11 protein-coding genes (2 of these 11 running past the window's edge) are annotated in these 57,671 nt (G+C 48.2%); all 11 read right to left on the bottom strand.

The window, feature by feature from the left end:
- Window positions 1-3,401, bottom strand: the 5' portion of a protein-coding gene (locus ACOJUO_RS25190) for a hypothetical protein (RefSeq protein ID WP_422138549.1). 2,716 nt of this gene lie to the left of the window's left edge; the window shows 3,401 of its 6,117 coding nt (coding positions 1-3,401); the start codon lies at window positions 3,399-3,401; its stop codon lies beyond the left edge, outside the window.
- A 98-nt stretch (window positions 3,402-3,499) separates the two neighbouring features.
- Window positions 3,500-9,331, bottom strand: a complete 5,832-nt coding sequence (locus ACOJUO_RS25185) for a hypothetical protein (RefSeq protein WP_422138548.1) — start codon at window positions 9,329-9,331, stop codon at window positions 3,500-3,502.
- A 124-nt stretch (window positions 9,332-9,455) separates the two neighbouring features.
- Entirely contained in the window at window positions 9,456-15,881 is a 6,426-nt protein-coding gene (locus ACOJUO_RS25180; RefSeq protein ID WP_422138547.1) for a hypothetical protein, read from the bottom strand.
- 86 nt (window positions 15,882-15,967) lie between these two features.
- Complete coding sequence (locus ACOJUO_RS25175; protein WP_422138546.1) at window positions 15,968-21,727, bottom strand: hypothetical protein; 5,760 nt, start codon at window positions 21,725-21,727, stop codon at window positions 15,968-15,970.
- Between the two features lie 262 nt (window positions 21,728-21,989).
- Window positions 21,990-28,628 (bottom strand): hypothetical protein, encoded by a 6,639-nt coding sequence (locus ACOJUO_RS25170; protein WP_422138545.1) that lies wholly within the window; start codon window positions 28,626-28,628, stop codon window positions 21,990-21,992.
- A gap of 88 nt (window positions 28,629-28,716) precedes the next feature.
- On the bottom strand, window positions 28,717-33,726 hold the full coding sequence (locus ACOJUO_RS25165) for a hypothetical protein (RefSeq protein WP_422138544.1): 5,010 nt from the start codon (window positions 33,724-33,726) through the stop codon (window positions 28,717-28,719).
- A gap of 86 nt (window positions 33,727-33,812) precedes the next feature.
- Window positions 33,813-40,127: a hypothetical protein gene (locus ACOJUO_RS25160; protein ID WP_422138543.1), complete on the bottom strand. Its 6,315-nt coding sequence runs from the start codon at window positions 40,125-40,127 to the stop codon at window positions 33,813-33,815.
- A gap of 81 nt (window positions 40,128-40,208) precedes the next feature.
- Entirely contained in the window at window positions 40,209-46,526 is a 6,318-nt protein-coding gene (locus ACOJUO_RS25155) for a hypothetical protein (RefSeq protein ID WP_422138542.1), read from the bottom strand.
- A gap of 168 nt (window positions 46,527-46,694) precedes the next feature.
- Window positions 46,695-51,095, bottom strand: a complete 4,401-nt coding sequence (locus ACOJUO_RS25150; protein ID WP_422138541.1) for a hypothetical protein — start codon at window positions 51,093-51,095, stop codon at window positions 46,695-46,697.
- 9 nt (window positions 51,096-51,104) lie between these two features.
- The gene (locus tag ACOJUO_RS25145; protein ID WP_422138540.1) at window positions 51,105-56,369 is read right to left on the bottom strand and encodes a hypothetical protein; all 5,265 of its coding nucleotides are present in this window, start codon (window positions 56,367-56,369) and stop codon (window positions 51,105-51,107) included.
- Window positions 56,370-56,378: 9 nt separating this feature from the next.
- On the bottom strand, window positions 56,379-57,671 hold the 3' end of the coding sequence (locus ACOJUO_RS25140) for a hypothetical protein (RefSeq protein ID WP_422138539.1). Its footprint extends 4,038 nt past the window's final position; only the last 1,293 of its 5,331 coding nucleotides appear in the window; the start codon falls outside the window, past its right edge; its stop codon occupies window positions 56,379-56,381.

Below are 57,671 nucleotides of genomic sequence, written 5' to 3'. Positions count from 1 at the left end.
TAATTGGAGATATCATCGGCATCAAGCCTTGTTAGAATCCTTTCCAGTCTTACTGTTTTGTAATCAGCTTCATTAATTTTGATGTTGAGTAATCTTTCCACATGGTCCAGTCTGACCCGGACCTCTTCCTCCGACTGCCGTCTGGCCTCTCTGATGTAAAACCGAATATGTTCAGAAATATACTGACGAAGGACATACACACTGTCCATTTGGTCGAAGTAAATGTGTCCCTGGAGGGCCCTTAATGTGTCACGAAGTGTCGCCAATACCTCAGGCATGAGTTTGGGATGGCCTGGTGTTTTGATGTCTTCCAGTTCAATTTTCAGCTTTGAAAGCTCAAAGAGCCTGTCATTTACCTTTGATTCCAGACTGGTGCGGTCTTGCAGACGGGTGTCTTCGGACGGATCAATACCGAGAACCACTGGCAGAGTGTCTTTTCTGGCTTTGGTGTAAGAATCCTCCCTATTGAGCTTATGACTCATTGCCTTAAGTTGCTGACGCAGACTGTCTTGTTGAGCGTTGATTGCCTCAAGATTTTGAATCAGTTGTTCTTGGAGAACGTCAGGATCTGCATTGCTATCAAAATCCTGAATGTTTAAATATGCGGCAATGTTTGAATAGCGGATTTGCTTTTCAGCGTCTCTTTCAGCATCTGTTCTGGTGTTCTGTTGTTGAATAAGTTGTTGAGCGATCAGGGCCTGGCGTTGATTAAGCTGTTGCTGAATGGTCTGGTGACGGTCTTCCAGATCCTTGCCATTGTCCTGGGGCAGACCGAGCTGACTTTCAATGCTGGTCAGTACACTCTGGATTACCACATTGTTCAGTTCTGCCTTTTGTTGCAGCTGCTGTTGCATGGACTGATAGTAAGCATACAAATCGTTTTCATTGTTCAGTGTAATACCGAGCTTGCTTTCCATGGGCGCCAGTCTGGCTTTTACCGCTTCTTCCCATGGCTGCACTGCTGCGGCATCTGTTGCGCCATCTGTTGCAGCAACCGATCTCTTGATTTCAAGAATTTTCTCTCTGATGGCGCTGGCTTGTTTATCCAGGGGCTGGGTATCGTCCCAGTTATCAATACCAAGCTCTGCTGCCACTTGAGTGTTGATATCTGCTCTTTTTTCTGCTTCGGCATCACGAACGCTTTTGTTCATCGTTGTAATCAGATTGATCATCTGCTGCAGTTTCTGTAAGTGGTTTTTCTGTGCTTTCAGGTTTTGTTGATATTGACGCCGAGGTTGTTGTTGACTGTCCTGATGCAATTGCAGAAAAAGTTGCTCCAGAATGATCTTTTGACGGGCTTCGGGGTCATCATTGCTATTCGTAACCAAACCGAGTTGACCTTCAACGAAAGCCAGTTGATTCAGGAATACCTCACTGGACTGATCTGCCTGTTGCTGCAGATGATCCAGAATGGACTGAGAGCGGCCACCCAGATTGTTTTCATTGTCCGGAACAATGCCGAGCTGGCCTTCAATCACTGCCAGTGTTGCTTTCATATCCTGTTCCCAGGGCTGTCCTGATGCAACATAATAGGTTGATTGGCCGGTTTCATGAATTTTGTTTTCCAGAAGTCCGGCTTGTTCTTCTGGTGCCAGAGTATCATCCCAGCCATCAATACCAAGCTTTGCTGCCGCATGGGCGCTGCGAACTTTTGCGACTTCTGCCAGGGCATCTCTGACCTGTTTTTGCAGTTCAGGGATTCGTTTGAGCTCCTGCCGAAGCTGATCTATCATGTTTTTCGTCGTCAGGAAATCTTGACGAAGCCGTTCAGACTCATGCTCAAGTGTCTGTTCGGTTCGCTTCAGTTTCTGTTTTTCCTCATCGCTGGCAATGATCATTGCCGTCAGCCTGTCTTCTAATTTTTTGGCCCTCAGGATGAGTTCGGTCTTACTTGCCTTCAGCTCTTCCTGCGTACTTACTATCTCAAGCATCTGTTCGCTAATGTCGGCCAGGACTTTAGAGGAAAAGGAAGAAAACCTTGTTTCTTCGGCATCAGTAAAGAGATTCATCATTCTGTTGGCGAAGGATATAAAGTTGTGCAAATTCTGAAAAAAATTATAGTTAGTCAGAAGATTTTTAAGTACGGGTTTGAAGCTGAAGTTTTTTATGAGTTGCAACTGCATCCAGATTGGCGTGATGAGCGATGTAGTGATTCTGATGTATCCTGTTGTGAACTCAAATTCATCGGTTCCATCCGGAGTAGCAGCGGTTAAAGCCTGCTGAAAGGCTTCATAGTAGGCAAGCTTAGCCAGTTTATCTTCGTTAAGTTTGACATCGTGCTGTGCAGCCAAATCAGCAGCAAACTCTTCCAACAGGGCCATTTGACTGCTTCTGATGACGTGCCTGTAGCTTCTGATGCTGGCTTTTTTAACCTCGGCAGTGAGCTCCAGAAACTGATGCTGTTCCCAGGGGATATGCTGGCTTTCCACAAAAGCGATATCGGTTGGATTCTGTTTCTGACCACGGAAAACAACTACCTCTTCCGAAGCCTGATCCACTTCCAGCTTTGGATAACCAGCAGGCGCAGGATAAGCCTGTGTGTGATCCTCGACGTGTACAACATAGCCGACGGGTTTATGGTACGACAAGAGTTTGTCGAGCGCTTCCTGTTGTATATCTTCCCCCAGAACATGAACCTGGGCGTAAGCAGAGGTGGCGGCTGCCAGAAGCGCCTCATCGTTAATAAAGAGCGATTGACCCAGACGCTGCATTTCAGGGGGCCGATCGCCCGAAACGATATGACGCATAAAGCTGCGCCCGTTCACTGCAACTTTGTCTACTTTAATAGTGGCAAGGGCAACATAGTGATCAGCTTCGCCAAGACTTCCTGCTCTTTCGCTGGCACCTTTGAGCACTCCGGTCAGTTGTTCGCGATTGGCGATTTTTGTTAAGGGTTCTAATGGTTGAATGTCACCTGATTGAGCACGAACAGCCGCAATTGAATTCTGATCGGTCATTCCTTTTCTGACTTCAATGACCAGTTCCTCCTCTGCAAGGTTATGAGTGAACCTGAAGACACCCTCATCGCCGACCTTGAGAACTTTAGTGTACTTCTGAGCAACGTCATTGTCGTCGGTTTCAAACAGATCAACACTGGCAACGCCAGCCCCGATGCCAGAGAGAACGTCTGTGAAGCCTTCAGAAGGAACCTCATAACCTGCTCTGATTTCAGTTTGATCAGGGTAGCTAGTGGTAAAGGATTTCGGGATAGGCTGCTGATCATGACCTAAGGTTGGCTGAACCATGACTTCACTTTGGGTAAACTCCACCTGTTCATTGACCTGAATATCGACAGACTTTATTTGCAGCCTGCGATCGGCCAGCGTCTGTGTAGCAATGATGGAGGAGCTGATTGTAACGGCCATTGCAAGGCTTAATGCATCGGGGCGGGCCTTTGTCATTCTGCTACCTCAAAGTCGAGTACTTTTATTACCGTTGTTACCGTTATTACCGTGAAAGGTGATTGCAACGACAGGCGAGGATGCAGCTTTTGGTTAAGTTAGTTTGCTGGGGCCGCAGGTAGAAAGTTTGCTTGAGGGGCATTTCTCTTATCATGACCGTGAACTTTCTGATCATCGCCCTTTTGCCATTCGTAGAAGGCTCCAAGAGTGTAGAAGTAAGGAATGCTTTCTGCATGGGAGAAGGACCATTTAGGCACATTTTCCCTGAAGTATTTCTCCCAGCCATTCTCAAACAGTTTCATGGTGCGATCGCGGCGTTCACGGAACTGCAGGTAATTTTCGTGTCGGGTCCAGCCATGCATCCTGTCACTTGCTTTAACCCGGTTTGCATAGGCTGCATCGGTTTCACTGAAGCCTTGAGGCGAAGCAATAGCCGTACGTTGCACATATGCATCCCGGGTTTCACCCACGGCTATCCAGCGATTAATCCTGTCAAGGCTTCGGCCCAGAGGTCCACCCAGCCATTGAGTGAGCATCTTGTTGTCGTTCATAAAGAAGTCAAAAGTGAGGCTCGACGCCAGGGCAAATCCGAACGTCTGAGCATAGGTAAACCCGGATATAAGGCTGTGGGCGTATACACCGGCAGTGGCAATAGGGCCCAGTACGAAACCGGCTGTAACAGAAGCCAGGGTTTTCACTTTTTGTGGTGTCACCCGGTTCAGCAGTGGTACCTGAACCCCTTGTCCGGAACCCATGGATTTCATTATTTCGGGCGCCAGACGGGAAATACTGCGATACCTGTGGGGATTGGCATAGTGCTGTCTGGCAAACAGCATAGAGCCGGTTTTCAACAGAATGCCTGAGGAAGCGGCTTTACCCAGTGGCATGGTCAGTCCGCCCACTTCGGAGATTCGTTCAATGCCACTGTGGTAGGCATATTGTCCGGTTCGGTCAAGATCAACACTATAGCGTTCCAGCCAGTGCTGGAAAGGTGTGAGCATTCTGTGCAGATAATCACCCCTGTTGGTCAGGTCCAGCAGATAGAGGAATGACATGTTTGAGAGGGACAGTCTGGCAGCCTGCGAGAGGGTGTGAGTCACCAGGAGAGGTTTGTAGCTGGAGTAGTACCAGGTCACAGCCTGTACCAGAAAGGCTGAAGGTTTGAACCAGTAATCACTTAACTGATGCTCAACCGCTGCGGTATGGGCCTGTATTAATGTGTTATGGATAGCCTTGATCAGGTCTGATTCGTGCAGGCCAGCAGCAGCGGCATAAGGCGTCAGGGTATCTTGAATATTGGCCAGAAACGCTGCTGTCCTGCGGCCATTTTCAAAGGCAATATCGTCAAGAACATAGTTGGCGATGATAGCAACTGCATACTCTTTCATGCCGGCAACAGACTCTTTCATACCTGCCGGGCCGGTGGCAGTCACGGTTACAGAATTAAAGGCACATTGTATGAATTCCTCAGCACCCTTGTCGGACAGTAACTGGACAACCTTCCTGAACTCAGGCACCTTGATACCCTGTTTGTAGCCAAGTAAGTGCTCAAATTCATCCACTGTATGGTAATCGTCGACCCCTCTGACGGCCTTTATGTAGTTCTCGAGTTCGTCCTTGCTGATCAGACCTTCACGAAGCAAAGCCGTGATTTTGTTACCACTGGCAGAACGGGCAGCGAAGTATTCCGGGAAGCTTTTCAGGCTACCCGGTTCATGTTCGATAAAGTGAATGGCTCTTTTGCCCATGCCATGAATTTCGTCGTCGTATTGTTGAGCCCCACTTCCCATCTCATTTCTGGCCCTGGACACAAGTCTGTAGACTTCTTCCAGGACATTCAGAGGCTGATCTTCTGAAGCCTTGAGAACGGGTTCCGGGAAGCTCGTCTTCAGCCTTGTGAAGATTTCCACAATCCGACTGGCCTGATTAAAAGTCAGGTTGTCTCCAACCATCGCCCGCAAATAAATGGGGGCCAATTCATCGTCAAAATCGAAAGTCGTAATCCAGTGCACTGTCTTACCGCTTTCTGATGCTAATTGTGCCAGACCCAGGGCAGCATCCAGTGCCTGTTGTTTGAGAGAGTGCTGTTCTGTGAAAGCATCCATAGTGGCCCGAACTTTTGCCTGTTCCGGCGTGTACTGGAATGGACCACCGTCATTTTCGACAGCTTCCCTTGCAGCCTTCAGGACTTGCTTTATTTTCTTAATGTCTGCTTCCCTGACATCCATCTCAGCTTCCAGACGGGCCTGTTGAATCAGTTGCCAGATCTTGCCGCCATTACCATCATCACCACCCAGTTTTAGCTGTTTTTTTCTCAGGGCATTAACCCGGTCTTTATAGCTGTCAGATGCCTCTGGTTTGAGACCTGCGGCTTCTTCAGCGGCGTCAAGAGCCGCTCTATGATAATCCCTCAGAGCGTTTTCTGCTTTTGAGACAGCCTGACTTTTCTGCTCAAGGACTAAATCCGGCAGATCGCTGCCTCCAACATTGATCATCTCTTGTCTTTTTCGGTCCAGATCCTCTTGTGCATTCGTCTGTTCAAGCCGGGCATTGGTGAATTCCATACTTCTCCTGTCGTGCTCATGCAGGAATTCCGTGATCTGAGTGTATTTTTTTCTGGTTACAGACAGTTCATCCTCAACTTCATTGGTTTTGTCCAGGGCATGGGTATCCGCATAGGCTGAAATAGCAATATAGTAATCATCTTCTTCCAGTAAACCGAGGTCACTTTTAATCCGAATGTTATGAGCTTTTACGACAGCATGCAGTTTATCAAAGATTTCTTTTCGTCTATTTGCACTGTCTCGTCGCAGAATGCGTTTAATGTCGTCTATTTGCTCTCGAATGGTTTGCTCGCTATCTGCAGGCAGGCCTAATTCAAGCTGAATTTCTTTTATTGCCTGAATGAGAAGCTTTGCGTCTTCATCCACGCTAGCAGTACCGACGTCAGGATGAGCCAGAATTACCATTTTTTTTCGGCAAAGAACGCTCAGTTTGCTGCGAACACCTGCCAGCATTCTTTCAGCTTCTTTTAATATCTTTCTGGCATAGGCAAGATTACGATCAAGGACGTATCGGGGTTCAGGGCCCAGACGAGCCATTAGCTTGTCAAGCTCAATTTCAATGGCTTCAATACGCTCATCAACGTCAGGCCAGCCTGCATTGAAAACTTCGTTATCCAGCTGTTGGAGTTTTGTTCCAATCAGATTGTTCTGGTCGTCTATAGTGGCGTCTTCTTCATAATCCTTAATATCGAGTTGATGAGCCATTTCATTGTTTATGGCTCTTTTGATACCTTCATCAAAAACATTGTGTAGCTTATCCATGGATGTCTGAATTTCGGTTCTTAGAACCTCCTTCTGATCTGACAGGTTATCATTCTCTTCAAATACTATATTCAGATCTTTGGCCAGTTTGGCAATGGAAGCCCGGCCTCTTTTTTTGGCGGCAACGTTTTCATGAGGACAGACACCCAGCTCGAACTCTATAGCGTCGAGCAGATTTATCTGATTTTCTTTGGCTTGTTCATCCAGGTACAAATCTTCAACATTATAGGCAAGACTCGCATGAAGCATCTTTAGTTTGAGACCCCTGTCGTCCAGAGTTGTCCTGGCTTCTTTCCAGAGGGTTTGATGTATCTGATCCAGAATGGATTCCGGTATATTATCGTCATCAATTGCTGCAAGAATCCAGGTAAGTCTTGCTGCCTGGTCATTCTCTTCATTGAACCTGATGTTGAGTATTTCTTCTATTGCTTCCAGCAGTTCCGGTTGTTCTATGGCTCGCTCACCCGGGCCCGATTTTCCAAATTTGTAGCGAAGATGTGCGACAAGCTTTATGAATTTGAGGTCCTTCTCGTCCATAGCTTCGCTTTGATAGGTCCAGAGGGTATTATCTATCTCATCCAGGATGTCATCGGAGAGGTCATCGCCGTCAAGTATTCTACGAACCTTGGTCAATCTTGTTATTTTGTCATCCTCTTCACTGATTTTGATGTTGAGTACTTCTGCTGTGGCTTTCAGAAGGTCCAGAGCAAATTCCTCTAACCGCTGTCTGGCGTTACTGATGAATCTATGCATGTCTTCAGAAATCCCATGGCGACGGATATAAACATCGTTGTTTTCATCAAGATCACTCATCTCAAGGGCTTTTTCCACGTCACTCAGTGTCTCAAGTACCTCCGGCATGGCTTTGGGGTGGCCTGGTGTTCTGATGTCATCCAGCTCTTTCTCCAGCTCTGCAAGTCTGAAGAGCCTGGAATGTAAGGTTGACTCCAGGGCGACGCGTTCTTCTGGTGTGTTATCTTCATTCAGTTCAATACCCAGAGCCGCTGTCAGAACAGATTTTGTGGCTCCGATGAAAGAATCCTCTGTTGCGATCCTGGCCTCTATTGTCTTCAGCTTTTCCAGCTTGCTTTCCATCTCAAGCAGCTCCCCGGCAAAATCGCCAATGAGCCTGGAGGCAAATCTATCGCCTTTGTCAAAAGAATCGCTGGACGGCTCATTATAAAAATAATCGCTATTGGCTTTGTTGAAAACGGGTATTACTTCGTGAGTATCCTGAACAAAATGCTGACTGGTCAGAAAATTTCTAAGCGCAGGTTTGAAGCCGAAGTGTTTAGCGAACTGAATATGCATCCAGGTTGGCATGATGTACAGCGAGGTGAATCCGACGTGTGGCATTGTTAATTCAAATTCATCTGCTCCAATTGAAGTAGCACTGGTCAGTGCCTGCTGAAGATATTCGAAGAATGCAAGCGTCCCCAGTTTCTCATCGTATTCTTCACCCGAGTCAAGTCCGGCATTGTACCGTTCAGCGAACTCCTCCAGCATTGCCATCTGCCTGCTTCGAATAACGTACTGGTAGCTTTTGGCCTTGTCTTTTTTAACCCGTACTGTTGTTTGAGGAGTGGGGGCATTGCAGTCATATTTATCCCAGATGTCATAGAGACCTTCCACAAAAGCGACATCGGTCGGGTTTTGTTTCTGACCTCGGAAAACAATAATCTTTCCCGGAGTCTCAGTCACTTCCAGTTTTGGATAACCAGCAGGCACAGGATAAACCTGTGTCTCATCCTCGGCATGTACGACATAGCCTACGGGTTTCTGGTATGACAACAGAGCGTCCAGAGTATCCTGTTGTAAATCATTCCCCAGAACATGGACCTGGATATAAGCAGAGGTGGTAGCTGCTAAAAGCGCTTCATCATTGACAAAGAGCGATTGGCCCAGACGCTGCAGTTTGGGAGGCTGATTGCCTCCGGCGATAAGGCGCATGAAGGAACGCCCGCTCACATCAACTTCGCCTACTTCAATAGTGACGAGGTCAATATAGTTATCAGCTTCGCCAAGGTTTCCCGCTCTTTCATGTGCACCTCTGAGCACTCCGGCCAGTTGTTCGGGACTGGCGATTTTTGTCAGGGGTTCTAATTGCAGGTTGTCACCCAGTTGAGCACGAACCGCCGCAATTGAATCCTGATCGGTCATTCCTTTTCTGACTGCAATGACCAGTTTCTTTTCTGCAAGAGTATGGGTGATCCTGAAGACTTCCTCATCAGAGACCTTCAGGACTTTGGTGTACTTCTGAGCAACGTTATTCTCACCTGTTGCAAACAGATCAACGCTGGAAACGCCACCATCAATACCAGGAAAAACGTCCGTGAAGCCTTCAGAGGGAATGACATAGCCCGCTCTGGCCTGAGTCTGATCAGGGTAGGTGGTTGTGAAGGATTTGGGTATTGGCTGCCGGTTATGACCTAAAGTGGGTCCAACCATGACCTCACTCTGGGTAAACTCCACATGTCCATTGTCCGAAATATCGACAGATTTTGTCTGCAGTCTGCGACCAGCCACTGCGTCTGCAGCAATGATCGAAGAGCTGATTACAACGGCTACAGCAAGGCCTAACGCATTGAGGTGAGCATTTGTCATTCTACAACCATAGAGCTGAGTACTTTTATTAACGTGAAAAGTGATTGTCACACACACAGAGGAATCAGCTTTTAAGTACTTAATTAAGGTAGTCTGCTGAGGTTGCAGGTGGAAATGAACTTTCTCATCGCCAGTCGCAGAAGGCACTCAGAGTGTAGGAGTATGGAATACTTTCTGCGTGGGAAAATGACCATTTAGGCACATTTTCCCTGAAGTATTTTTCCCAGCCATTCTCAAACAGTTTCGTGGTGCGATCCCGGCGTTCACGGAACTGCAGATAATTTTCGTGCCGGGTCCAGCCATGCATCATGTCACTTGCTTCAACGCGGCCTGCATACTCTGCGTCGGTTTCATTGAAGCGTTGAGGTGTAGCAACAGACGCACGTTTCACATATTCATCGTCCGTTTCACCCAGGCCTGCCCAGCGACTGATCTTGTCAAGAGTTCGGCCCAGAGGCCCACCCAGCCATTGAGTGAGCATCTTGTTGTCGTTCATAAAGAAGTCGTAAGTAAGACTCGACGCCAGAGCGAAGCCGAAGGTTTGAGCATAGCTAAATCCGGATACCAGACCCTGGGCGTATGCTCCAACAGTGGCAATCGGGCCCAGAGCGAGAGCAGCTGTGGCAGAAGTCAGCGTTTTCACTTTTTGTGGTGTTACCCGGTGCAACAGTGTTACCTGAACCCCTTGACCGGAAGCCATGGACTTCACTATTTCGGGCACCAGACGGAGAATACAGTGGTACATATGCGGGTTAGCGTTGTACTGTCTGGCAAACAACATGGAGCCGGTTCTCAGCAGAATGACTGAGGAAGCGGCTTTACCCAATGGCATGGCCAGCCCGCCCACTTCAGAGACTCGTTCAATGCCAATGTGGTTTGCGTATTGGCTGGTTCGGTTAAGATCAATACCATAGCCTTCCAGCCAGTGCTGGAAAGGTGTGAGCATCCGGTGCAGGTAATCACCCCTGTTGGTCAGATCCAGAAGATAGAGAAATGAAACGTTCGAGAGGGATAGCTCGACAGCCTGCCAGGTGGTGTGGGTCGCCAGCAGGGGGGTGTAGCTGGAGAAGTACCAGGTGACAGCCTGTACCAGAAAAGCTGAAGGTTTGACCCAGTAATCATTCAGTTGGTGCTCAACTGCTGCGGCATGGGCCTGCATCAAGGTGCTATCGATAGCTTTGACCAGGTCTGATTCAGCCAGGCCGACAGCATGAGCATAAGGTGTCAGGGTATCCTGAACTTTGCTCAGGAAGGCTGCCATTTTGTGGCCGTTTTCAAAGGCAATATCGTCGAGAACATAGTTGGCGATGACCGCAGCAGCGTAGTCTTTCATGCCAGCAACAGACTCTTTTATACCCGCCGGATCAGAAGCAGTCACGGTCACAGGAGTAAAGGCACTCTGCATGAATTCATCAACCCCTACACCGGAGAGCACCTGGACAATGGCTCTGAAGCGAGGCAGGTTGACGCCGTGTTTGTAGCCAAGGAAGTGTTCAAATTCATTCACTGTCTGATAACCTTCAACACCTCTGACAGCCTTAATGTGGTTCTCAAGTTCAATCTTGCTGATCAGACCCTCACGCAGCAAAGCTATGATTTTGTTACCACTGGCAGAATGGACAGATAAGTATTCCGAAAAGTCTTTCAGGTCCCGCTCGACATAGTGAATACCTGCCAAGCCCAAGCCGCGAATTTCGTCGTCGTATTCTTGTGCCCCATTTTCTATCTCAGACAATGCCTGGTGCGTCAGAATCCGGACTTCTTCGAAGGCATTCAGGGGTTGACCTTCTTCAGGCTCGGGAGAGGATTCCGGAAAGGTCGTCTTCAGGCTCCTGAAAACTTCCACAATCCGGCTGGCCTGTATAAACGTCAGTTTGTCTCCGGCCAGCGCCTGCAAGCGAACTGGTGCAAATTCATTGTCAAAATCGAAAGTCGCAAGAGATGGTGTTGCCTTACCGTTTTCTTTTGCTGCTTTTGTCAGGCCAATGGCGGCTTCCAGAGCTTGTTTTTTGAGAGGATGCTGCTGCGAAAATCTGTGGATAGAATTCAGAACTTTTGCCTGCTTTGGCGAGTACTGGAAGGGGCTACCATCATTTTCGACGGTTTTCTCTGCCGCCTTCAGGACTTCCTTTATTCTCTCAATGTCTGCTTTCCTGGCTTCAATCTTATCTTCCAGACGGACCTGTTCCTGAGTCAGTTGCCGGATCTTGCCGCCGTTACCGTCATGTCCGCCCAGCTGTACCAGTTTGCTTCTCAGGGCATTAACCCGGTGTTCACTGGTGTCAGTGGGGTCTGGTTTAAGACCCACTGCTTTTTCTAAAGGGTCAAGAAACGCTTTATGAAAATCTATCAGGTCTTCTTCTGCTTTTGATAACGCTTTACTTTTCTGCTCCAGGGCTAAATTCAGCAGGGCTATTTCGTTCTTATGGAGGGTTTCAGCGGACTCATCGGTGTTAAGCTCCTCCTTTTTAAGGTCCAGCCTTTGTTGTGTATTCCTCTCGTCAAGCCGTGCATTGCTCACCTTCATGCTTTCTCTGTCGTGAATACGAAGAAATTGCAAAATCTGAGCGTACTTGTCCCGGGTTAAAGGCAGTTCACCCAATGCTTCATACAGTTCATCGTTATTGTCCAGACTACCAGTATGTTTATTGTCTGCAACGACAGCAGAGTAATCAGCTTCTGCCAGTAAACTGAGGTCATCTCCATCTGTCAGGATATTGGCATTGGTCAGGGTTTTCAGTTGCTCAAGGATTTCATCTCGTTTTTCTTCGCTGTATTCCCGCAGGTAATGTTTGACGTCCTCCATCCGCTCTTCGGGAACTTGTGCGTCATTTGCAGTCAGACCCAGGTCGGTCTGAAGTTTTTTCATTGCCTGATTGACAATCGTGTTGTCTTCATCAGGGATAGGTTGCAGCTCAGCACGGCTCCCTGCAAATACCACGCGTTTGCCACGCAGCCTGTTCAGTTTGCGATGAACATTTGTCAGCTCACTTTCAGCCTCTTTCAGTGCCCGTCTGGCCCTGGCTGCATCACGATCAAGAACGAATCGTGGCTTAGCTCCCAGACGAGCCATTTGCCTGTCAAGTTCATGATCAATGGCGGCGATACGCTCATTGACGTCAGGCAGGCCGACATTGACAACTTCTTCGTCCAGCCGCTGGAGTTTTGTTTCAATCAGACTGTTCTGGTCTTCGAGGGTGGCATCATCTTTATAGTCCTCAATGTTGAGTCGAAAAGCTATTTCATTGTTCCAGACTCTTCTGGCGGCTTCATCGTCGTAAAGTGCGTTTGATTTTGCGATTAATTCCTGAATTTTGGTTCTCAGGGTATACTTTCGGTCAGACAGGTTGACATCCATGTCAAATGCTATATCCAGATCTTTGGCCAGTTTGACAGTGAAAACCTGACCTCTTTTTTGAGCGGCAGAGTTTTCGCTAATGTCGATGTTTAGCTTGTCCTCTATAGTTTTTAGCATAGAAGTCTGTTGTCTTATGGCTCGTTCATACGCATCTTCGAAAAAAAAGTTAAGACATCTCTGAAGCCTCCCGGGTCTTGTTTCTCTTTGTTCGTAAGCAGGTGAAATGTCACCTTTCCAGTAAGGGGAGTCTATGTCATCCAGCATTTTTTCGGTGATATCTTCGTCCTCAAGTCTGGTAAGAATCCTGCCGAGTCTTTCCTGGTTGTCATCATCGTCAATGGCATCGATCTTGAGTATTTCTTCCAGGGTTTCCAGTACGTCCAGCGCCTCTTCTTCTACCTGCTGTCTGACTTGTTCAATGTATGACCGAATTTCCCTGGCAATAGCGTCACGACGATAATACATATCGTCCTCACTACCCTGAATATTCATCGCCAGGGCGTTTTCCAGATCAGTGAGTTTCCTGAGCACTTCAGGCATGGCTATGGGGTGCCCTGGTGTTCTGATGTCTTCCAGTTCTGTTTCCAAATCTGCGAGACTGAATAACCTGTTACGTGTTGCTTCTATCTGTGTGTTGCGTTGTTCTATTGTGCTGCCTTCTTCCATAGGGTCATAAAAGTCTGTCACATAATCTCCAATGAGATTGGCGTCAATGTCTTCTATGCCCCTTTGAGCAGGCAGTGCCCGGATACTCTGAAAGATATATTCCTGGTGTTCGTCTGGTGAATTGTCCTGATTATCAAGTCTGTCAGGCAGGTCTGCCTGCCGAAGATTCAGTCTGTTAATCTTCCCTAGTTCAGTGTTCAGTGACTGAATTCTCCGAACCAGGCGTTTTTGTTGAACGGCAATATCTGCATTGCTATCAAAATCCTTAATATTTAAATGTACGGCAATGGCGGCATAATGGGCTTTCATTGCAGCTCTTTTTCCAGCCTCTGTACTGGTCTTCTGAAGATGCTGTCGGAATAGAGTTCCCTGCTGATTAAGGTGCTTCAGAATGGCCTGGTGACGAGCTTCCGGTCTAGCTTCACTGACGCGCACCAGACCGAGCTGACTTTCAACGATAGCCAGCTTGTGGCGGGCCTCGACATTGGTGGCTGCTGCATTTTGTTGCATACAATGTTGAATGGACTGAAAGCGTGCACTCAGATCGTTTTCATTGATCGGAATGATATCGAGCGGGCCTTCCATCGCTGCCAGTTTTACTTTTGCTGCTTCTTCGTCAAACTGTTCTGTTGCGGCCATCACCTGGTTGATTTCATCCAGTTTTATTGAGATGAGTCTGGCTTGTTCTTTTGCTGGTCGGGTATCATCCCAGTTATCAATACCAAGTTTTTCTGCCAGTTGAGCTTTGTAAGCCTTGTTGGCTTCTGCTCTGACATCACGGGCATGTCGTTCCAGGTGCGGGATTCGTCTGACTTCGTGTTGAAGTTTCCGAAGCAGGTTTTCCAGTTCTTCCTGCTCGGCATGAAAATGTAAAAGCTTATTCTCAAGTTGCCGATGGAGATAGATTGCTCTCTGTTTCTCCCTTTCACTGATAGTGACTTCTTCTGATACCAGCCTTAGCAGGCTTACAACCCGGGCGAGTTCGGCTTCTGTTGCCAGATGATCTTCCAGCATGAGTTCCCTCTCAATCAGTTGTCTGGCCATATCGCTCAGGACTTTGGAAACAAACGGGTCGTCGCGAAAAATATCGGTCAGTGGTTCGGAGACACCGGTTATAAGGTTCAGCATGCTCTGAACAAAACGCTGTTTAGTCAGGAGATCTCTCAGCTGGGGTCTGAAGCTGAAATGTTTTGTGAGTTGAATCTGCAGCCAGGTCGGTGTGATGGCTGTCAAAACCACTCTGATGTGTTCCAGTGTAAGCTCAAATTCATCGTTTCCATAAATGCCATAGGGAGTAGCACTGGCTAATGCCTGCTGGAGAGATTCATAGTATGTAAGTGCATGTATCATCCGTTGATCTTCGTCTGCAAGTGTCTTCGGTTGCTCTTTGTTAGCGGTAGCACCATGTCTCGCAACAAACCTCTCCAGCACTGTCATCTGCATGCTTCGAATGACGTACTGGTAGCTTTTGACCTTATATTTTTTAACCTTTGTTACCACTCCGGGGGAGGGGGGATTAACTTCAGCTTTTTTCCAGAGGTCATAGAGGTTTTCTACAAAAGCGATATCATGGGGGTTCAGCCTCTGACCATGAAAAACAATCACCTCCCCCGTAGCTTCTGTCACTTCCAGCTTTGGATAACCCGCAGGCACAGGATAAACCTGTGTGTCATCCTCGACGTTGACAACGTAGCCGACGGGTTTGCTGTGTGCCAGAAGTTCATTAAGGGCCTTTTGTTGTAAGTCCTCTTCCAGCACGTGAACCTGGATATAGGCAGATGCGGCTGCTGCCAGGAGAACATCATCATTGACAAAGAGTGATTGTCCCAGACGTTGTCGGTCAGGAGGCTGATCGCCAGCAGCGAGAAGACGCATGAAAGTACGCCCATTCACTTCAACTTCTTCTACTTGAAGGGTGGCAAGGGGAACATAGTGATGATTTGCGCCGAGGTTTCCTGCCACATAATTGACAGCTTTAAGCAAATTAGCCAGTTGTCCGGGGCTGGCGATTTTCGTTAACGGTTCTAATTCGCTGTTAACTAATTGGTAACGAACAGCCTCAACTGAATACTGATCGGTCATTCCACTTCTGACTTCAATGACCAGATTCTTTTCTTTAAGATTATGGGTGAACCTGAAGGCTGCCTCATTCCCCACTTTCAGGACTTTGGTGTATTTTTGAGCAACGCCATTTTCGCCTGTTTCAAACAGATCAACACTGGAAACGCAGCCATCAACATCAGCAAGAACTTCTGTGAAGCCTTTAGAAGGAAAGGCATAGATTGCCCTGTAATCAGTCTTGTCACGATAGGTGGTTGTATAGGATTTGGGTATTGGCTGCTGGTCCTGATCCAGGGTTGGCCGAACCATGACCTCACTGTGGGTAAACTTCACATGTCCATTATTTATAATATCGACGGACTTTGTCTGCAGCTTGCGATCGGCCAGTGCCTGTGGAGCAATGATGGAAGAACTGATTGCAAAAGTCAGAGCAAGGCTTAACGTATTGGGGCGAGCTTTTGTCATTCTACTACCTCAGAGCTGAGTACTGTTTACCGTGAAAAGTGATTTTTACCTCAAGTGGAGAAACGGTTTCTAATCGCTCATGGCTGTCAGTTGCTCATGAAGGCACCCAGGGTGTAAGAGTAAGGAATACTTTCTGCGTGGGAGAACGACCATTTAGGTACATTTTCCCTGAAGTATTTCTCCCAGCCATTCTCGAATAGCATCATGGTGCGATCACGGCGTTCACGGAACTGCAGATAATTTTCGTGTCGAGTCCAGCCATACAGGGTGTTGTTTGCTTTAACACGGCTTGCATATTCTTCATCGGTCTCACTGAAGCCCTGAGGTGAAGCAATAGCGTCAGGTTGCAAATACTCATCGTCCGTTTCCCCCGCGCCTGTCCAGCGATTAATCTTGTCAAGACTTCGGCCCAGAGGTCCACCCAGCCATTGAGTGAGCATCTTGTTGTCGTTCATAAAAAAGTCGAAAGTGAGACTTGACGCCAGTGCGAATCCGAAGGTTTGTGCATAGGTGAATCCGGATATAAGGCTATTAGCGTATGCTCCGAAAGTGGCTACCGGACCCAGCACAAGTCCGACAGTGGCAGAAGCCAGAGTTTTTACTTTTTGTGGTGTCATTCTGTGCAGCAGCGGTACCTGAACCCCTTGTCCGGAACCCATGGACTTCATCATTTCGGGCACCAGACGGACAATGCTGCGATACTTGTGGGGGTTGGCGTTGTGCTGTCTGGCAAAGAGCGCAGAGCCGGTTTTCAACAGAATGACTGAGGACGCGGCTTTACCCAATGGCATGGCCAGTCCGCCCAGTTCAGAGATTTGTTCAATGCCACTGTGGTAGGCATATTGTCCGGTTCGGTCAAGATCAATACGGTAGCGTTCCAGCCAGTGCTGGAAAGGTGTGAGCATTCTGTGCGGATAATCCCCTCTGTTGGTCAGGTCCAGCAGATAGAGGAACGCCATGTTTGAGAGGGACAGTGCCTTAGCCTGCGAGACGGTATGAGTCGCCAGTAGCGGTTTGTAGCTGGAGAAGTACCAGGTGACAGCCTGTACCAGGAAGGCTGAAGGTTTGACCCAGTATTCCTTCAGCTGCCACTCAACCGCTGTGGCATGAGCCTGCATCAAGGTGTCATGGATAGCCTTGATCAGGTCTGATTCAGACAGGCCGACAGCATTGGCATAAGGTGTCAGGGTATCCTGAACATTGTCCAGGAAAGCCGCTGTCCTGTGGCCATTATCAAAGGCAATATCATCAAGCACGTAATTGGCGATGACTGCGGCTGCATACTCCTTCATGCCGACAACCGACTCTTTCATAGCCGCCGGACCCGTTGCCGTTAGAGTCACTGGAGCAAAGACACTCTGCATGAAAGCCTCGGTACTCTCATCGGACAGCATCTGGACAACCTTCCTGAACTCAGGCATCCTGACGCCGTGTTTATAACCAAGGACGTGTTCAAATTCAGCCACTGTCTGATAACCGTCGACACCTCTGACGGCCTTCATGTAGTTTTCAAGTTCAACCTTGCTGATCAGCCCTTCACTCAGCAAAGCCATGATCTTGTTAGCACTGGCAGAACGGGCAGTGAAGTATTCCGGGAAGCTTTTCAGGTCCCCAGGAACATGCTCGATAAAGTGAATGCCCGTTGAGCCTATGTCACGAATTTCGTTGTCGTATTGTTGAGACGCGGTTTTTATTTCATTCCTGGCTCTTCGCACCAGAATCTGAGCGTCTTCAATGGCATTCCGAAAATGATACTCCGCAGGCTTGAAGGGATAATCCCGGAAGATCGTCTTCAGACTCTTGAAAACTTCCACAATCCGACTGGCCTGTGTAAACGTCAGTTCGTCTCCGGCCATTGCCTGTAAGCGAATTGGTGCAAATTCATCATTAAAATCGAAAGTCTTGAGGCAGGGTATTGTCTTACCGCTTTCTACTGCAGATTCTGCCAGACTCATCGCGACTCCCAGAGCTTGTTTTTTCAGAAGGTGCTGCTGAGTGAATGTGTGTATAGCGTCCAGAACCTTTGCCTGTTTCGGTGTGTACTGGAAGGGACCAGCATCATTTTTGACAGCTTCTTCGGCAGCCTTCAGGACTTTTTTCAGTCTCTCAATATCTGCTCCGGAGGCTTCAATTCCAGCTTTCGGGCGGGCCTGTTCCTGAATCAGTTGTTGGATCTTGTTGCCCAATCCTGCATCGACTTCATCAGTTGCGTCCCGGGCATAAGTATCTGAATGGTCTTTAATAGCAATAGTGTAATGAGCTGCTTCCAGCGAAGCGGGGTCGCCAGATATCCGGACGTCCAGATTTGTTTTGGTTCTCAGTTCCGCAACGATTTGATCTCGTATTTCGACACTGAATTCCAGCAGGAAATTTATAATGTCTTCTGCTCGCTCTCTATTAGTTTGCTCCTCACCTGCAGACAGACCCAGTTCGGTCTGATAATGTTTCATTGCCCGATTGAACGTCGTATCGTCTTTTTCTGAAGTATCTTTGAAGTCAGTATGGCTACCCAAAGGTACCAACTGTTTGCGACGAATAGCATCCAGATTGTGATTAGCAGCCTCCAGCTCACTTCCAGCTTCTTCGACTGCCCGCCTGGCTGTCGCTAACTCACGATCAAGAACGTATCGGGGTTTGGGTCCCAGGCGAGCCATTTGCCTGTCAAGAGCATTCTCAATGGCTGCAATACGCTCATTGATGTCAGGCTGACCCACTTTGAAAACTTCTTCATTCAGCTGTTGAAGCTTTTCTCTAATCAGGCTCTTTTGTTCGTTTATGCTGGCATCATTTCTGTAGCCATTAATGTTGAGTTGATCAGCAATTTTATTGTTACTGACCCTTTTAACACCTTTATTGTTATAAGTTTTCTCTACTTCTTTCATTAATTCCTGAAGTCTTTCTCTCAGGGTATCCTTCTGGTCAGACAGGTCGGCATCGTCTTCAAACCCTATACGCAGTTCATTGGCCAGTTTAGCTATGAAAGTTTTTTCTCTTTCCTGAGCAGCAGGGTTTTCATGAGGGTCAATATCCAGCTTGTCCTCCAGAGCGATAAGGTAATCTGCCTGTCGTTCTCTGGCCTGCAGATCCGATTCTTCGACTTTGAAGGTAAGGCCATCACGAATACTGTGGAGTACCACATCCATCCGCACCAGACCCCGCTCCAGATCTTTCTCCAGATCTCCCATCAGATCTGGCCCTTTACCTTCCCACCCGAGGATCTTGTCCATCTGACCCAGCTCGTGATTTGAGATATCACCGCCATCAAGCCTCGAGAGAACCCTTGCCAGTCGTGCTGCTTTGTCATCACCTTCATTGATGTGGATGCTGAGTAACCCTTCCATAGATTTCAGTACGGTCAGGGCCTCTTCCTCTGACCGCTGTCGGGCTTCTCTGATGTATATCCGGATAGCTTCAGAAATGACCTGACGATGGTAATACACATCGTTCTCTTCACGGAGGTTTTCTTTCTCAAAAACGCTTTCCACGGCAAGAAGGGTCCTGGATACTTCAGGCATGACTTTGGGGTGGCCCGGTGTTCTGATGTCTTCCAGTTCGTCTTCCAGCTTTGAAAGCTCGAAGAGCTTGTCATGTACCATTAACTCCAGGTTGGTGCGGTCTTCCAGACTTCTGTCTTCATTCAGATCAATACCCAGAACTGCTGCCAGAGAAATTTGTCTGAGCCCGGTGTAATAATCCTCCATATTGAGCTGCTCACCCATTTTCATAAGTGTTTGAATCAGATGTTCTTGCTGATCGTCAATATCTGCATGGCTATCAAAATCCCTGATGTTTAAATATGCGGCAATAGTCGTAAAGCGTTTTTTTATTTCTGCTACTTTTTTAGCCTCTGAGCTGGTGATTTGTTGCCGGAAGGCTTGCTGATGAGGCTCCAGGTCGTCTTCATTAAGTGGAACAATAATCAGCTTGGCGCCAATTGCCGCCAGATGTTCCTCCAGAGCCTGTTTTTGTGACTGTGCTGTTGCGGCTACCAATCTGAAGATTTCATTAATTTTTCTGCTGATCAGCCTGGCTTGCTCTTCCAGTGGTTGGGTATCATCCCAGTCCTCAATACCAAGCTCTGCTGCTGTTTGAGCGTTGCGAGATTTTGTGGCATCTGTTCTGGCATCATGAACTTGTTTTTTTAGCAATGGAATTTGATTGGCTTCCCGTTGCAGCGTCACTATCCGGTTTGTCAGAGCATCTACCCTGCCATGAATCTTCGCAAGCTCATCCACAAGTTGCTGATTTAACTCCTCCATTCTCAAGTTTTGCCCGATACCTTGAGCGGCTGATGCCAAAAAGCGATCGGTTAATTCACTTTGTTTTGCCAGCAAGGCCTCTATTGTCCTGAGCTTCTTCAACGCGCTTTCCATCTCAAGCAGTTGCCCGACAAAGTCACCAATGACTCTGGCAGTAAAGCCTTCGCCCAGGTCAGGAGAATCATCAGAAAAATCATGCGAACTGGCGAGAAAGATTAAATCATTATGAATATTCTGAACAAATAGCCCGTTAGCCAGAAAATTTCTAAGTACAGGTTTGAAGCCGAAGTGTCTTAACAGTTGAATATGCACCCAGGTTGGCGTGATCAACGGCGAAGTGAATTTGACGTGTTGTGAAGTGAATTCAACTTCATCTGCTCCATCTGAAGTAGCACTGGCCAGTGCCTGCTGAAGCCCTTCAAAGTCTGCAAGCTCCTCCACCTCATCACCGACTTCTTCAACGAAGTTGAGTCCGGCATGGTGCTTTGCGGCTAAATCCTCCAGTATTGTCATCTGCCTGCTTCGAATGATGTACCGGTAGCTTTTGACCTTGTCTTTTTTAACCTGTGCAGTGTCCTTGTTAAAATAATTGGTAAAGCGATAGAGATTTTGCACAAGGGCGATATCGGTGGGGTTCTGTTTCTGACCATGGAAGACAATAATCTCCCCCGGAGTCTCAGTCACTTCCAGTTTTGGATAACCAGCAGGGACAGGATAAGCCCGAGTCTCATCCTCGACATGCACAACATAGCCGACGGGTTTATGGTATGACAGCAGATTTTCCAGGGCATCCTGTTGTATCTCTTTCCCAAGAACATGCACCTGGGTATAGGCAGAGGTGGCTGCTGCCAAAAGCACCTCATCATTGACAAAAAGTGACTGACCCAGACGTTGCAGCTCAGGGGGCTGATCACCCGCAGCGACAAGGCGCATGAAGGTGCGCCCGTCCACCTCAACCTCGTCTACTTCAAGGGTGGCAAGGGCAACATAGTTATCGGCTTCGCCCAGGTTTCCTGCTCTTTCGTGCGCACCTTTCAGTACCCTCACCAGATGATCGGGGCTGGCCATTTCAGTAGAGGGTTCCAATGTCCAGGCGACCCCTGATTGAGCGCGAACAGCCCGAATTAAATCCTGATGGGTCATACTGTCTCTGACTTCGATAAGCAGTTTCTCTTCTGCAAGGTTATGGGTGAACCTGAAGATCCCCTCATTACCCACCTTCAGCACTTTGGTGTACTTCTGAGCAACGTTATTCTCGTCTGTCTCAAACTGATCAACACTGGAAACGCCACCCTCGATGCCAGAAAGAACGTCTGTGAAGCCTTCAGAAGGAATGTCATAGCCCGATCTGACTTCAGTCTGATCAGGGTAGGTGGTGGTGAAGGATTTGGGTATTGGCTGCGAGTCATCATCCAACGTTGGCTTAACGATGACCTCGCTCTGGGTAAACTCCACTTGTTCATTGCCCGAAATATCAACAGATTTTGTCTGCAGCCTGCGATTGGCCAGTGCGTCTGTAGCAATGATGGAAGAGCTGATGGCAACGGCCACGGCAAGGCTTAATGCATTGGGGCGGATATTTCTCATTCAACTACCTCGAAGCTGAGTATTTTTATTACTGTAAAAAGTGATTGTTACGCCAAACGGGATGGCAACTTCCAATCGCTTATGGCTGTAATCACTTATTCGAGTGGCTTCAAGGCTTTTTTACTTTAACGGAGAAATGTCTGTGGGCTGAGAAGGAGAACTCACAGACGGCACCATCACCGATGTTTTGTCACCGGTGTGGTTCTTATGGTAGTTGCTTGTTGCGTGATTAATTCACCGGCACTTTCTTATTGCCCCGTTGCTACTCGTAGAAGGCTCCAAGAGTGTAGAAGTAAGGAATACTTTCTGCATGGGAGAACGACCATTTGGGCACATTCTCCCTGAAGTATTTCTCCCAGCCATTCTCATACAGTTTCATAGTGCGATCCCGGCGTTCGCGGAACTGCAGGTAATTTTCGTGTCGTGTCCAGCCATACATAGTGTTGTTTGCTTTAACACGTTTTGCATAGTCTGTATCGGTTTCACTGAAGCTTTGAGGCTTGGCAATAGCCGTACGCTTTACATATTCAGCTGACGTTTCCCCCACGCCTGTCCAGCGATTAATCCTGTCAAGACTGCGGCCCAGCGGTCCAGCCAGCCATTGAGTGAGCATCTTGTTGTCGTTCATAAAGAAGTCGAAAGTGAGGCTCGACGCCAGCGCGAACCCGAAGGTTTGGGCATAGGTGAATCCTGATAAAAGGCCATGGGCGTATGTTCCGACAGTGGCTATCGGACCCAATACGAGACCGGCTGTGGCCGAGGCCAGGGTTTTCACTTTTTGTGGTGTCACCCTGTGCAGCAGCGGTATCTGAACTCCCTGTCCGGAACCCATGGATTTCAGTATCTCCGGCACCAGACGGGAAATGCTGCGATACATCTGCGGGTTGGCGTTGTACTGTCGGGCAAACAGCATAGAGCCGGTTTTCAGCATAATGACGGAGGAAGCGGCTTTACCCAATGGCATGGCCAGCCCGCCCACCTCAGAGATTTGTTCAATTTCATGGTGATAGGCATATTGCCCGGTTCGATCAGGATCAACACCATAAGATTCCAGCCAATGCTGGAAAGGTGTCAGCATCCGATGCAGGTAATCACCTCTGTTGGTCAGATCCAGAAGATAGAGGAATGACATGTTCGAGAGGGATAGCTCAGCAGCCTGCCAGGTGGTGTGAGCAGCCAGCAGGGGTTTGTAGCTGGAGAAGTACCAGTTGACAGCCTGTACCAGAAAGGCCGAAGGCTTGACCCAGTAATCCGGTAGCTGTCGTTCAACCGCTGAGGCATGGGCCTGCATTAATGTGCCATGAACAGTTTCGATCAGGTCTGATTCAGATATTCCGGCAGCCTGGGCATAAGGTGTCAGGGTATCCCGAACATTGCTCAGGAAGGCTGCCGTCCTGCGGCCATTGTCAAAGGCAATATCATCAAGAACGTAGTTGGCGATGACCGCAGCTGCATACTCTTTCATGCCGACAACAGATTCTTTCATACCCGTCGGGCCAGTGGCTGTGACAGCTACAGGGTCAAAGGCACTTTGCATGAATTCCTCAACAGCCTTGTCGGACAACATCCGGACAACCTCCTTGAAGTTGAGTATATGGACGCCGTGTTTGTAGCCAAGGAAGTGTCCAAATTCATCCACTGTCTGATAACCGTCGACACCTCTGACGGCCTTCATGTAGTTCTCAAGCTCGATTTTGCTGATCAGTCCTTCCCGCAGCAGGGCCATGATCTTGTTGCCACTGGCAGAATGGCTGGCAAAGTATTCCGAGAAGCCTTTCAGATCCTCTGATTCATGTTCGACGAAGTAAATGGCTTTTTTGCCCATGCCGTGTATTCCATCGTCGTATTGTTGAGCCCCGGTTGCCATCTCATTCCGGGCCCTGCCTGCCAGAGCCTGGACTTGTTCAATGACATTCTGAGGCTGATCTTCTGCGGACTCGACAGGGGAGGGCGGGATGTTCGTCTTCAGGCTTTTGAAGACTTCCACCATCTGACTGGCCTGATAAAACGTCAGATCGTCTCCGACCGCCTGCAGGCGAATCGTTGCAAATTCATCGTTAAAATCGAAAGTCGCAAGGCAGGGTATTGGTTTACCGTTTTTGACTGCCGATTCTGCCAGGCCCACTGCGGCATCCAGAGCCTGTTGCCTCAGAGGGTGCTGCCGTATGAAGGTGTCCATATCGGTCAGAACTTTTGCCTGTCTCGGCGTTAGCTGGAAGGGACCGCCATTATTTTCGACGGCTTCTTCTGCTGCCCTCAGGACTTTCTTCATTCTCCCAATGTCTGTTTTCCTGGCTTCAATCTCACTTCTCAGGTCAGCCCATTCCTGGATCAGTTGATTGATCTTGCCGCCACTACCATCATGCCCGCCCAGTTCTATCTTTTTTATTCTCAGGGCGCAAATCCGCTGTTCAAAGGTGTCAGTGGCGTCTGGTTTGAGACCCGCAGCCTCTTCAGCGGCGTCAAGCGCCGCTTGATGATCCACCAGAGCTTTTTGTGCTTTTGATACAGCATCATTTGCCTGCTTCAATATTAAGCCCAGCCTGTCCATCTCGTTCATATACAGGGTTTTAGCTGTCTGATCGATGTCGCCAGCATCAATCATCTCCTTTTCTTTACGATCCAGCTTCTCTTTTGCACTCCACTCTCTAATCAGTGCATTCCCCAATTCAGTGCTTTTTATGAGTTCCTGATTCACGTATTTGTCGATTTGAAGGTACTTTTTCCTGGTTAAAAGCAGTTCACCCAATACTTCATTGTCTTCGTCCTGACCAAGAGAATCTACAGAGGCTGCAATGCCAATAAAGTCATCAGCATCTGCCACTGAACCGAAGTCATCCTTTATCTGGATGACCAGACCTGTTTTGGCCTTCAGCTCATTAAAGATTTCATCCCGTCGTTCTCTACTGCATCCCCTCAGGAAATGCCTGAAGTCCTTTAATTGCTCCTCGGTGGTCTGTTCGTCACCAGCAGCCAGATCCAACTCGATCTGAACTTGTTTCATTGCCTGATTGAGAGCCATGTTCTCTTCATCCGAGAGATCCTGGATGTCAGCAGTGTGTCCCGCAAAAAATATCCGTTTACCACGAAGAGTCATCAGCCTGCAACGAGCGGCTGCCAGTTCACTTTCAGTTTTTTGTATTGTTTGCCTGGCCCTGGCTAGCTCGCGATCAAGAACATATCGGGGTTTAGGCCCCAGCCGGGCCATTTGCCTGTCAAGCTCACTCTCAATGACTGTGATACGCTCATAAATGGTAGGCCGACCTGCTATGCAGAATCCTTCATCTATCTCCCGGAGTTTTTCTTTAATCAGGTTTTTCTGCTCATCCAAAGAAACAGTAACCTTATATTCACCAATATTAAGTTGATGAGCCATTTCATTGTTTGTAGCCACTGTGAAATCTTCACTGTCAAGGAAGTCGCCTACATTTACTCTTAATGCCTGAATTTTGTCTCTTAGTGCATTCTTCTGGTCATTGAGGCTGACACCTTTTTCAAATTCAACTTTTAGATCCCTGGCTCTTGCGGCAATATAATTCTTGAGTCTTTCTCTGGCAGAAGGGTTTTCACTCGTGTAGATGTTCAGCTCCTGCTCTACAGCTTCAAGCATCTTCCTCTGTTGGCCTGAGATACGGGCATCCAAATCCGGGGTGTGGATATGAATGGCAAGACGCTCCATAAGTTTCAAGATTCTGGTTGCACTTTTTTTGCCTGCAGGCGAGACGTTTTCTTTCCAGAGGGTATTTTCCATCTCATCCAGCATGGATTCTGAGAAATCTCCGTCCTTCAGTTTTGCATAAACATTCCCATACCTTGTTGCTTTGTGAAGATCTTTGTTGACCTCGATTTTGAATATTTTTTCTACCGTTTCCAGTATTTTCAGGGCTTCTCTATCTGCCTCCTGTCTCGCGTTTGTGATGTATGCCTGAATCTCCTCAGAAATGGCGTTACGACGGTAATACAGATCTTCCTCGCTACTGAGTTCATCCATCTTCAGGGCTTTTTCTACGGCAGTCAGTTTCTCAATGACTTCAGGCTCGGCGCCGGAGTGGCCTGATGTTTTGATGTGATGGATTTCTTTTTCCAGCTCTGCAAGCTTGAGGAGCTTGATATGTAATTCAAATTCCAGGTCGCTGAGGATTTCTGGTGAGGTGTCATCACTCAGCTCAATATCGAGCATTGTTGCCAGAAGCTCTTTTTTGGCCCTGTTGTAAGAGTCCTCTGTATCCTGTTGATTAATCGTTGTCTGAACTCTCTGAAGCAGGAGTTCATGTTGAGCAGTGATTGTTCTAAGTTGTTGTTGCAGGCGTTCATTCTGTTCACTCATTGTCTTCAGTTTTTGGAGCAGGTGTTCTTGTTGAAGGTCAGCATCTGTTCTGGTGCTCTGTTGCTGAAGAAGTTGTTTATCAATCTCGGTTTGCTGTTGAATCAGGTGTTGCTGTATGGCCTGACGACGGACTTCCGGGTCCTTTGCGTTATCTGAGACCAGACCGAGCTTACTTTCAATGTCAGTCAGAAAATTCTGGATGACTACATTGTTCGGTTCTGCTTTTTTTTGCAGGTGTCGTTGAGTGTGCTGATAGAAAGCATCCAGATCCTTGCCATTGTTCAGAGTAATACCGAATATGCTTTCAAGGGCGGCCAGTTTTGCTTTTATAGCTTTTTCCCGTGACTGTCCTGTTGTGGCAACTGTTGAGTCATCTTCTGCAGCAACCGGTTTGTCCATTTCAAGAATCTTCTCTCTGATAATTCTGGCTTGTTTTTCCAGTGGCCGGGTATCGTCCCAGCCATCAATAACCAGCTCTGCTGCGAGCCTGGTATTGAAAGCGGCTCTTTCTTTTGCAACGGCATCACGAACCTGTTTGTCAATCATTGGCATTTGATTGATGAGGTGCTGAAAGTTCAGAATGGAGTTTTTCTGTGCTTCGAGGTTTTGTTGATGTTGACGCTGAAATCTTTCTTGCAGAATGACCCCGGCAAACATCGTCCAAAGGTGTTTCCGGATGGTCTTTTGACGGTGTTCCGGAGTATCTTCTTTATTTGCAACCAGACCGAGCTGACCTTCAACGATAGCCAGTTTTTCCCATAAGACCTCATCGGTCTGGTCTGCCTGTTGACCGAGATGCTGCATAATCAACTCATAGCGGCCACCCAGACTGATTTCATTGTATGAAGTAATCCCGAGCCGGCCTTCAATTGTTGCCAGTGTTTCTTTTATAGCCTTTTCCCGAGACAGTCCTGTTGCGGTCACGGATTGTTGCAATTCATGAGTTTTTTCTCTGAGGATTATGGCTTGTTCTTCCAGTGACCGGGTATCATCCCATTTAGCAATACCAAGTATTGCTGGCGCGTGAGCGTAGCGTGCTTTTGTGGTATCGGCACCGGGATCTGATGTTTTCACTGTCTCGACGAGTTCGGCCTCTCTTGCTTTCAGCTTTTCCAGCGTGCTTACCATCTCAAGCATCTGTTCGGCAATGTCGGCCATGACTTTGGAGGCAAACTCTGTGTCTTTGCCAACAGCAAAAGCCTTCATCGCATTGTGGAGTAAAAAATTCTCAATATTCTGAACAAAATTATGGTGGATCAGAAGATTTTTAAGTACAGGTTTGAAGTTGAAGTTTTTTATCAGTTGAAACTGCATCCAGGTTGGCGTGATGACTGACGAAGCGTCTCTGATATAACCCGTTGTGAACTCAAATTCATCGGTTTCATCTGGAGTGGCACTGGTTAATGCCTGCTGAAGAGATTCATAGTATCTAAGCTTCGACAGTGTATCTTGGTTCAGCTCAGCATCATTTTGTGCAGTCAACTCCTCCAGCAGCATCATTTGCCTGCTTCTGATAACGTACTGATAGCTTTTAACCTTGTCTTTTTTAATCTGTGTACTCTGGTCTTCAAATTTATTCCAGAGATCATAGTGGCTTTCCACAAAGGCGATATCGGTGGGATTCTGTTTCTGACCACGGAAAACAATAATCTCCCCCGAAACCTGATCCACTTCCAGCTTTGGATAACCCGCAGGCACAGGATAAACCTGTGTCTCATCTTCGACGTGAACAACATAGCCGACGGGTTTATGGTAAGACAACAGATGATTCAGAGCTTCCTGCTGTAAATCGTCTTTGAGAATATGAACCTGGGTATAGGCAGAGGTGGCTGCTGCCAGAAGCGCTTCATCATTGATAAAGAGCGATTGACCAAGGCGCTGCAACTCAGGAGGCTCAACACCGGCAGCGACAAGACGCATGAAGGTGCGCCCATTCACTTCAACTTCGTCTACTGCAACGGTGGCCAGAGCAACATAGTTATCAACTTCACCAAGGTTTCCTGCTCTTTCATTGGCACCCTTTAGCAATCCTGCCAGTTGTTCGGGACTGGCGATCTTTGTTAACGGATCTAATGGCTGGATGTCACCAGATTGATTTCGAATAGCCTCAATGGAGTCCAGATCGGTCATTCCGTCTCTGACTTCAATGACCAGTTTTTTTTCTGCAAGGTTATGGGTGAACCTGAAGATCCCTTCATTACCGACTTTCAGGATTTTGGTGTACTTCCGGGCAATGTCACTGTCGTCGGTTTCAAACAGATCAACACTGGAGACGCCACCCTCGATGCCAGAAAGAATGTCTGTAAAGCCTTTCGAAGGAACCTCATGCTCGGCCCTGATTTCAGTCCGGTCAGGGTAGGTGGTGGTAAAAGATTTCGGTACTGGCTGCAGGTCATCACCTAAAGTTGGCTGAACCATGACCTCACCATGGGTAAACTCCACATGCTCATTGCCCTGAATATCGAAAGACTTTGTCTGCAGCCTGCGATCCGCCAGAGTCTGTGTAGCAATGATGGAGGAGCTGATTGCAACAACTACAGCAAGGCTTAATGTATTGGGACGAGCATTTGTCATTCTTCTACCTCGGAGCTGAGTACTTTTAATACCCTGAAAAGTGATGGCCACGCCAGACGAGGAAGCAGCTTTTAATGGTTCATAGCTGTCAGTGGGTCATGGTTGCAGATAGAGATCCCGATTGAGGGGCATTGCTCTTGTCATGACCGTGAACTTTCTGATCATCGCCCTTTTGCCATCTGTAAAAGGCTCCAAGAGTGTAGAAGTAAGGAATACTTTCTGCATGGGAGAACGACCATCCAGGCAAATTTTCCCTGAAGTATTTCTCCCAGCCATTCTCAAACAGTTTCATGGTGCGATCCCGGCGTTCGCGGAACTGCAGGTAATTTTCGTGTCGCGTCCAGCCATACAGGGTGTTGTTTGCTTTAACATGGCTTGCATAGGCTGCATCGGTTTCATCGAAGCGTTGGGGTCTGGCAATCGTTGTACGTTTCACATATTCATCTGTTATTTCCCCCATGCCTGTCCAGCGATTAATCTTGTCAAGACTGCGACCCAGGGGGCCACCCAGCCATTGAGTGAGCATCTTGTTGTCGTTCATAAAGAAGTCGAAAGCGAGACTCGACGCTAGCGCGAATCCGAAGGTTTGGGCATAAGTGAATCCGGATATAAGACCGTAGGCGTATGCTCCGACCGTGGCTACCGGACCTAGCATCAGACTGGCTGTGGCCGAGGTCAGCGTTTTCAATTTTTGTGGCGTCGCCCGGTGCAGCAGCGGTACCTGAACCCCTTGTCCGGAAACCATGGATTTCACTAGTTCGGGCAACAGACGGGAAATGCTGCGATACATTTGAGGGTTGGCGTTGTGTTGTCTTGCAAAGAGCATGGCGCCGGTTCTCAGCAGAATGACTGAAGAAGCGGCCTTGCCCAATGGCATGGCCAGTCCGCCCACTTCAGACACTTTTTCAATTCCGCTGTGGTAGGCATATTGCCCGGTTCGGTCAGGATCAACACCGAAGCCTTCCAGCCAGTGCTGGAAAGGTATGAGCATCCGGTGCAGGTAATCACCCCGGTTGGTCAGATCCAGAAGATAAAGGAAGGACATGTTCAAGAGAGACTGCTCGGCAGCCTGCAGTGTGGTGTGGGTTACCAGCAGAGGTTTGTAGCTGGAGAAGTACCAGGTGACAGCCTGTACCAGAAAGGCTGAAGGTTTGCCCCAGTAGTCATTGAGCTGCTGCTCAACCGCTGCGGCATGAGCCTGCATCAAGGTGCCATGGATAGCCTTGATCAGTTCTGATTCAGAGAGTCCGGCAGCATTGGCATAAGGTGTCAGGGTATCCTGAATATTGGTCAGAAAGGCTGCCGTCCTGCGGCCACTGTCAAAGGCAATATCGTCAAGAAAATAGTTGGCGATGACCGCTGCTGCGTATTCTTTCATGCCGACAACCGACTCTTTCATAGCTGCCGGGCCAGAAGCGGTTACGGGCACAGGAGTAAAGACACTCTGCATGAATTCATCAGCCCCCTTATCGGACAGCGTCTGGACAACCTTCCTGAACTCGGGCAACCTGACGCCGTGTTCGTAGCCAAGAAAGTGCTCAAATTCATCCACTGTCTGATAACCTTCAGCACCTCTGACAGCCTTTATGTAGTTCTCAAGTTCAACCTTGCTGATCAGGCCTTCACGCAGCAGACTTATGATCTTGTTACCAATGGCAGAATGGGTAGCGAAGTATTCCGGGAAGCTTTTCAGGTCCTCTGATTGATGCTGAATGAAGTGAACGGCTGTTTTGCTCATGCTGCGAATTTCGTCGTCGTATTGTCGGGCCCCTTTTTTCATCCCATGCCTGGCCTTGCGCACAAGCCTGAAGATTTCTTTCAGATCATTTCCGAGCAGAGCTTCGACAGGCTCTACAGAGGATTCCGGGAAGGTCGTCTTCAGGCTCTTGAAAACTTCCACAATCCGACTGGCCTGTTTAAGCGTCAGTTTGTCTCCGACCATTGCCTGCAAGTGATTCGGTGCAAATTCATCGTCAAAATCGAAAATCGGAAGGTAGGATATTGTCTTACCGTTTTCTGCTGCTAATTCTGCCAGACCCATCGCCGTTTCCAGAGCTTGTCTTCTGAGAGAGTTTTGCTTTACGAAGGCGTCCATATCGGTCCGAACTTTTGCCTGTTGCGGCGAATACTGGAAGGGACCCCCGTCATGTTTGACGGCCCGCTCAGCCGCCTTCAGGACTTCCTTCAGTCTCTCAATGTCTGCTTTCTTGATTTCAATTTCATCTTCCAGATAGGCCTGTTCCTGAACCAGATGCCGGATCTTGCCGTCAGTACCATCACCCCCACCCGTGACTTGAGTGTATTTTTTCCTGGTTAAGAGCAGTTCACCCTCGACTTCATGGGATTCGTCCCGACCATGGGCATTTGTGTAATCTTCACTGCTACGAAGCCTGTTCAGCCGACGATGAAAACCTGCCAGCTCACTTTCAGCTTTTGCTATTAAGAACCTGGCTGTGGCTGCTTCACGGTCAAGTACGTGTCGTGGTTTTGGTCCCAGGCGAGCGATCTGCCTCTCAAGCTCATCATCAATGGCTGCAATACGCTCATTAACGTCAGGCTGACCCGCTTTGAGAACTTCATCATCCAGCTGTCGGAGTTTTGCTGCAATAAGACAGTCCTGGTCGTCGATCCTGGCATCATCTTCATAATCTTTAATGTTGAGTTGATGAGCAATTTTATTGTTACAGATTCTCCTGGCACTCTCATCTTCATAGAGTTCCTCTACTCTATTCCATAATTCCTCAATTCTGTTGCTTAGAGCATATTGCCGGACAGACAGGCTGGCATCGTCTTCAAACTCTACCTCCAGATCACTGGCCAGTTTAGCTGTGAAACTTTTGCCTCTCTCTATAGTATGAGGGTTTTCATGAGGGTCGATATCCAGCTCGTTCTCCAGAACGATAAGACGACTTGCTTGTTGTTCTCTGGCTCGCTGATCCGATTCTTCGATTATATAGTTGAGACGATCACGAACTGTCATGCGTTTGATATCCATTTCCGAAGAGTTCCCTTCCAGATCCTCCCAGTCTGGACAGTCTTCCCGGCAGATCGTCTCGTGCATCCCATCCAGCTCGTCTTTTGAGATATCACCGGCATCAAGCTTTGTAAGAATCCTTTCGAGTCTTGCTGTTTTATAATCACCTTCATTGATCTCGATGTTGAGTAATCTTTCCACACGGTCCAGCATGGAATGGGCCTTTTCTTCTGACTGCTTTCTGGCCTCTCTGATGTCATGATTTATGCCTATAGAAATGAACTGACGAAGGACATACACACTCTGCTTTTGTTTGAAGTATCTACCCCCTTCCAGAGCTATTAATACCCTACGAATTGTCTCCAGTACCTCGGGCATCAGTTTGGGATGGCCGGGTGTTTTGATGTCTTCCAGTTCAATTTTCAGTTTTGAAAGCTCGGAGAGCTTGTCAATTACCTTTGATTCCATACTGGCGCGGTCTTCAAGACGGGTATCTTTGGCTGGATCAATACCAAGAACCACTGCCAGAGTGTCTTTTCTGAGTTGGGTGTAAACATCCTCTATATCGAGCTGATAACTCATTGCCTTAAGTTGTTGACGCAGACCTTCTTCCCAGGCTTTCATTGTCTTAAATGTTTGCAGCAGGTGTTCCTGTTGAGCGTCAACATTGGTATTGCTATCAAAATCCTGAATGTTTAAATGCATGGCAATGGTTGCATAACGAGCTTTTATTTCAGCATCTGTTCTGGAGTCCTCGTGCTGATAGAGTAAAAAATTTTGAACAAAATTATGGTGGGTCAGAAGATTTTTAAGTACAGGTTTGAAGCTAAAGTTTTTTATGAGTTGAAACTGCACCCAGATAGGTTTGATGACTGAGGAGGCGTCTCTGATATGCCTTGTCGTGAACTCAAATTCATCGGTTTCATCTGGAGTGGCACTGGCTAGTGCCTGCTGAAGAGATTCATAGTAGGTAAGCTTCGACAGTTTATCTTCGTTCAGCTCAGCATCATTTTGTGCAGCCAAATCAGAAGCAAACTCCTCCAGCAGCTCCATTTGCCTGTTTCTAATAACGTACTGATAGCTTTTAACCTTGTCTTTTTTAACCTGTGTACTCTGGTCTTTAAATTTATTCCAGAGATCATAGTGGCTTTCCACAAAGGCAATATCGCTGGGATTCTGTTTCTGACCACGGAAAACAATAATTTCCCCCGAAACCTGATCCACTTCCAGCTTTGGATAACCCGCAGGCAGAGGATAAACCTGTGTCTCATCCTCGACGTGAACAACATAGCCGACGGGTTTTTGATAGGACAACAGCTCGTTCAGAGCTTCCTGTTGTAAATCGTCTTTCAGAACATGAACCTGAGTGTAGGCAGAGGTGGCTGCTGCCAGAAGCGCTTCATCGTTGATAAAGAGCGATTGCTCAAGACGCTGCAACTCGGGAGGCTCATCGCCAGCAGCGACAAGACGCATGAAGGTGCGCCCATTGACTTCAACTTCGTCTACTGCAACGGTGGCCAGGGCGACATAGTTATCAACTTCACCAAGGTTTCCTGCCCTTTCATTGGCACCCTTCAGCAATCTTGCCAGTTGTTCGGGACTGGCGATTTTTGTTAACGTATCTAATAGCGGGATGTCATCAGATTGATTTCGAATAGCTTCAACCGAATCCTGATCGGTCATTCCATCTCTGACTTCAATGACCAGTTTTTTTTCTGCAAGGTTATGGGTGAACCTGAAGATTCCTTCATTACCGACTTTCAGGATTTTGGTGTACTTCCGGGCAATGTCATTGTCGTTGGTTTCAAACAGATCAACACTGGAAACGCCACCCTCGATGCCAGAAAGAATGTCTGTAAAGCCTTCAGAAGGAATGTCATAGTCCGTCCTGACTTGAGTACGATCAGGGTAAGTGGTTGTAAAAGATTTCGGTATTGGCTGCTGGTCATCACCTAAAGTTGGCTGAACCATGACTTCACCCCGGGTAAACTCCACGGGTTTATTGCCATGAATATCGAAAGACTTTGTCTGTAGCCTGCGATCCGCCAGAGCCTGAGTAGTGATGGCGGAGCTGATTGCAACGACTACAACAAGGCTTAATGCATTGGGGCGAGCATTTATCATTCTACTACCTTGGAGCTGAGTACTTCTATTACCCCGAATTGATAACCAAGCCAAATGAGGAAGCGGCTTTTAATGGCTCATAGCTGTCAGCGAGTCGTGGTTGCAGACAGAGACCCCGATTGAGGGGCATTGCTCCGATCATTACCGTGAACTTTCTGATCATTGTCCTTTGGCCATTTGTTAAAGGCTCCAAAAGTGTAGAAGTAAGGAATACTTTCTGCATGGGAGAACGACCATTTAGGCACATTTTCCCTGAAGTATTTCTCCCAGCTATTCTCAAACAGTTTCATGGTGCGATCCCGGCGTTCGCGAAACTGCAGGTAATTTTCGTGCCGCGTCCAGCCATACAGGGTGCTGTTTGCTTTAACACGGTTTGCGTAGGCTTCATCGTTTTCATTGAAGCGTTGAGGTGTAGCAACTGTCGTACGTTTTACATAGTTATCTTGCGTTTCACCCACGCCCAACCAGCGATTCATCTTGTCAAGACTGCGACCCAGAGGGCCACCCAGCCATTGAGTGAGTATCTTGTTGTCGTTCATAAAAAAGTCGAAAGCGAGACTCGACGCCAGCGCGAATCCGAAGGTTTGGGCATAAGTGAATCCTGATATAAGACCGTGGGCGTATGCTCCGACCGTGGTTACCGGACCCAGCACCAGACCTGCTGTGGCCGAGGCCAGAGTTTTTACTTTTTGTGGTGTCACTCTGTGTAGCAGCGGTACCTGAACCCCTTGTCCGGAACCCATGGATTTCACTATTTCTGGCACCAGACGGGAAATGCTGCGATACATCTGCGGGTTGGCGTTGTGTTGTCTGGCAAAGAGCATGGCGCCGGTTCTCAGCAGAATGACTGAAGAAGCGGCCTTGCCCAATGGCATGGCCAGCCCGCCCACTTCAGAAACTCTTTCAATTCCGCTATGGTAGGCATATTGCCCGGTTCGGTCCGGATCAACACCATAGCCTTCCAGCCAGTGCTGAAAAGGTATGAGCACCCGGTGCAGGTAATCCCCCCGGTTGGTCAGATCCAGAAGATAGAGGAACGACATATTTGCGAGGGACAGCGCCTTAGCCTGCCGGACGGTATGGGTTGCCAGTAGCGGTTTGTAGCTGGAGTAGTACCAGGTGACAGCCTGTACCAGAGAGGCTGAAGGTTTGACCCAGTACTCATTCAGCTGCTGCTCAACAGCTGCGGCATGAGCCTGCATCAAGGTGCCATGGATAGCCTTGATCAGTTCTGATTCAGAGAGCCCGGCAGCATTGGCATAAGGTGTCAGGGTATCCTGAACATTGACCAGAAACGCTGCTGTCCTGCGGCCATTGTCAAAGGCAATATCGTCAAGAACATAGTTGGCGATGACCGCTGCTGCATACTCTTTCATGCCGACAACCGACTCTTTCATAGCTGCCGGGCCAGTTGCAGTCAAAGTCACAGGAATAAAGGCACTTTGCACGAATTCATCAACACCCTTGTCGGACAGCAGCTGGATAACGGCTTTGAAGTGAGGCAGATTGACGCCGTGTTTGTCGCCAAGGAAATGCTCAAATTCGTCCACTGTCTGATAACCATCAATTCCTCTGACGGCGTTTATGTAATTCCCAAGTTCAATCTTGCTGATCAGTCCTTCACGCAGCAGAGCTATGATCTTGTTGCCACTGGCAGAATGGGTTGCGAAGTATTTCGAGAAGCCTTTCAGATCCCCTGGTTCATGTTCGACGAAGTGAATGGCTCTTTTGCCCATGCCGCGTATTTCATCGTCGTATTGTTGAGCCCCGGTTTTCATCTCATTCCTGGCCCTGTCTGCCAGAGCCTGAACTTGTTCAATGACATTCTGAGGTTGATCTTCAACAGGCTCAAAAGGGAAGGGCGGGAAGCTCGTCTTCAGGCTTTTGAAGACTTCTACAATCCGACAGGCCTGATTAAACGTCAGATCGTCTCCGATCAGAGCCTGCAAGCGAATTGCTGCAAATTCATCGTTAAAATCGAACGTCGCAAGGCAGGGTACTGTTTTACCGCTTTTGACTGCTGATTCTGCCAGGCCCAGGGCAGCATCCAGAGCCTGTTGCCTGAGAGGGTGCTGCTCTGTGAAGGTGTTCATATCGGCCAGAACTTTTACCTGTCTCGGCGTGAACTGGAAGGGGCCGCCGTCATTTTCGACCGCTTCCTCTGCGGCTCTCAGGACTTCCTTCATTCTCTCAATGTCTGCTTTCCTGGCTGCAATCTCATCTTTCAGGTGAATCCATTCCTGAACCAGTTGATGCTGCTGGCCGCCTTTACCATCACGCCCGCCCAGTTGCAGCTTTTTGTTTCTCAGAGCATTAATCCGGTGTTCACGGGTGTCAGAAGAGTCCGGTTTGAGGCCCGCAGTTTCTTCAGTGGCGTCAAGAGTCGCTTTATGATGATCCAACAGAGCCTTTTCTGCTTTTGATACTGCAGCATTTGCTCGCTTCAATATTAAGCTCAGCCTGTCCATTTCGTTCATATGCAGGGTTTTAGCTTTCTGATCGATGTTGCCAGAATCGATCATCTCCTTTTCTTTACGATCCAGATTCTCTTTTGCATTCCTCTGTTGACGCCGTGCTTCCCCCAATTTAATGCCTTTTCTGTAGTGCTCATTCAGGAATTCCGCGATTTGACAGTACTTTTTCCTGTTCACAAACACTTCACCCAATGCTTCATTGTCTTCATCCTGACCATCAGAATCTGGAAAGGCTGCAAGGCTGAAAAAGTCAACAGCGTCTTCCACTGAGTCGAAGTCACCCTTTACCTGGATGCTCAGACCTGTTTTGGCCTTCAGTTCATTAAGGATTTCATCCCGTCTCACTTCTGTATTGTATCCCCGCAGGAAATGCCTGAAGTCCCTTAGTCGCTCCTCAGGGGTTTGTTCGTCAACAGCAGTCAGATCCAACTCTATCTGAACTTGTTTCATTGCCTGATTGAGGGCCATGTTCTCTTCATTCGAGAGATCTTGTAGCTCAGCGGGATGCCCCGCAAACAATATGTGTTTGCCACGAACAGCAATTAGCCTGCGATGAGCGGCTGCCAGTTCACTTTCAGCTTTTTGTAGGGTTTGTCTGGCGCTGGCCAGCTCGCGATCAAGAACATATCGGGGTTTAGGTCCCAGCCGAGCCATTTGCCAGTCAAGCTCAGCATTAATGGCAGTGATATGCTCGTCAACGGTGGTAACATCTGCTTTGGAAACTTCTTCATAAAGCTCCTGGAGTTTTTCTTTAATTAAAATGTTCTGGTCGTCTATAGCGGCGTCATCTTTATAGGAATCAATGCAGAGTTGATGAGCGATTTTATTGTTTCTGCTTCTTCTGACATCCTCATTGTCACAGGCTTGGTCTACTTCTGTCGTTAATGCCAAAATTTTGTTTTTAAGAACATCCCTGTTTTCAGGCAGGTGAGCTTTCCGTCTAAGTTCTACCCCCAGATCATTGGCCAGTTTAGCAACGAAAGCCCTGCCTCTTTCATTAGCCTCATCGCGTACGAACTCATAGATGTGCAGTCTGTCCTCTATAAGTTCGAGTGTACTTGACAATTGTATTCTGGCCACGCTGTTCATATTTTCGACATAAAAGTCAAGACTCCTTTGAAGATCCTGGAGTTTTGTGTTCCCGCTTTTGCTCCAGAATGTGATGTCTTCTTCCCGGAGTGAATGCTCTATCTCATCCACCATGGCTTCTGACACATCACCGCCGTCAAGTTTTGTTCGAACTCTGTCAAGCCTTGCTGTTTTGTGATCTTCATTATTGACTTCGATTTTGAGTATTTCTTCTGCTGCTTTCAGAAATTTCAGAGCCACTTCCTCCTCTCGCTGCCTGACCTTTGCCAGATGTGTCTGAATTGCCTCAGAAATAGCGTTACGACGGTAATACACATCTTCCTGACTAATGAGGTCATCCATATCAAGGTCTTTTTCCACGTCAGACAGTTTCTCCAGTACTGCAGGCATGGCTTTGGGGTGGCCTGGTGTTCTGATGTCTTTCAGTTCTTCTTCTAAATATTCAAGACTGCGGAACCTCTTATACATTGCTGTTTTCAGGGCAGGGTGTTCTTCCAACGTGCTGTCATCCAGCCTGATACCTAAAATCAGTGCCAGACCATCCTGCCCGGTTTTGACGTCAGGTTCTTCCGTACAGCATTGAGCATTCAGTGCCCGGATTTCCTGAAGCAAATGTTCCTGATCTTCGTTGCGAGTATTGCCCCGGGTATTCAGTGACTGAAATCTGTCAAACAGGCTTTTTTGTTGAAGGTTCAGTATATGTTCACCTTGTAATTGAGCGTTCAGTACCTCAATTCTCCGAAGCAGGTGATCGAGTTGAACATCAATATCTGCATTGCTATCAAAATTCTGAAGGTTTAAATGTGCGGCAAGGGTTGCATAGCTGGCTTTGATTTCAGCCTCTGTTCTGGTGTTCTGGTGCTGAAGAGCCAACGGTGTTGTTTCTATAGAGTCTCCCTCAGGCTGTCCTGTTGCCGGTCCTCTTGCCGGTTCTCTTGCCAACACTGCCTGGTTGATTTCATGAATTTTTATACTGATGAGCCTGGTTTGTTTTTCCGGCGGCTGGCTATCATCCCAGTTTTCAATGCCAAGCTCTTCTGCCAGTCGGGCATTGCGGGCTTTTGTGGCTTCCGCTCTGGCATTTCGAAGTTGTTTTTCCAGCTCCGGGATTCGTTCGACTTTCTGCCGATATTCCCGTAACAGGCTTTGCCCTCTTTCCGTTGCGCCACGAAGCTCTCGAAGATCATGCTCAGCCTGATGCTTAAGCTGAAGTACTATGAGCTTTTGCTTTTCAGTGGTACTGGCTTTCCCCAACATGATCTTTAAGTGGTTGTTTACCTGGGTGAGTTTCCATTCTCTTTTCAGCTGGACTGTCAGTTTCTTTTCCCTCTCAATCAGCTGCCTGGCCATATCGCTCAGGACTTTGAAAGTAAAGCGGTCGTTGTCGTAAGAAAGATCGAGCTGTGATTCGTCGACAACGGGTACAAGACCCATAATACCCTCAACAACATTCTGATTACTCAGAAGGTCTCTCAGTTCGGGTTTGAAGCTGAAATGTTTTGTCAGTTGAATCTGCAGCCAGGTTGGCGTGATGGCAGACGAGGCGGCTCTGATGTTTTCCAGTGTGAATTCAAAATCTACTGTCGTAGTTGCCCGATCTTGGCTGGCACTGGCCAATGCCTGCTGGAGATATTCGTAGAATGCAAGCGCAGATGCCGACCGTTTATCTTCGTTTGTCAGCGTCGGCGGTTGACTTTCGCTCACTTCAGCAGCGTGCCGTGCGGCAAGCTCCTCTAACACGGCCATTTGCCTGCTTCGAATAATGTGCTGATAGCTGTTGACCTTAAATCTATTAATCTTTGCTACCAATGCAGGGGCCAGGTTATTGCCCTCAGCTTCTTGCCAGAGGTTGTGGAGCTTTTCTACAAAAGCGCTATCACGGGGATTGAGCTTCTGACCACGAAAAACAATAACCTCTCCCGAAGCTTCTGCGACTTCGAGCTTTGGATAACCCGCAGGTACAGGAGAAACCTGTGCGCCATCCCCGACGTGTACAACGTAGCCGACGGGCTTGCTGTGTGCCAACAGGTCATTAAGAGCCTGCTGTTGTATATCCTTTCCGAAAACATGAACCTGGAAATAGGCAGAGGTGGCCGCTGCCAGAAGAGCCTCGTCATTGACAAACAGTGATTGACCCAGGCTATGCAGTTCAGGGGGCTGGTCGCCTGATGCGATAAGACGCATGAAGGTGCGTCCGTTTACTGCAACTTTTTCTACTTCAATGGTGGCAAGGGCGACGTAGTGGTCACTGGTGCCGAGGTTTCCTGCCATGTCATTCGCCGCTATCAGCAAGTCAGCCAGTTGATGAGGGGTGGCGATTTTCGTTAACGGCTCCATGCCAAATAGCCCGGGATGTTGTGCTTGAACAGCCTTAACTGAATCCTGATCGGTCATTCCGGCTCTGACTTCAATGAACAGTTCCTTTTCTTGAAGGTTATGGGTAAATCTGAAGACTCTCTCATCACCCACTTTCAGGACTTTGGTGTATTTCTGAGCAAGGTTATTTGCGTCTGTTTCAAACAGATCAACAGTGGCAACGCCACCATCAATATTATGAAGAACTTCTGTAAAACTTATAGTGGGAAGGTGCTGGTCCACTCTGTCTCGAACCTGATAAGGGTAGGTGGTTGTAAAGCATTTCGGTATTGGCTGCTGGTCAAGACCCGGAGTTGGTCGAACCATGACGTCACTCTGTGTATATTCGGTATGTTCATCCACCAGAATCTTGACAGATTTTGTCTGCAGCCTGCGATCGGCCAGCGCCTGTGTGCTAACAATGGAAGAGCTGATTGCAATGGCCACTGTAAGAGTTAGTACCTTGGGATGAGCATTTGTCATTCCACTACCTCAGAGCTGGGTACTTTTATTACCCTGGAAAGTGATTGCCGTACCGGGCGAGGAAGCAACTTTTAAAATCGCTCATGGTGATCTTGAGGTTTCAGATGGAAAGCTTGATTGATGGTAATTTCTCTTATCATGACCGTCTTTCTGATCATCGCCCTTTTGCCATTCGTAAAAGACTCCAAGAGTGTAGAAGTAAGGAATACTTTCTGCATGGGAGAACGACCATTTAGGCACATTCTCCCTGAAGTATTTCTCCCAGCCATTCTCAAACAGTTTCATGGTGCGATCACGGCGTTCACGGAACTGCAGGTAATTTTCATGTCGAGTCCAGCCATACAGGGTGCTGTTTGCTTTAATACGGTTTGCGTAGGCTTCATCGTTTTCATTGAAGCGTTGAGGTGTAGAAACTGTCGTACGTTTTACATAGTTATCTTGCCTTTCACCCACGCCCAGCCAGCGATTAATCTTGTCAAGACTGCGACCCAGAGGTCCACCCAGCCATTGAGTGAGCATCTTGTTGTCGTTCATAAAGAAATCGAAAGTGAGACCCGACGCCAGCGCGAACCCGAAGGTTTGGGCATAGGTAAACCCTGATATAAGACCGTGAGCGTATGCTCCGACCGTGGCTACCGGGCCCAGCACCAGACCGGCGGTGGCCGAGGCCAGGGTTTTTACTTTTTGTGGTGTCGCCCTGTGCAGCAGGGGTACTTGAACCCCTTGTCCGGAACCTATGGATTTCACTAGTTCGGGCACCAGACGAGAAATGCTGCGATACCTCTGCGGGTTGGCGTTGTACTGTCGGGCAAACAGCATAGAGCCGGTTCTCAGCAGAATGACGGAGGAAGCGGCTTTACCCAATGGCATGGCCAGCCCGCCCACTTCAGTGACTTGTTCAAGGTCGCTGTGGTAGGCATATTGCCCGGTTCGGCCAAGATCAACACCATAGCCTTCCAGCCAGTGCTGGAAAGGTGTCAGCACCCGATGCAGGTAATCCCCCCGGTTGGTCAGATCCAGAAGATAGAGGAACGACATATTTGCCAGGGACAGCGCGGCAGCCTGCCAGGCGGTACGGGTTGCCAGTAGCGGTTTGTAGCTGGAGAAGTACCAGGTGACAGCCTGTACCAGAGAGGTTGAAGGTTTGACCCAGTACTCATTGAGCTGCTGCTCAACTGCTGCGGCATGAGCCTGTTTCAATGTGCCATGGATAGCCTTGATCAGTTCTGATTCAGAGAGTCCGGCAGCATTGGCATAAGGTGTCAGGGTCTCCTGAACATTGGCCAGAAACGCTGCTGTCCTGCGGCCATTGTCAAAGGCAATATCGTCAAGAACATAGTTGGCGATGACCGCAACGGCGTACTCTTTCATGTCGGCAACCGACTCTTTCATAGCTGCTGGGCCAGTCGCAGTCAAAGTCACAGGAGTAAAGGTACTTTGCACGAATTCATCAACACCCTTGTCGGAAAGCATCTGGATAACGGCTTTGAAGTGAGGCAGATTGATGCCGTGTTTGTAGCCAAGGAAATGTTCAAATTCGTCCACTGTCTGATAACCATCAATTCCTCTGACGGCCTTTATGTAGTTCTCAAGTTCAATCTTGCTGATCAGTCCCTCACGCAGCAGAGCTATGATCTTGTTGCCACTGGTAGAATAGGTTGCCAAATATTCCGAGAAACCTTTCAGATCCCCAGATTCATGTTCGACGAAGTGAATAGCTCTTTTGCCCATGTCGCGTATTTCATCGTCGTATTCCTGAGCCCCGGTTTTCATCTCATTCCTGGCCCTGTCTGCCAGAGCCTGAACTTGTTCAATGACATTCTGAGGCTGATCTTCAACAGGCTCAAAAGGGAAGGGCGGGAAGCTCGTCTTCAGGCTTTTGAAGACTTCTACAATCCGACTGGCCTGATTAAACGTCAGATCGTCTCCGACCAGTGCCTGCAAGCGAATGGGTGCAAATTCATCGTTAAAATCGAACGTCGCAAGGCTGGGTATTGTTTTACCGTTTTTGACTGCTGATTCTGCCAGGCCCAGTGCGACGTCCAGGGCCTGTTGCCAGAGAGGGTGCTGCTCTGTGAAGGTGTTCATATCGGCCAGAACCTTGACCTGTTTCGGTGAGAACTGGAAGGGACCGCCATCATTTTCCACGGCTTCCTCTGCAGCCCTCAGGACTTCCTTCATTCTCTCAATGTCTGCTTTCCTGGCTCCAATCTCATCTTGCAGGTGAATCCATTCCTGAACCAGTTGATGATGCTTGCCACCTTTACCATCACGCCCACCCAGTTGCAGCTTTTTGTTTCTCAGAGCATTAATCCGGTGTTCACGGGTGTCAGAAGAGTCCGGTTTGAGGCCCGCAGTTTCTTCAGTGGCGTCAAGACTCGCTTTATGATGATCCAACAGAGCCTTTACTGCTTTTGATACGGCATCATTTGCCTGCTTCGATATTAAGCCCAGCCTCTCCATTTCGTCCATATGCAGGGTTTTAGCTTTCTGATCGATGTCGCCAGAATCGATCATCTCCTTTACTTTACGATCCAGATTCTCTTTTGCATTCCTCTGTTCAAGCCGTGCTTCCCCCAGTTTAATGTTTTTTCTGTAGTGCTCATTCAGGAATTCCACGATTTGACAGTACTTTTTCCTGTTTATAAACACTTCACCCGATACTTCATTGTCTTCGTCCTGACCATCAGAATCTGGAAAGGCTGCCAGGCTGAAAAAGTCTACAGCGCCTGCCACGGAATCGAAGTCACCCTTTATCTGGATGCTCAGACCTGTTTTGGCCTTCAGTTCATTAAGGATTTCACCCCGTCTCTCTGTATTGTATCCCCGCAGGAAGTGCCTGAAGTCCCTCAGTCGCTCCTCAGGGGTTTGTTCGTCAACAGCAGCCAGATCCAACACTATCTGAATTTGTTTCATTGCCTGATTGAGGGCCATGTTCTCTTCATTCGAGAGATCTTGTAGCTCAGCGGGACGCCCCGCAAACAATATGTGTTTGCCACGTATAGTATTCAGCCTGCGTTGAGCGGCTGCCAGTTCACTTTCAGCTCTTTGTATTGTTTGTCTGGCGCTGGTTAACTCGCGATCAAGAACATATCGGGGTTTAGGTCCCAGGCGAGCCATTTGCCTGTCAAGCTCAGCATTAATGGCTGTGATATGCTCATCATCGGTGATAACACCTGCCTTGAGAACTTCTTCATAAAGCTCCTGGAGTCTTTCTTTAATTAAAATGTTCTGGTCGTCTATAGCGGCGTCATCTTTATAGGAATCAATGCTGAGTTGATGAGCGATTTCATTGTTTCTGCTTCTTCTGGCATCCTCATTTCTTCTGACATCCGCATTGTCACAGGCTTGGTCTACTTCCGTCATTAATGCCAAAATTTTGTTTTCAAGAACATCCTTGTTTTCAGGCAGGTAGGCTTTCCTTCTAAGTAATACCCCCAAATCATTGGCCAGTTTAGTAACGAAAGCCGTGCCTCTTTCATCAGCCTCTTCGCGTACAAAGTCGAAGATGTGCAGCTTGCCCTCTACCCTTTTGAGTGTACTTATCAGTCGTATTCTGGCCACGCTCTTCATCTCTTCGACATAAAAGTCAAGGCTCCTTTGAAGATCCTGAAGTTTTGTGTTCCCTGTTCTGCTCCGGAATGTGATGTCTTCTTTGCGGAGTGAATGCTCTATCTCTTCCACCATGGCTTCTGAGACATCAACGCTGTCAAGTTTTGTTCGAACCCTGGCAAGCCTTGCTGTTTTGTCATCTTCATTATTGACTTCGATGTTGAGCATTTCTTCTACTGCTTTCAGCAATTTCTGAGCCACTTCCTCCTCTCGCTGCCTGACCTTTGCCAGACGTGCCTGAATTGCCTCAGAAATGGCGTGACGACGGTAATACACATCTTCCTGACTAATGAGGTCATCCATATCAAGGGCTTTTTCCACGTCTGACAGTTTCTCAAGTATTACAGGCATGACTTTGGGGTGGCCTGGTGTTCTGATGTCTTTCAGTTCTTCATCCAAATATTCAAGACTGCGGAACCTCTTATACATGGCTGTTTTCAGGGCCGGGTGTTCTTCCATCGCGCCGTCATCCAGCCTGATACGTAAAATCAGTGCCAGACCATCTTGCTCAACTTTGACGTCAGGTTCTTCCGCACAGCATTGAGCATTCAGTGCCCGGATTTTCTGAAGCAAATGTTGTTGATCTTCGTTGCGGGTATTGCCCTGGGTATTCAGTGACTGAAATCTGTCAAACAGGCTTTTTTGTTGAAGGTTCAGTATATGTTCACCTTGTAATTGAGCGTTCAGTACCTCAATTCTCCGAAGCAGGTGATCGAGTTGAACATCAATATCTGCATTGCTATCAAAATTCTGAAGGTTTAAATGTGCGGCAAGGGTTGCATAGCTGGCTTTGATTTCAGCCTCTGTTCTGGTGTTCTGGTGCTGAAGAGCCAACGGTGTTGTTTCTATAGAGTCTCCCTCAGGCCTTCCTGTTGCCGGTCCTCTTGCCAACAATGCCTGGTTGATTTCATGAATTTTTATACTGATGAGTCTGGTTTGTTTTTCTGGCAGCTGGCTATCATCCCAATTTTTAATGCCAAGCTCTTTTGCCAGCCGGGTGTTGCGGGCTTTTGTGGCTTCCGCTCTGGCAGTTCGAATTTGTTTTTCCAGCTCCGGGATTTCGTCGACTTTCTGCCTGAGTTCCCATAACAGGCTTCGCTCTTTGTCCGTTGCGTCATGATGCTCTCGAATATCATGCTCAGACTGATATTTAAGCTGAAGTACTATGAGCTTTTGCTTTTCAATGGCAGTGGCTTTGCCCAACATGATCCTTAAGTGGTTGTTAATCCGGGTGAGTTTGCGTTCCCTTTTCAGCTGGTCAGTCAGTAGGCTTTCCCTCTCAATCAGCTGCCTGGCCATGTTGCTCAGAACTTTGAAAGCAAAGCGGTCGTTGTCGTAAGAAACATCGGGCGGTGATTCGTCGACAACGGGTACAAGACCCATAATATCCTGAACAACATTCTGATTACTCAGAAGGTCTCTCAGTACGGGTTTGAAGCTGAAGTGTTTTGTCAGTTGAATCTGCAGCCAGGTTGGTGTGATGACGGACGAGGCGGCTCTGATCTTTTCAAGTGTGAACTCAAATTCTATTTCCGTGATTGCCCGATCTTTACTGTCACTGTGCAATGCCTGCTGGAAATATTCGTAGAATGCAAGCGCAGATGCCGACAGTTTATCTTCGTTTGTCAGCGTCGGCGGTTGACTTTCGGTCACTTCAGCACCGTGCCGTGCAGCAAACTCCTCTAACACTGCCATCTGCCTGCTTCGAATAACGTGCTGGAAGCTTGTGACCTTAAATACATTAATCTTTGTTGCCAATGCAGGAGCCAGGTTATTGCCCTCGGCTTCTTGCCAGAGGCTGTGGAGCTTTTCTACAAAGGCGGTATCATGGGGATTCAGCTTCTGACCACGAAAAACAATAACCTCCCCCGGAGCTTCTGCGACTTCCAGCTTTGGATAACCCGCAGGTACAGGAGAAACCTGTGCGCCATCCCCGACGAGTACAACATAGCCGACGGGCTTGCTGTGTGCCATCAGTTCATTAAGAGCCTGCTGTTGTATATCCTTTCCGAAAACATGAACCTGGAAATAGGCAGAGGTGGCCGCTGCCAGAAGAGCCTCGTCATTGACAAACAGTGATTGACCCAGACTATGCAGTTCAGGGGGCTGGTCGCCTGATGCGATAAGACGCATGAAGGTGCGCCCGTTCACTTCAACTTTTTCTACTTCAATGGTGGCAAGGGCGACGTAGTGGTCACTGGTGCCGAGGTTTCCTGCCATGTCATTAGCCACTATCAGCAAGTCAGCCAGTTGATGAGGGGTGACGATTTTCGTTAACGGCCCCATGCCAGATAGCCCGGGATATTGTGCTTGAACAGCCTTAACTGAATCCTGATCGGTCATTCCGGCTCTGACTTCAATGAATAATTCCTTTTCATCAAGGCTATGGGTAAATCTGAAGATGCCCTCATCACCCATCTTAAGAACTTTGGTGTATTTCTGAGCAATGTTGTTTTCGTCTGTTTCGAACAGATCAACAGTGGCAACGCTACCATCAATCATACTAAGAACTTCTGTAAAACTTACAGTGGGAAGAGCAAGGTCCACCTTGTTTTGAACCTGATAAGGGTAGGTGGTTGTAAAGCATTTCGGTATTGGCTGCCCGTCAGGCCCGGGAGTTGGTCGAACCATGACTTCACTATGGATATACTCGGCTTGTTCATTGGCCAGAATCTTGACAGATTTTGTCTGCAGCTTACGATCGGCCAGTGCCCGTGTGCCAATAATGGAAGAGCTGATTGCAATGGCCACTGCAAGACTTAATACCTTGGGGTGAGCATTTGTCATTCCACTACCTCAGCGCTGAGTACTTTTATTACCGTGAAAAGTGATTGCCGTAAAGAGTGAGCAAGCAACTTTTAAAATTGCTCATGGTGATCTTGAGGTTTCAGATGGAAAGCTTGATTGATGGTAATTTCTCTTATCATGACCGTCTTTCTGATCATCGCCCCTTTGCTATTTGTAAAAGACTCCAAGAGTGTAGAAGTAAGGAATACTTTCTGCATGGGAGAACGACCATTTCGGCACATTTTCCCTAAAGTATTTCTCCCAGCCATTCTCAAATAGTTTCATGGTGCGATCACGGCGTTCACGGAACTGCAGGTAATTTTCGTATCGAGTCCAGCCATACAGGGTGTTGTTTGCTTTAACACGGCTTGCGTACTCTTCATCGTTTTCACCGAAACGTTGAGGTGAGGTAATAGCAGTACGTTTCAGATATTCATCTTGTGTTTCACCCACACCAATCCAGCGATTAATCCTGTCAAGACTGCGACCCAGAGGCCCACCCAGCCATTGAGTGAGCATCTTGTTGTCGTTCATAAAGAAGTCGAAAGTGAGGCTCGACGCCAGCGCGAATCCGAAGGTTTGGGCATAGCTAAACCCTGAAATAAGACCGTGGACGTATGCTCCGACCGTGGCTACCGGACCCAGCACCAGACTTGCGGTGGCCGAGGCCAGCGTTTTCACTTTTTGTGGTGTCGCCCGGTGCAGCAGTGGTACCTGAACCCCTTGTCCGGAACCTGTGGATTTCATTATTTCGGGCACCAGACGGGAAATGCTGCGATACATCTGAGGATTGGCGTTGTACTGTCTGGCAAACAGCATAGAGCCGGTTCTCAGCAGAATGACAGAGGAAGCGGCTTTACCCAATGGCATGGCCAGCCCGCCCACTTCAGAAACTTTTTCAATTCCGCTGTGGTAGACATATTGCCCGGTTCGGTCAAGATCAACACTGTAGCCTTCCAACCAGTGCTGGAAAGGTGCGAGCATCCGGTGCAGGTAATCACCCCGGTTGGTCAGATCCAGAAGATAAAGGAATGACATGTTCAAGAGAGACTGCTCAGCAGCCTGTCCGGCGGTACGGGTCGCCAGCAGGGGTTTGTAGCTGGAGAAGTACCAGGTGACAGCCTGTACCAGAAAGGCTGAAGGTTTGACCCAGTACTCATTGATCTGCTGCTCAACCGCTGTGGTATGAACCTGCATCAATGTGCCATGGACAGCCTTGATCAGTTCTGATTCAGAGAGTCCGGCAGCATGGGCATAAGACGTCAGGGTGTTCTGAATATTGGCCAGAAATGCTGCCGTCCTGCGGCCATTGTCAAAGGCAATATCGTCAAGAACATAGTTGGCGATAACAGCGGCTGCGTACTCTTTCATACCGGCAACAGACTCTTTCATAGCCACCGGGTCAGTTGCAGTCACAGCAGGAAAAGCACTCAGAATGAATTTCTCAACACCCTTGTCGGACAGCAGCCGGACAGCGGCCCTGAAGTGAGGCACATTGACACCCTGTTTGTAGCCAAGGAAGTGTTCAAATTCAGCCACTGTCTGATAACCATCAATTCCTCTGACGGTCTTTATGTAGTTCCAAAGTTCAACCTTATTGATCAGGCCTTCATGCAGCAGAGTTATGATCCTGTTAACGCTGGCAGAATGGGTAGTGAAGTCTTCCGGGAAGGTTTTCAGGTCATCCGGATCACGCCCGAGGTAGTGAATCGCTGATTTGCCCATGCCGAAAATTTCTTTGTCGTATTCTCGAGCCCCGGATCCCATCTCATTTCTGGCCCTGTGCACCAGCTTCTGGACTTCTTCCAGAGGGCAGCGAGGCTCGTCTTCTGAAGCGGGGCATTCCGGGAAGGTCGCCTTCATTTCCCTGAAGATTTGCACGATCCGACTGGTCTGATCAAACGTCAGTTTGTCTCCGACCAGTACCTGCAATCGAAGCGCTGCAAATTCCTCGTCAAAATCGTAAGTCGGAAGGTTGGGTATTGCCTTACCGTTCATTACGGCTAATTCGGCCAGACCAGTTGCGACTTGCAGGGCCTGTCGTTTGAGAGGGTGCTGCTGCATGAATGTTTGGATAGCGTGCAAAACTTCGGCCTGTTCCGGCGTGTACTGGAAGGAACCATCTTCAAGCAGCATGTATTTTGGGATGTCACAGTGAAATCTATCGCGAACTCTGGCCAGTCTTGTTGCTTTGTTATCCTCTTTGTTGACTTCGATTTTTAATATTTCTTCCAGTGTTTCCAGTACATCCAGAGCCTCCTGCTCTGCCTCCTCTACGGCTTTTGTTGTGTATGAATGAATTTTCTCAGAAATGGCGTTACGACGATGATACACATCGTCCTCGCTCTTAAGTCCATCCATTTTCAGGGTTTTTTCTACGGCAGTGAGTTTCTCAAGGGCTTCAGACATGATTTCAGGATGGGCTGGTCTTCGATCAATTTCTTCTTCCAGGTCTGCAATTGCCTTAAGTTGTTGATGCAGACCTTTTTTCTCGGCAGTTATTGTCTTGATTTTTTGAACCAGGCATTCCTGTTGAACGTCAATGTCTGCACTGCTATCAAAATCCTGAATCTCTAAATGTGCGGCAAGGGTTGCATAGCGGGCTTTTATTTCAGCCTCTGTTCTGGTGTGCTCTTGCTGAAGATGTGGTTGAACGAGCTGAGTTTTAACGACTGCCTGTCTGCATGTGTCATCAGTTTTCTCCAGGAGACGCCTGATTTGCTCATCCAGTGGCTGGGTTTCATCCAGGTCGTCTATGCCAGGTTCTATTGCCATTTTAGAGTGGCGAGCATTTATGGTCTTTATTCTGGCCTTAATAACTCTTTTCTCCAACGGAGGAATCCGTCTGACATCCTGCATAAGTTCCCGATGGAGGTTTCCCTGATCTCTCTGCTCATCAAGAACCCTTGCATATTTATCCTTGATTTCCTGGTAGAGTCGTCCCACTTCCAGTTTTTTCTCATCACTGGCATCAGCTTTATTCGATTCAATCTCCAACTTACGTTTGAAACGCAAGAGTATGGCTTTCTCGCTATCTAGTTCATCCAGCTTGCTGAACAACTTAATCATCTGTCTGTTTCTTTCGCCCAGGAGTTTGGAAAAAAAATGTGCGTCGTCGTATAAAGTGTTGAACTTTAATTTGGCGCCAACGGGTATATAATTCATAATCTTCCGAACAAAATGCTTGTTAATCAGAAGATCTCCAAGTGCGGGTTTGAAGCTGAAGTGTTTTGCGAGTTCATTGTGCATCCAGTTTGGTGTGACGACTGACAGAGCGACCCTGATGTGTTCCTGCGTGACTTGAAATTCGTTGATTCCATGTATTTCATCTGGAGTAGCGGTGGCTAATGCCAGATGGAGAGATTCATAGTATGCAAGCGCATGCATCGCCCGTTTATCTTTTTTTGAAAACGTCGTCGGTTGATCCTCGCTTTCTCCAGCAGCGTGCTGCGCAGCAAACTCCTCCAGCATCGCCATTTGCCTGCTTCGAATGACGTACTGGTAGCTTTTGACCTTATAGGTTTTAACTGCTGTTAATATTGCAGAGGAGGGGGGAGTACCCTTAGCTTCTTGCCACAGGTCATAGAGGTTTTCTACAAAAGCGATATCATCGGGATTCAGCCTCTGAGTATGGAAAACTATCACCTCTCCCGGGGCTTCCGCTACTTCCAGTTTCGGATAACCCGCAGGCACAGGATAAGCCCGTGAGTGACCCTCGACGTGTACAACATATCCGACGGGTTTGCTGTCTGCCAACAGTTTATTAAGAGCCTGCTGTTGTAACTCTCCTCCCAGGACATGAACTTTGATATAAGCAGAGGTGGCTGCTGCCAGGAGAACATCATCATTGACAAAGAGTGACTGACTCAGGCGCTCCAGTTCAGGAGGCTGATCACCCCCTGAGACAAGACGCATAAAGGTACGCCCATTGACTTCAACCTTGTCTACTTCAATGGTGGCAAGGGTAGTATAGTCATCACTGGTGCCGAGGTTTCCTGCTCTCTCTTCGACAGCTTTCAGCAGTGCGAACAGTTGTCTGGGGCTGGCGATTTTCGTTATCGGTTCCAATGATTCCATGTCAGTCCATTGAGAACGAACGGCCCTGACTGAATCCCGATCGGTCATTCCGACTCTGACTTCAATGACCAGTTCCTTTTCCTGGAGGTTATGGGTGAACCTGAAGATTCCCTCATCAACCAGCTTCAGGACTTTGGTGTATTTCAGGGCAGCGTTATTCTCATCTGTTTCAAACTGGTCAACGCTGGAAACGCGCCCGTCGAAATCAGAAAGAATGTCTGTAAAGCCTATAGCAGGAACAATGTAGCCTGCGCTGACTCCATACTGGTCAGGGTAGGTGGTGGTAAAGGATCCGGGTATTGGCTGCTGGTCATCACCTAAAGTTGGCCGGACCATGACCTCACTCTGGACAAACTCCACCTGTTCATTGGCTTGAATATCGACAGACCTTATTTGCAGCCTGCGATCGGCCAGTGCCTTTGGAGCAATGATGGAGGAGCTGACGGCAACGGCCACCAGAAGGCTGAATGCACTGGGGCAGGCATTTTTCATTCTACTGCCTCAGAGCTGGCTGTAAAGCCTGATTGGGGAGGTGTTTCTTTTCTCATGAAGGTGAACTTTTTTGTCATCGCCCTGTCGCCACTTGTAGAAGGCACCCAGAGTGTAGGAGTAAGGAATACTCTCTGCATGGGAGAACGACCATTTCGGCACATTCTCCCTGAAGTATTTCTCCCAGCCATTCTCGAACAGCTTCATGGTGCGATCACGGCGTTCACGAAACTGCAGATAATTTTCGTGTCGAGTCCAGCCATAAATCATGTCACTTGTCTTAAAACGATTTGCATATTCTTCATCGGTTTCATTAAAGCGTTGAGGCTTGGCAATAGCTGTACGTTTTACATATTCATCTGTCGTTTCACCCACGCCTCGCCAGCGATTAATCCTGTCAAGACTGCGTCCCAGAGGCCCACCCAGCCATTGAGTGAGCATCTTGTTGTCGTTCATAAAGAAGTCGAAAGTGAGACTCGACGCCAGCGCGAATCCGAAGGTTTGGGCATAGGTGAATCCGTATACCAGACCATGGGCGTATGCTCCGACAGTGGCTACCGGACCCAGTACGAGTCCGGCAGCGGCAGAGGCCAGAGTTTTCACTTTTTGCGGTGTCACAGTTTGTAGCAGCGGTACCCGAACCCCTTGTCCGGAACCCATAGAATTGACTAGTTCGGGCACCAGACGAGAAATGCTGCGATACATCTGCGGGTTGGCGTTGTACTGACGGGCAAACAACATGGAGCCGGTTCTCAGCAGAATGACGGAGGAAGCGGCTTTACCCAATGGCATGGCCAGCCCGCCCACTTCAGAAATTTTTTCAATTTCGCTGTGGTGGGCATGTTGCCCGGTTCGGTCGATATCAACACCATGGTGTTCCAGCCAGTGCTGGAAAGGTATGAGCATTCTGTGCGCGTAATCCCCCCGGTTGGTCAGATCCAGAAGATAGAGGAACGCCATGTTTGACAGGGACAGCGCGGTAGCCTGCCCGGCGGTCTGAGTCACCAACAGGGGTTTGTAACTGGAGAAGTACCAGGTGACAGCCTGTACCAGAAAGGCTGAAGGTTTGACCCAGTAATCATTGAGCTGATGCTCAACCGCAGCGGTATAAACCTGCATCAATGTGCCATGGATAGCCTTGATCAGTTCTGTTTCAGAGAGTCCGGCAGCATTGACATAAGGTGTCAGGGTATCCTGAACATTGCTCAGGAAAGCTGTCGTCCTGCGGCCATTGTCAAAGGCAATATCGTCAAGAACATAGTTGGCGATGACCGCAGCTGCGTACTCTTTCATGCCGGCAACCGTCTCTTTCACACCTGCCGGACCAGTTGCATGCACAGGAGCTAAGGCAATTAGTGCGAATTCATCAATACCCTTGTCGGAAAGCATCTGGACAACGGCCTTGAAGTGAGGCAGATTGACGTCGTGTTTGTAGCCAAGGAAATGTTCAAATTCGTCCACTGTCTGATAACCATCAATTCCTCTGACGGCCTTTATGTAGTTCCAAAGTTCAATCTTGCTGATCAGTCCTTCATGCAGCAGAGTCATGATCTTGTTACCACTGGCAGAATGGCTAGCGAAGTATTTTGGGAAGGTTTCCAGGTCATCCGTTTCACGCCCGAGGAAGTGAAGCGCTGATTTGCCCATGCCGAAAATTTCTTTGTCGTATTCTCGAGCCCCGGATCCCATCTCATTTCTGGCCCTGTGCACCAGTTTCTGGACTTCTTCCAGAGGGCAGCGAGGCTCGTCTTGTGAAGCGGGATATTCCGGGAAAGTCGTCTTCAGGTCCCTGAAGATTTGTACGATCTGACTGGTCTGATCAAACGTCAGTTTGTCTCCGACCATTAACTGCAAGCGAATCGCTGCAAATGCATCGTCAAAATCGTAAGTCGGAAGGTTGAGTATTGCCTTACCGTTCATTACGGCCAATTCGGCCAGACCATTTGCGATTTGCAGGGCCTGTCGTTTGAGAGGGTGCTGCTGCATGAATGTTTGGATAGCGTGCAAAACTTCTGCCTGTGCCGACGTGTACTGGAAGGAACCATCGTCATTTTTGACCTCTTCCACTGCAGCCTTCGGGGCTCGTTCTTCAGTGGCTACCTCTGGATCAGGAATGTATCGGGGTTCAGCTCCCGGAGCGATTTGTCTGTCAAGCTCATTCTCAATGACGGCAATACGCTCCTCAACCTCAGGCTGACCCAGCAGATCAACATTTCTATCCAGCCACCGGAGTTCTGTTTCAATGGGCTTTATGATTTCATCACCAAAGTAGTACTTGGTGTTCTTAATGTCGAGTTGACGAGCAATTTTATCGTATCCCTCTCTCGCGAGATCTTCATCGTGACAATAGTGGTCGAGGTGGTATACTTCTTCCTCTAATGCCCGAATACTGGCTTTTAGAGCATTCTTCTGGTCATTCAGGCTGGCACCTTTTTCAAATTCTACTTTTAGAGGCAAAGCCAGCTCAGCAGCAGCCTCCCTGCCTCTTTTTATAGCAGCAGGGTTTTCACTCTTGTCGATGTTCAGCTCGTTCTCTAAAGCTTCAAGCATCCTTATCTGTTGTTTTAAGACACGCTCATCCGGATCCGGGGTTTCGACATTAATGTCAAGAAAATCTACAAGGTTCCAGACTCTTACTTTCTCTACTTTGCTCCAGGTCATGCGTATTTTCCAGATGAAACCTTCCACCTCACGCAGCAAGTATTTTGGGATGCAGCTACGAAGCACACTCTGAACTTCGGCAAGTCTTGTTGCTTTGTTATCCTCTCTGTTGGCTTTGATTTTTAATATTTCTTCCAGTGTTTCCACTATATGCAGAGCCTCCTCCTCTGCCACCTCTATGGCTTTTGTTGTGTATGAGTGAATTTTCTCAGAAATGGCGTTACGACGCTGATACACATTCTCCTCGCTGTTGTCCTCGCCCTTCAGGTCGTCCATCTTCAGGGTTTTTTCCACGGCTCTCAGTTTCATGAGTACTTCAGGCCTGACCCTGGGGTGGTCTGGTGTTCGATCTCTTTCAGCGCCTGCGCTGGTGCTCTGTTGCTGAAGAAGTTGTTCGGCGATCTCAGTTTTTTGTTGTTTAATGTGTAGATGTTGAAGTTGATGCTCGAGATCTTGTTCCTGGGCCCAGGCACATTTCAGCCAAAGGAGCTTCCGAATGTTACCCTGGCGGGCCTGGGGTCCATCTTTTTCATCTGGAACCAGACCGAGCTGACCTTCAACGACAGCCAGTTTATCCCGAAATATCTCATCGCTCTGGCCTGCCTGTTTTTGCAGATGCTTTAGAATGAACTCAGAGCGGCCACTCAGGTCGTTTTCATCGTATGGAACAATGTCGAGCTGGCTCTCAATCGCTGCCAGCGTTTCTTTATAAGGCTGTTCCCGAAACGGTTTTTTTGCCGCCACCGAATGGAGCTCAAACCATCTCTTGCTGAACAGTCTGACTTTTTCTTCCATTCGCCGGGTATCATCCCAGATATCAGTATCCAGTATTGCTGCGGCAAGGGCGTGGCGTGCTTTTGTGGTATCTGCTATGGCATCACTGAACTGTTCTTCCAGCCACGGGATTTGCTTGATATCCTGCCGAAATTCATGAACCGTGTTTTTCAACACCCGGAACAATTTACGAAGCTCTTTAAACTCAGCCGCAAATTTCTGTCTGATCAGTTCTACTTTCAGTTTATCCTCACCACTGTCAGTGGCACTTGCCATTGTAATGTCATCTGATGTTTTGACTGCTCTGGCGAATTCGGGCACGTTTGCCAGCCGTTTTTCTTGCGTGTTAACCATCTCAAGCAACTGTTCGCTGATGTCATCCTTGACTTTGGAGGAAAACTTTGTTTTTTCGCCAGCACCAAAGTCATCTATCACGTCGGTGTCGTAGGGTATGAGTTTCTGAATATTCCGAATACTCTGAACAAAATTATGGTTAGTCAGAAGATTATTAAGTAAGGGTTTAAAGCTGAAGTTTTTTATCAGTTGAAACTGCAGCCAGGTGGGCGTGATGACTGATGTAGCGGCTCTGATGTGATCTTTTGTGAACTCAAATTCACAGGTTTTATCTGGAGCAGCACTGGTTAATGCCTGCAGAAGAGATTCATAGTAGCCAAGTTTCAGCAGCTTATCATCACCAAGCCTGGCATCGTGCTGTGCAGCCAGGTCAGCAGCGAACTCCTCCAGCAGCGCCATCTGCCTGCTTCTGATGATGTGCTGGTAGTCTTTGACCTTGTATGTTATCACCTTTGCAGGGAGTTCTTTAAATCGATATTCTTCCCGGATGCCAGAGTAGTGGCCTTCCACAAAAGCGATATCGGTTGGATTCTGTTTCTGACCACGGAAAACAATAATCTCTTCCGAAGCCTGTTCCACTTCCAGCTTTGGATAATCAGTAGGCACAGGATAAGCCAGTGTGTCATCTTCGACGTGTACAACGTAGCCGACGGGTCTATGGTATGACAACAGACTGGCCAGGGCTGCGTGGTGTGCTTTTTTCCCCAGAACATGAACCTGGGTGTAGGCAGAGGTGGCTGCTGCCAGAAGCACCTCATCATTGACAAAGAGCGATTGCCCCAGGCGCTGGAGATCAGGAGGTTGATCGCCTGCAGCGATAAGACGCATAAAGGTGCGCCCTTTCACTTCAACCGGGTCTACTTCAATAGTAACGAGGTCAACATAGTCATCAGTTTCACCAAGGTTTCCTGCTTTTTTATATGCAGCTTTCATTATTCCGACGAATTGTTTGGTAGTGGCAATTTTCGTTGCAGGTTCTAATGGTTGGATGTCACCTGATTGGGCACGAACAGCTTCAATTGAAGCCTGATCGGTCATTCCTTCCCTGACTTCAATGACCAGCTTACTTTCTGCAAGGTTATGGATGAACCTGAAGACGCTCTCATCACCCACTTTCAGGATTTTGGTGTATTTTTGAGCAACGCCATTGTCGTCTGTTTCAAAAATATCAACACTGTAAACGCTGCCACCAATGTCGGCAATAACGTCGGTGAAGCCTTCGTGAATAACCTTGATGCCATCCCTGATCTGAACCTCAATCTGGTCAAGGTAAGTGGTTGTACAGGATTTGGGTATGGGTTGCCGGTCATGACCTGAAGTTGGCTGAACTATGACCTCAGTCTGGGTAAACCCTGTTTGTCCATTGCCCGGAATATCAATAGATCTTGTCAGCAGCCTGCGATCGGCCAGTGCCTGTGTACTCATGATGGAAGCGCTGATTGCAAAGGCCACTGCAAGGCTCAATGCATTGGGACAGGCATTTTTCATTCTACTGCCTCAGAGCTGGCTGGAAAGCCTGATTGGGGAGGCGCTTCTTTTATCATGAACGTGAGATTTTTTATCATCACCCTGTCGCCATTTGTAAAAAGCTCCCAAAGTGTAGGAGTATGGGATACTTTCTGCATGGGAAAACGACCATTTCGGCACATTTTCCCTGAAGTATTTCTCCCAGCCATTGTCAAATAGTTTCATGGTGCGATCACGGCGTTCACGGAACTGCAGATAATGTTCGTGTCGAGTCCAGCCATACATTGTGTTGTTTGCTTTAACACGGTTTGTGTAGGCTTCATCGTTTTCACTGAAACCTTGAGGTGTGGCAATCGTCGTACGTTTCAGATATTCATCTTGCGTTTCACCGGCACCAATCCAGCGATTCATCTTGTCAAGACTGCGACCCAGAGGTCCACCCAGCCATTGAGTGAGCAGCTTGTTGTCGTTCATCAAGAAGTCGAAAGTGAGACCCGACGCCAGAGCGAATCCGAAGCTTTGGGCATAAGTAAATCCGGATATAAGGCCGTGGGCGTACGCTCCGAACGTGGCTACCGGTCCCAGCACCAGACCGGCTGTGGCCGAGGCCAGCGTTTTCACTTTTTGTGGTGTCGCCCGGTGCAGCAGCGGTACCTGAACCCCTTGCCCGGAACCCATGGATTTCACTATTTCGGGCACCAGACGGGAAATGCTGCGATACATCTGCGGGTTGGCGTTGTACTGTCTGGCAAACAGCATGGAGCCGGTTCTCAGCAGAATGACAGAGGAAGCGGCTTTACCTAATGGCATGGCCAGCCCGCCCACTTCAGAAACTTTTTCAATTCCGCTGTGGTAGGCATATTGCCCGGTTCGGTCAGGATCAACACCGTAGCCTTCCAACCAGTGCTGGAAAGGTGTGAGCATCCGGTGCAGGTAATCACCCCGGTTGGTCAGATCCAGAAGATAGAGGAACGACATGTTCAAGAGAGACTGCTCGGCGGCCTGCAGTGAAGTGTGGGTCACCAGCAGAGGTTTGTAGCTGGAGTAATACCAGGTGACGGCCTGTACGAGAAAGGCTGAAGGTTTGCCCCAGTATTCATTGAACTGATACTCAACCACTGCAGCATGCGCCTGCATCAAAGTGCCATGGACAGCCTTGAGCAGTTCTGATTCAGAGAGTCCGGCAGCATTGGCATAAGGTGTCAGGGTCTCCTGAGCATTGGCCAGGAAGGCTGCCGTCCTGTGGCCATTGTCAAAGGCAATATCGTCAAGAACATAGTTGGCGATGACCGCTGCTGCGTACTCCTTCATGCCGGCAAGCGA

Origin of the sequence: Endozoicomonas sp. ALC020 (assembly GCF_049275935.1) — a bacterium.
Classification (GTDB): Bacteria; Pseudomonadota; Gammaproteobacteria; order Pseudomonadales; family Endozoicomonadaceae; genus Endozoicomonas_A.
The sequence above is the reverse complement of the archived record's forward strand: the minus strand, read 5'-3'. Positions and strand labels throughout refer to the sequence as shown.

Excerpts from the sequence above, each read along its gene's own strand:
- ACOJUO_RS25150 (WP_422138541.1), bottom strand. The coding sequence starts at position 51,095 with ATGAAAAATGCCTGCCCCAGTGCATTCAGCCTTCTGGTGGCCGTTGCC.
- ACOJUO_RS25165 (WP_422138544.1), bottom strand. The coding sequence starts at position 33,726 with ATGATAAATGCTCGCCCCAATGCATTAAGCCTTGTTGTAGTCGTTGCA.
- ACOJUO_RS25180 (WP_422138547.1), bottom strand. The coding sequence starts at position 15,881 with ATGACAAAAGCTCGCCCCAATACGTTAAGCCTTGCTCTGACTTTTGCA.
- ACOJUO_RS25155 (WP_422138542.1), bottom strand. The coding sequence starts at position 46,526 with ATGACAAATGCTCACCCCAAGGTATTAAGTCTTGCAGTGGCCATTGCA.
- ACOJUO_RS25160 (WP_422138543.1), bottom strand. The coding sequence starts at position 40,127 with ATGACAAATGCTCATCCCAAGGTACTAACTCTTACAGTGGCCATTGCA.
- ACOJUO_RS25185 (WP_422138548.1), bottom strand. The coding sequence starts at position 9,331 with ATGACAAATGCTCACCTCAATGCGTTAGGCCTTGCTGTAGCCGTTGTA.
- ACOJUO_RS25175 (WP_422138546.1), bottom strand. The coding sequence starts at position 21,727 with ATGAGAAATATCCGCCCCAATGCATTAAGCCTTGCCGTGGCCGTTGCC.
- ACOJUO_RS25145 (WP_422138540.1), bottom strand. The coding sequence starts at position 56,369 with ATGAAAAATGCCTGTCCCAATGCATTGAGCCTTGCAGTGGCCTTTGCA.
- ACOJUO_RS25170 (WP_422138545.1), bottom strand. The coding sequence starts at position 28,628 with ATGACAAATGCTCGTCCCAATACATTAAGCCTTGCTGTAGTTGTTGCA.